37 protein-coding genes are annotated in these 45,540 nt (G+C 72.6%); 19 read left to right on the forward strand and 18 right to left on the reverse strand.

All coding sequences use genetic code 11. The annotated features are described in order from the left end of the window. The first annotated feature begins 205 nt into the window (after positions 1–205). Positions 206–1,903 carry an NAD-dependent malic enzyme gene (locus ABZ234_RS26540; protein WP_355013838.1) on the forward strand — a complete coding sequence of 566 codons (1,698 nt, stop codon included), beginning with the start codon at positions 206–208 and terminating at the stop codon, positions 1,901–1,903. A 35-nt stretch (positions 1,904–1,938) separates the two neighbouring features. On the opposite strand, the gene ABZ234_RS26545 is transcribed toward ABZ234_RS26540, so the two are convergent. Further along, positions 1,939–2,571: a helix-turn-helix domain-containing protein gene (locus ABZ234_RS26545; protein WP_355013839.1), complete on the reverse strand. Its 633-nt coding sequence runs from the start codon at positions 2,569–2,571 to the stop codon at positions 1,939–1,941. 148 nt (positions 2,572–2,719) lie between these two features. On the opposite strand from ABZ234_RS26545, the gene ABZ234_RS26550 reads away from it, so the two are divergent. Together ABZ234_RS26550 and ABZ234_RS26555 are read left to right on the forward strand one after the other, a co-directional pair. Further along, a complete protein-coding gene (locus ABZ234_RS26550) occupies positions 2,720–3,454 on the forward strand; it encodes an SDR family NAD(P)-dependent oxidoreductase (RefSeq protein ID WP_355013840.1) in 735 nt (244 codons plus the stop codon). A 203-nt stretch (positions 3,455–3,657) separates the two neighbouring features. Beyond that, positions 3,658–4,923, forward strand: a complete 1,266-nt coding sequence (locus tag ABZ234_RS26555) for a pyroglutamyl peptidase (protein WP_355013868.1) — start codon at positions 3,658–3,660, stop codon at positions 4,921–4,923. A gap of 45 nt (positions 4,924–4,968) precedes the next feature. Here ABZ234_RS26555 and ABZ234_RS26560 read toward each other — a convergent pair whose 3' ends face one another. From ABZ234_RS26560 to ABZ234_RS26575, 4 genes are all read right to left on the reverse strand, one after another. Next, positions 4,969–5,919: a DUF1177 domain-containing protein gene (locus ABZ234_RS26560; RefSeq protein ID WP_267949501.1), complete on the reverse strand. Its 951-nt coding sequence runs from the start codon at positions 5,917–5,919 to the stop codon at positions 4,969–4,971. A 139-nt stretch (positions 5,920–6,058) separates the two neighbouring features. Next, the gene (locus ABZ234_RS26565; RefSeq protein WP_355013841.1) at positions 6,059–6,700 is read right to left on the reverse strand and encodes an aspartate/glutamate racemase family protein; all 642 of its coding nucleotides are present in this window, start codon (positions 6,698–6,700) and stop codon (positions 6,059–6,061) included. Then, positions 6,697–7,404 carry an AroM family protein gene (locus ABZ234_RS26570; protein ID WP_355013842.1) on the reverse strand — a complete coding sequence of 236 codons (708 nt, stop codon included), beginning with the start codon at positions 7,402–7,404 and terminating at the stop codon, positions 6,697–6,699. Before ABZ234_RS26570 ends, ABZ234_RS26565 begins: the two co-directional genes overlap by 4 nt. Before the next feature lie 14 nt (positions 7,405–7,418). Then, on the reverse strand, positions 7,419–9,068 hold the full coding sequence (locus ABZ234_RS26575) for an OPT/YSL family transporter (protein WP_355013843.1): 1,650 nt from the start codon (positions 9,066–9,068) through the stop codon (positions 7,419–7,421). A gap of 214 nt (positions 9,069–9,282) precedes the next feature. On the opposite strand from ABZ234_RS26575, the gene ABZ234_RS26580 reads away from it, so the two are divergent. Both ABZ234_RS26580 and pepE read left to right on the forward strand, forming a co-directional pair. Then, the gene (locus ABZ234_RS26580) at positions 9,283–10,134 is read left to right on the forward strand and encodes an IclR family transcriptional regulator (protein ID WP_355013844.1); all 852 of its coding nucleotides are present in this window, start codon (positions 9,283–9,285) and stop codon (positions 10,132–10,134) included. A 9-nt stretch (positions 10,135–10,143) separates the two neighbouring features. After that, on the forward strand, positions 10,144–10,902 hold the full coding sequence (gene pepE / locus ABZ234_RS26585; RefSeq protein WP_355013845.1) for a dipeptidase PepE: 759 nt from the start codon (positions 10,144–10,146) through the stop codon (positions 10,900–10,902). A 130-nt stretch (positions 10,903–11,032) separates the two neighbouring features. Here pepE and ABZ234_RS26590 read toward each other — a convergent pair whose 3' ends face one another. Continuing rightward, entirely contained in the window at positions 11,033–11,422 is a 390-nt protein-coding gene (locus ABZ234_RS26590) for a DUF2267 domain-containing protein (RefSeq protein WP_355013846.1), read from the reverse strand. A gap of 410 nt (positions 11,423–11,832) precedes the next feature. On the opposite strand from ABZ234_RS26590, the gene gntD reads away from it, so the two are divergent. Continuing rightward, positions 11,833–12,861 (forward strand): guanitoxin biosynthesis L-enduracididine beta-hydroxylase GntD, encoded by a 1,029-nt coding sequence (gene gntD / locus ABZ234_RS26595; protein WP_355013847.1) that lies wholly within the window; start codon positions 11,833–11,835, stop codon positions 12,859–12,861. A gap of 119 nt (positions 12,862–12,980) precedes the next feature. On the opposite strand, the gene ABZ234_RS26600 is transcribed toward gntD, so the two are convergent. Both ABZ234_RS26600 and ABZ234_RS26605 read right to left on the reverse strand, forming a co-directional pair. Beyond that, positions 12,981–13,241, reverse strand: coding sequence for a hypothetical protein (locus ABZ234_RS26600; RefSeq protein ID WP_355013848.1), 261 nt, complete (start codon positions 13,239–13,241; stop codon positions 12,981–12,983). A 93-nt stretch (positions 13,242–13,334) separates the two neighbouring features. Further along, entirely contained in the window at positions 13,335–13,583 is a 249-nt protein-coding gene (locus ABZ234_RS26605; RefSeq protein WP_355013849.1) for a hypothetical protein, read from the reverse strand. A 35-nt stretch (positions 13,584–13,618) separates the two neighbouring features. On the opposite strand from ABZ234_RS26605, the gene ABZ234_RS26610 reads away from it, so the two are divergent. Continuing rightward, positions 13,619–13,759, forward strand: coding sequence for a hypothetical protein (locus ABZ234_RS26610; RefSeq protein WP_355013850.1), 141 nt, complete (start codon positions 13,619–13,621; stop codon positions 13,757–13,759). 185 nt (positions 13,760–13,944) lie between these two features. Here ABZ234_RS26610 and ABZ234_RS26615 read toward each other — a convergent pair whose 3' ends face one another. Further along, complete coding sequence (locus ABZ234_RS26615; RefSeq protein ID WP_355013851.1) at positions 13,945–15,699, reverse strand: stealth family protein; 1,755 nt, start codon at positions 15,697–15,699, stop codon at positions 13,945–13,947. A gap of 582 nt (positions 15,700–16,281) precedes the next feature. On the opposite strand from ABZ234_RS26615, the gene ABZ234_RS26620 reads away from it, so the two are divergent. The 3 genes from ABZ234_RS26620 to ABZ234_RS26630 all read left to right on the forward strand — a co-directional run bounded on the left by ABZ234_RS26620 (position 16,282) and on the right by ABZ234_RS26630 (position 26,887). Further along, positions 16,282–19,779 carry a LamG-like jellyroll fold domain-containing protein gene (locus tag ABZ234_RS26620; RefSeq protein ID WP_355013852.1) on the forward strand — a complete coding sequence of 1,166 codons (3,498 nt, stop codon included), beginning with the start codon at positions 16,282–16,284 and terminating at the stop codon, positions 19,777–19,779. A 62-nt stretch (positions 19,780–19,841) separates the two neighbouring features. Beyond that, positions 19,842–26,357 carry an RHS repeat-associated core domain-containing protein gene (locus tag ABZ234_RS26625; protein WP_355013853.1) on the forward strand — a complete coding sequence of 2,172 codons (6,516 nt, stop codon included), beginning with the start codon at positions 19,842–19,844 and terminating at the stop codon, positions 26,355–26,357. 146 nt (positions 26,358–26,503) lie between these two features. Next, positions 26,504–26,887, forward strand: coding sequence for a hypothetical protein (locus ABZ234_RS26630; RefSeq protein ID WP_355013854.1), 384 nt, complete (start codon positions 26,504–26,506; stop codon positions 26,885–26,887). 305 nt (positions 26,888–27,192) lie between these two features. Here the strand turns inward: ABZ234_RS26630 and ABZ234_RS26635 are convergent, their stop codons facing one another. Then, on the reverse strand, positions 27,193–27,441 hold the full coding sequence (locus ABZ234_RS26635; RefSeq protein ID WP_267949516.1) for a PLDc N-terminal domain-containing protein: 249 nt from the start codon (positions 27,439–27,441) through the stop codon (positions 27,193–27,195). 318 nt (positions 27,442–27,759) lie between these two features. Between ABZ234_RS26635 and ABZ234_RS26640 the strand changes: the two genes are divergently transcribed. Both ABZ234_RS26640 and ABZ234_RS26645 read left to right on the forward strand, forming a co-directional pair. Next, a complete protein-coding gene (locus ABZ234_RS26640; protein WP_355013855.1) occupies positions 27,760–29,463 on the forward strand; it encodes an HD domain-containing protein in 1,704 nt (567 codons plus the stop codon). A gap of 175 nt (positions 29,464–29,638) precedes the next feature. Then, a complete protein-coding gene (locus ABZ234_RS26645) occupies positions 29,639–29,974 on the forward strand; it encodes a hypothetical protein (RefSeq protein ID WP_267949518.1) in 336 nt (111 codons plus the stop codon). Between the two features lie 107 nt (positions 29,975–30,081). On the opposite strand, the gene ABZ234_RS26650 is transcribed toward ABZ234_RS26645, so the two are convergent. The 5 genes from ABZ234_RS26650 to ABZ234_RS26670 form a co-directional block, all read right to left on the reverse strand. Next, entirely contained in the window at positions 30,082–30,540 is a 459-nt protein-coding gene (locus tag ABZ234_RS26650) for a hypothetical protein (RefSeq protein ID WP_267949519.1), read from the reverse strand. A 195-nt stretch (positions 30,541–30,735) separates the two neighbouring features. After that, the gene (locus ABZ234_RS26655; RefSeq protein ID WP_355013856.1) at positions 30,736–32,010 is read right to left on the reverse strand and encodes an MFS transporter; all 1,275 of its coding nucleotides are present in this window, start codon (positions 32,008–32,010) and stop codon (positions 30,736–30,738) included. 172 nt (positions 32,011–32,182) lie between these two features. After that, on the reverse strand, positions 32,183–32,635 hold the full coding sequence (locus tag ABZ234_RS26660) for a MarR family transcriptional regulator (RefSeq protein ID WP_267949521.1): 453 nt from the start codon (positions 32,633–32,635) through the stop codon (positions 32,183–32,185). Positions 32,636–32,851: 216 nt separating this feature from the next. Then, a complete protein-coding gene (locus ABZ234_RS26665) occupies positions 32,852–33,508 on the reverse strand; it encodes a response regulator transcription factor (protein ID WP_355013857.1) in 657 nt (218 codons plus the stop codon). Further along, positions 33,505–35,289, reverse strand: a complete 1,785-nt coding sequence (locus ABZ234_RS26670) for a histidine kinase (protein WP_355013858.1) — start codon at positions 35,287–35,289, stop codon at positions 33,505–33,507. Before ABZ234_RS26670 ends, ABZ234_RS26665 begins: the two co-directional genes overlap by 4 nt. A 194-nt stretch (positions 35,290–35,483) precedes the next feature. On the opposite strand from ABZ234_RS26670, the gene ABZ234_RS26675 reads away from it, so the two are divergent. The 3 genes from ABZ234_RS26675 to ABZ234_RS26685 all read left to right on the forward strand — a co-directional run bounded on the left by ABZ234_RS26675 (position 35,484) and on the right by ABZ234_RS26685 (position 38,714). Beyond that, positions 35,484–37,328, forward strand: a complete 1,845-nt coding sequence (locus tag ABZ234_RS26675; RefSeq protein ID WP_355013859.1) for a serine hydrolase domain-containing protein — start codon at positions 35,484–35,486, stop codon at positions 37,326–37,328. Between the two features lie 79 nt (positions 37,329–37,407). Further along, positions 37,408–38,175, forward strand: coding sequence for an enoyl-CoA hydratase/isomerase family protein (locus ABZ234_RS26680; protein ID WP_355013860.1), 768 nt, complete (start codon positions 37,408–37,410; stop codon positions 38,173–38,175). Positions 38,176–38,213: 38 nt separating this feature from the next. Beyond that, positions 38,214–38,714: a metallophosphoesterase gene (locus ABZ234_RS26685; protein WP_355013861.1), complete on the forward strand. Its 501-nt coding sequence runs from the start codon at positions 38,214–38,216 to the stop codon at positions 38,712–38,714. Positions 38,715–38,752: 38 nt separating this feature from the next. Here ABZ234_RS26685 and ABZ234_RS26690 read toward each other — a convergent pair whose 3' ends face one another. Next, positions 38,753–39,592, reverse strand: coding sequence for an aminoglycoside phosphotransferase family protein (locus ABZ234_RS26690; protein WP_355013862.1), 840 nt, complete (start codon positions 39,590–39,592; stop codon positions 38,753–38,755). A gap of 254 nt (positions 39,593–39,846) precedes the next feature. Continuing rightward, positions 39,847–40,368, reverse strand: coding sequence for a DinB family protein (locus ABZ234_RS26695; protein WP_355013863.1), 522 nt, complete (start codon positions 40,366–40,368; stop codon positions 39,847–39,849). 619 nt (positions 40,369–40,987) lie between these two features. On the opposite strand from ABZ234_RS26695, the gene ABZ234_RS26700 reads away from it, so the two are divergent. The 3 genes from ABZ234_RS26700 (at position 40,988) to ABZ234_RS26710 (ending at position 42,657) form a co-directional block, all read left to right on the forward strand. Further along, complete coding sequence (locus ABZ234_RS26700) at positions 40,988–41,800, forward strand: MerR family transcriptional regulator (protein ID WP_355013864.1); 813 nt, start codon at positions 40,988–40,990, stop codon at positions 41,798–41,800. Beyond that, on the forward strand, positions 41,797–42,159 hold the full coding sequence (locus tag ABZ234_RS26705; protein WP_344178533.1) for a hypothetical protein: 363 nt from the start codon (positions 41,797–41,799) through the stop codon (positions 42,157–42,159). The genes ABZ234_RS26700 and ABZ234_RS26705 overlap by 4 nt, the downstream gene beginning before the upstream one ends. A gap of 120 nt (positions 42,160–42,279) precedes the next feature. Then, the gene (locus ABZ234_RS26710) at positions 42,280–42,657 is read left to right on the forward strand and encodes a hypothetical protein (RefSeq protein WP_355013865.1); all 378 of its coding nucleotides are present in this window, start codon (positions 42,280–42,282) and stop codon (positions 42,655–42,657) included. Between the two features lie 261 nt (positions 42,658–42,918). Here ABZ234_RS26710 and ABZ234_RS26715 read toward each other — a convergent pair whose 3' ends face one another. Continuing rightward, the gene (locus tag ABZ234_RS26715) at positions 42,919–44,715 is read right to left on the reverse strand and encodes an acyl-CoA dehydrogenase (RefSeq protein ID WP_355013866.1); all 1,797 of its coding nucleotides are present in this window, start codon (positions 44,713–44,715) and stop codon (positions 42,919–42,921) included. Positions 44,716–44,931: 216 nt separating this feature from the next. Here ABZ234_RS26715 and aroQ point away from each other — a divergent pair, with 216 nt between their 5' ends. Then, positions 44,932–45,396 carry a type II 3-dehydroquinate dehydratase gene (gene aroQ, locus ABZ234_RS26720; RefSeq protein ID WP_355013867.1) on the forward strand — a complete coding sequence of 155 codons (465 nt, stop codon included), beginning with the start codon at positions 44,932–44,934 and terminating at the stop codon, positions 45,394–45,396. Positions 45,397–45,540: the final 144 nt, after the last annotated feature.

A 45,540-nucleotide genomic window follows, 5' to 3' on the forward strand; every position in this document is an offset into this window, starting at 1 on the left:
GCGGCGACCTGTTTCCAGCTCAGGCCGGTGTGCAGCGTCCACGTCCCGGCGGCGCCGCCGGCCACCGCCGCGCCGACTGGGCCGGGGCCTTCGCGCGAAGGCCCCGGCCCGCACGCCGTTGGAGGGACTTTCAGCCCGGTTGGGCTTTCCGGGAACCGGGGGCGGGCAGCGACGGGGGAGGGCACACCGACACCGGAGGCGGGCCATGGCGGACACGACGCGCTCCACCGACGGCGGGAACGGGACCCGGGCACGCGGACTGGAGGTGCTGCGCGACCCCGTGCTCAACAAGGGGACCGCGTTCACCGCTGAGGAGCGCCGCGAACTCGGACTGGAGGGCCTGCTGCCCGCCGCGGTGGAGTCCCTGGACCAGAGGGCGCGGCGCGCCTACGGCCAGTACCGGGACCAGCCCTCGGACCTGGCCAGGAACATCTTTCTGGAGGCCGTCCGCGATCGCGACGAGGTCCTCTACCACCGGCTGCTCGGCGACCACCTCCAGGAGATGCTGCCCGTCGTCTACGATCCGACGGTCGCCCGGGCCATCGAGACCTACAGCACCCAGTACCGGCGCCCCCGCGGCGTCTACCTGTCCGTCGACGACCCCGGCGGCGTCGAGCGCGCCCTGTCCAACCTCGGACTCGGCGCCGACGACGTCGACCTTCTGGTCGCCTCCGACGCCGAGCAGGTGCTGGGGATCGGCGACTGGGGCGCGGGAGGCGGTGCGGGGATCGCCGCGGGCAAGCTCGCCGTGTACACCGCGGCCGCCGGGATCGACCCGGCGCGGACGGTCCCCGTCGCCCTCGACGTCGGGACCGACAACGGGGAACTGCTCGACGGCCCCGCCTACGTGGGCAACCGCCACGCACGCGTGCGCGGCGAGCGCTACGACGCCTTCATCGACGCCTACGTCACCGCGGCGACCCGCCTGTTCCCCGGAGCGGTGCTGCACTGGGAGGACTTCGGCCCCGCCAACGCCCGACGCATCCTGGACCGCTACCGGGACTCGGTGCCCACGTTCAACGACGACGTGCAGGGCACCGGGGCGATCGTGCTCGCCGCGATGCTCGGGGCGGCGCGGATCTCCGGCACACCCGTGCGCGACCAGCGGATCGTGGTCTTCGGCGCGGGCACGGCCGGCATGGGCATCGCGGACCAGCTGCGCGACGCGATGGTGCGCGACGGCCTGACCGGGGAGGAGGCGACCGGCCGCGTGTGGCCGGTGGACAGACAGGGCCTGCTGACCGACGACATGGACGGGTTGCGCGACTTCCAGGCCCCCTACGCCAGGCCCGCGTCGGAGGTGGAGGGCTGGGCCCGGGAGGACGGGGCCATCGGCCTGCGCGAGGTGGTCGGGCGGGTGCGGCCGACGCTGCTCCTCGGCACGTCCACCGTGCACGGCGCCTTCACCGAGGAGATCGTCACCACGATGGCCCGGGGCACGGAGCGGCCCGCGGTCCTGCCGATCTCGAACCCGACCGACCGGATGGAGGCCGCGCCGGAGGACCTCTTGCGCTGGACCCGGGGCAGGGCCCTGGTGGCGGTCGGCGTCCCCGCGGACCCGGTGACGGTGGACGGGGTCGAGTACTCGATCGCCCAGGCCAACAACGCGCTCGTCTTCCCCGGTATCGGCCTCGGCGCGATCGTCTGCCGTGCGCGCGCCGTCACCGACCCGCTGATCCGCGCCGCCGCCGAGGCCGTCGCCGCGATGGTCGACACCTCCGCACCGGGCGCCCCGCTCCTGCCGCGAGTGGGGGACCTGAGGGAGGTCTCCGCCCGCGTCGCCGCGGCCGTGGTCGAGAAGGCCAGGGAGGAGGGCCTGGCCCGGGTCCCGGTCACCGACCCCGACCGGCAGGTGCGGGACGCCATGTGGCAGCCGGTGTACCGGCCGCTGCGCGCCCTGTGACCCTCCTGCGCGCTCGTCGGTCCGGGCGCACCCCGCTACCGCGTGCCGGCGAGTCCGCCCATCACCTCGTACGTCTGCCGCGGGTTCAGCGGCGGGTGGGGGAGCGGTCCCCGTGCGGCCTCCGCGCGCAGGCCGTCGAGCAGGAAGGCGACCCCGCGGCGCCAGACGTCGGGCGCGGCGTCGGCTGCCGCCCGGGAGAGCACGGCGTTGGTCCCGAAGACGAGCATGAGGTCCTCGCCGGTGAAGTCCGGGCGGACGGCGCCGGCCAGCCGGGCGCGCTCGACGATCCGCGTGCCGGCCTCCAGCGCCCGGCCGCAGATGGCCATCAGGCGCCCGGAGTCCGGATAGCGCCCGCCGACCACGTCGGCGACCGCGGGGTGGGTGGCCTGCAGTTCGCAGACCCGCTCGACGTAGTACGCGAACCCGTCCCAGGCGTCCTCGAAGGCCAGGGCGTGCTCGCCGGCCTCGTCGAGCCGGTCCGCGGCCAGGTCGGCCACCACCTCGTCGATGAGCGCCTCGCGGGTGCCGAAGAGGTTGTAGAGGGTGCCGTGGCTCACGCCGGCCCGGCGGGCGATCTCCTTCAGGGGCACCTCGAGACCGCGCTCCTGGAAGAGCTCGGCGGCGGCTGCCCGCAGTTTCTCCGCGTTGCGTTGCGCGTCGGCCCGCATCCGGTCGTTCCTCCTGGCCTCGGTGCTGCGGCCTCCATGGTCCCATGTCCGCGCGAGCCCAACTTGACCCTAGGCTCAACTTAGGTGCTAGGGTCGGGCGATAAGTTGACCCTATGGTCAAGTAATTGTCGTCGCAAGGAGCAGCCCCATGTCCAGAGTGATCGCCGTCCTCGGCGCCGGAACCGGCCTGGGCGTGTCCGTGGCCCGCCGCTTCGGGCGCGAGGGCTTCCGGGTCGCCCTGGTGGCCCGCCGCCAGGACCGGTTGGACGCCCTCGTCGCGGAGCTCGCCGCCGAGGGGATCGAGGCGGTCGCCTTCCCCGCCGACCTCTCCGAACCCGCCGGGGTGCCCGCCCTCGTCGGGGCGATCCGCGAGCGCCTCGGGCGGATCGACGTCGTCGAGTACGGGCCGATCAGCGGCGACCAGGGCTTCACCCCGGCCGCGGAGCTGGACGCGGCCACCCTGGAGGGCCTCGTCCCGCTGCTGCTGCTCACCCCCGTCGAGGTGGTCCGGGCCGTGCTGCCGGAGTGGACCGAGCGCGGCGACGGCGCCTTCCTGCTCGCGCAGGGCTACTCGGCGGCCCGGCCGATGCCCGGCCTCAGCGGGCTGGGCCCGGTCATGTCGGCCACCCGCAACTACCTGCACTCCCTCAACGCCGAGCTGGCCGGCACGGGTGTCTACGCCGGCGCCCTGACCATCGCGTCCCTGATCGACCGCAGCGAGGTGGCCGCCGCGGCCAGGGCCGCCTTCGACGCGGCCGACGGCCCCGACTTCCCGGTCGTGGACCCCGACGACCTCGCCGAGCACTACTGGGACATGTACACCGGGCGCGACCGCTTCGAGCGGTTCCACCCCGAGCCGCTCGCCCAGGGAACCGCGGCGTAGCGCACCGCGCGGTGCCGCCCCGGCCTGCGTCGGCCCCGGCCGGAGCGGGGCCGACGTCCGGGTACGGCCGTCCCGGTACCCCCGGCCGATGACCCGCACCGGTCCGTTCCCTAGCGTGGTGTGGCACCAGGAAGTGGAACGACCGGAAGGAACAGGACATCTTGTCGAACAGGTCACAGAGCCGCAGCGGAGCGGGCGCGCGTATCCGGCAGGCGGGCCCCCGCGTCGCCGCCTCGGCGCTCATCCTGGCCCCCGCCCTCGCCCTGGCCGCTCCGGCGCAGGCCGAGCCGACGCCCGCATGCCTCGGGGAGGAGGGCGCCACCGTCGAGGAGGCGCGGATCGCCGGGGAGGTCCCGCAGGAGATCCTGGACAGGTCCGGGTTCGCCGCGGACGTGGACCGCTTCACCGAGGAGCTGTGCGCGGCCTCCGGCACGGACGAGGCGGGCGAGATCGTCGCGCGCCACGCCGACGCGCTCTGGCGCAAGGCGGTGGACCGCGTCCGCGGGACCGGTGTCGTCGAGGGGGACCTCAGTGCCGGTGACGACCGGCCGCTCTACTGGGCGCGGCTGGGCATGACCTCGGCCCTGCACCGCTGGGAACCGGGCTTCGAGCTGGCCGGGGCCGACCGCGAGGCTCTCGTGGCCGACATGGACCGCCGCTCCCGCGGCCAGGACGACGCCGGCTTCGCCGAGGACCCGGGAGGCCCCGGGGTGTCCCGCGTCGTCGTGACCGGGTTCGACCCGTTCCAGCTCGACAACGACATCCGCCAGGCCAACCCCTCCGGAGCGGCCGCCCTCGCCCTGGACGGAGCGGTGATCGAGACCGGCGAGGGCGTCGCGGTCGTCGAGGCCATGCTCTTCCCGGTGCGCTGGCGCGACTTCACCGACGGCATGGTCGAGCACGCCCTCCTGCCGCACTACACCGGCGACCGGCCGGCCGACGCGGTCATCACCGTCAGCCAGGGCCGGGACGGCCGGTTCGACCTGGAGGCGCACAACGGCGCCTGGCGCGGCGGCGCCGCGGACAACGAGTCGGTCGGCACACCGGAGACGGCCCCCATCCCCGAGGGCGTCCCCACCGTCACCCCCCAGCCGCAGTGGTCCGACTCCTCCCTGGACCACCCGTCCATCATCGGGGAGACCGGCGGGGCGCCCTTCCCCGTGGTCGACAACACCCAGGTGACCGAGATCCCCGCGGGCGGGACCACGCCGGTGGTGCGCCCGGACGGGCCCACGCCCGGCTCCGAGGCGCGGGCCGGGGGCGGGGGCGACTACCTCTCCAACGAGATCGCCTACCGCAACACCCTGCTGCGCGACGCCACCGGCCTGGACATCCCGGCCGGGCACGTGCACACGCCGATCCTGCACTTCGGGCCCGGCGGCGGCGTCACCGACCCCGAGTTCGAGGAGAACCGCGCGGCGATCTCCGGCCAGGTCGAGGCCATCGTCGCGGCCGCCGTCCGGCCGTGACCGCCGGGGGCGGGCGTCACCACGGGCGCCCGCCCCCGCGACCCCTCAGGAACCGGCGGGCGCGCCCGCGCCGCGCAGGTGGGACATGCTGCCGTACAGGTCCTGGAGCCGCCGCACCTCCTCGGCGTCGACGAAGTGCGCGATGCCGCGGCCGTAGTCCTTGGCCGTCTCGACGGCGAACCGCACGGCGGTCTCCACGCTGCGCAGGTCGGTGGCCCCGGTGGCCGACCCGGCCACGGCGGTCTCGGTCACGATGGCCACGCCCACGACCGGCGCGGCGGTGGCCGTCGCCGGCTGCAGGATCGAGTTCACGTGGTAGACGCCGTTGCCGTACGGGGTGATGTCCTGCATGGTCAGCGGCATGACGACCGGGGCGCGGCCGGTGGTGCGGGAGACAATGTCCAGCAGGGTCTCCGGGACGCGGACGATCCACCCGTCGACCACGGCCGGGGTGATGGCGATGCCGTGGTGGTTGCACACCCGGTTGCCCTTGGTGGTGTCCACGGACAGGATCGCGTCCATGGCGGGCAGGACCTCGTGCCGGTTGCTGACGTCCTGGTCCACCACCGATCCCATGAACGGGACCGGGTCGTGGGGCTGGGTCGGGGCGTCGGGGTCGATGTGGGTGGCCACGACGACGTCGCCCGGGAGGGTGTCGCCCCGGCGGCGCATGTCCAGGAGCTTGGCGGCCGCGGCGACGGCGGTCAGGGCGCCGTCGCCGTCGCTGACGAAGCCGATCTGCTCCGGGCGCGCGCCCAGGCCGCCCAGGCGGCCGAGGATGCCCAGGGTGGGGGCCGAACCGCCCGACGACGCGCCGTCGGTGCCGGGGATCGTCACCCGGACGAAGTCGGTGGACCCCCCCTCGCCCGCGACGGTCTCGACGGCGACCTCGCCGTCGGCAGCCCCGTGGCGGCGCAGGTACTCCGCGACGGACGCCCCGTCCGCGGTCGGGGTGTCGAGCAGGTCGTGGGTCTCGATGACGTGGCTCCAGGACATGGGTGCCTCTCTCGGTCGGTGGCGGGCCGCCTGGCCCGGGCGGGCGGTACGACCGGTGCGGACACCGGTCGCGGCGGTCCTTCGGGACGGTGCCGACCGCGCGTCCGGAGCGCGGCCGACGGGACTGTGCGGGGCGGGGTCAGCCGCCCGCGGCCCGTACGGCGGCCCGCGCCCCGGAGCGGACGGCGTCCACGACGGGGACGCCGACCTCGTCGGCGAGCCGGGCGTACAGGCCGATGGTGGTCATGCCGGTGCACGCGAACATCAGGGTGTCCGCGCCCATGGCGACCAGGCGTTCGGCGGCCTCGACCGAGGCGGCGAACCCCGCCGCGGTGGCCAGGTCGTGGGTGCGCCGCACGCCCTCGGGCACGAGCGCGGCCACGCGCGCGGACCCGAGCACGGCGGTGACCGACTCCGGGGTGCGGGTGGTCAGGTCCAGGACGCCGACCCGTGAGCCCAGTTCCAGGGCCCTGCGGGCCGCGGACTCCCCGGCGCCGACCACGGGGACGCCGACCGCGGCGCGCGCCCGGGACAGCCCCGGGTCCGCGGCGCAGCTGACGAGCAGCGCGTCCACGCCGTCCTCGCGCTCCATGCGCACGGCCAGGTCGGCGACCTTGGCCGAGGCGAGCGCGAAGGTCGCGTCGTCGTGCACCCCGTCCGGCTGGTCGGGCAGGCACCGCGAGACGGTGTCCACGCCCAGCTCCTCCCGGATGACGCGGCCGTGGCCGTCCAGCCGCTCCCCGTCGTCGGTGGTGACCACCCGGATGACGCCGATCCTCATACCGCCGCCCCCGCCCGCGCGTCGAGGGAGTCCAGGACCTCCGCGGCCAGGCGCACGCAGACCGACCGGGCCAGGACCACCGGCAGGCCCGAGGCGGCGGCCGCGCGGGCGCGCATCTCCTCCGTGTAGCCGATGCAGTCCAGGGCCAGGAGGTCGGCGCCCCCATCGGCGAGGCGCCGCGCGGCGGCGGCGAGCTCCTCCGGGGTGCCGGTGTAGGGGGAGCAGGCGTCGGTGAGGACCCGCGCCCCGGAGGGGAGGCGGCGGCCGAACTTCGCCTCGGTGTCCGTCCGCTGCTCGGGCAGGGGGCACACCACGCCCACGCACCCGGTGTCGCCGAGCAGGGCCGCGGCGCCGAAGGCGATCAGCCGGTCCGGGACGAAGAGCGGCTTGGCGTGCTCCAGCTCGGGGAAGGCGCCGGTACAGGCGAGCAGCACCGCGTCGACCTCGCGCTCCAGGTCCGCGAGGACGCCGGGCAGCCGCTCCATGACCAGGGACTCGCCCAGGACGACGGAGGAGCCGTCGGCCAGGCGGGTGGTGAGGGCGTGGTCGTCCGGCGCGACGGGCCGCGCCTCGATCTCGGCGCGGGTGAGGCCGTCGAGCGCCCCGCGCTCGACGACGACGGCCTCCGGGACCAGGGCGGTCAGCTCCGGCACCAGGTCCGGGCGCGGGGCCTGGCCGATGGTGAGGACTCCGAGGCGTGTCATGGTTCCTCCAGGTTTCAGCGGCTGAAGATGGTGCCGACGGAGTGGACGGAGTCGCCGGCGATGAGGCCGGCGCCGACGAGGGCGATCTCCTGCTCGCCCTTCTCGCCGCGGCGGCGCTCCCACACGAGGCGGATCGCCAGCCCGGCCAGGACGAGCCATCCGGCGTTGGGCGTGGCCACGAGCAGGCCGGTGGCGAGCAGCACGCCCATCTGCCTGCGGGGCCCGCCCAGGAACTGCACCACGGCGCCGGGCACGGCCCACAGCGCGAGCTGGAGCAGGACGGACGGGTCGGTCAGGCCGGCCTCGATGGTGTCGGCGTAGACGATCGAGGTCGGCGGCACGGCGCCGTCCGCGAACAGGCCCTGCCACAGCAGCGCGACCATGCCGATCGCGACGGCGAACCCGATCATGGAGGAGAAGAGCTGCTGGCGGCGCCCGTCCAGCTCGTAGGCGGTGTAGGGGCGGCGGTCGCGGCGCAGGACCCAGCCGGCCTTGAAGTCGTAGCCCATGTCCGCGAAGGCGGGGCCGGTGGCCGCGCAGTAGCCGACGAGCAGGGCCAGCGGGACCCCCGGGATGCCCAGGGCCAGGCCCAGGATGAGGAAGATCAGGGTGACCGCGAAGGCGGGGAACCAGCCCGCGTGCATGGCGGCCAGGCCGACGATGAGCTCGTGGACCAGGGCGGCCACGGCGGCGAACAGGACGAACCCGACGATGCCCAGCCAGCTCATGTCCGACCAGATGCCGCCGGCGACCGCGAGCACGAGGGCGCCCAGGGCGAACAGGACGTAGCCCGAGCCCAGGGCCCGGCCCAGCGTGGCCCGGTCGACCGTGTAGGCCAGGGAGGGGTCGTCCTGGGCCGCCCGCTCGCGGGCCGCCTCGCGCTCGGCCTCCCGGCGGCCCTGCCGTCCGGCGAGGATGACGACGATCTGCACCAGGGCGACCACGCCCGCGCCGATCATGACGCCGTGCGGCACGTAGACCGCGTTGAGGTCGACGCCGATCACCGCGGGGGAGTACTGGGCGACCAGCAGGCCCACGGCGAACATCAGCAGCGCCCAGACGTTGCCGATCATCGCGATGCCCGCCGCCGACATCGGCATGCCCAGGAAGGACGCCCCGAGTCCCACGACGCCGCCGCCCACCAGGACGGCGGCCTGGCGCCCGCCCCTGTCCCCGGCCTTGATGGTCTCGGCGGCGGCGACACCGGGGGGCCAGGCGGCGTCGGCCGGCAGGAACCGGGAGCCGAAGGCCTTGTACAGCACGAACACGTCGATGAGCAGGCCCAGGGACGCCCCCAGCAGCATCGGCCACACCAGGTCCGGCCGGCCGAAGAGGAACGGGATGGCGATCGGGGTGAGCAGCGAGTTCGCCGAGGCGAAGGTCGCGCCCGAGATCGACGACTGGATGAGGTTCTGCCGGTGCGTGTTGCGGAACGACCGCAGACCCAGGAACCCGGCCCGGCCGATGAGCATGGCGACGACGGCGCCGATGACGCTCGTGTTGGGGGAGACGCCGAGCGTCGTGATCATGTGGATGCCGATGACCGCTCCGAGGAGGCTCACCAGGACGGTGACGATCACGACGACGGGCTCGAACGCCCGCGGGTGGCGCGCGCCCTCCGAAGTCTGCGGTTCTGTGGACGAACCGTGTGCCGAGGGTTCCATGTGTGTCCTTCGGGGATGGCTCGCGTCCGGCGGGGACGGAGTGTCGCTGGTCAAAGGCCTGCGGGGCGCGGATGCCGTGCCCCGGCCCGTCATGCACAGGCTGCCCCCCGTTCACCCGCCGGGGCAAAGGTTTCCCACTATGTGGGAGTTAAGATCACATTGCGATCCCTTGGGGCAGGGTTCCCGGACCCGCGGCGCGCATAGGGTGAGCCCCATGTCCACCGGTCCCACGGAACGCACCGGCCCCCTCCAGACGGTCGACCGCGCGCTCGACGTCCTCCTCAGCTTCGACGAGTACCGGACGAGCTGGGGGGTCATGGAACTCGCCGAGGAGTTCGGCCTGGCCAGGTCGACCGCCCAGCGGCTCCTCGCCTCCCTCGCCGGCAAGGGGTTCCTGCGCGCCGACCCCGACACCCGCCGCTACGGCATGGGCCCCGCCATGTGGCGCATGGCCGGGCTGTGGGAGCGGTCCGGCGGCCTCTCCGCCCTGGCCGAGCCCCTGCTCGCCGAACTGGCCCGCACCAGCGGGCGGACCTCCCTGTTCTGCGTCCCCGACGGCGCCCACGTGCGCTGCATCGCCGCCGTCAGCGGCTCAGAGGGGCCGCGCCGGTCGCACCCCTTCGTCGACGAGCTCTACCCCGCCCACGCGGGAGCCACCTCCCGCGCCTACTTCGCCTTCCTCGACCCGGCCGAGCGCAGGGCCCTGCTGGCGGGCCGCCCCTCCGCCCGCTTCTCCGACCTCACGCCGTTCGACGAGCGCGAGGTCGAGGAGCTCTTCGACACGGCCCTCGAGGAGGGGTATGCGCTCTCCCAGGGCGAGTACGACGCCGCCTCCCGCGCGCTCGCCGTCCCCGTGTTCGGCGGCAAGCGCCCGGTCGGCTCCGTGTCCCTGGTCGAGAACAAGCACTCCGACCACGACGACGACCTGCTCGACCACCTGGCGCCGCTGCGCGCCTCCGCCGACGAGCTCACCGGGCTGCTCTCCAACCGGCGCCCGGCACCGCCCACCCGCAGGTGGAGGCGGGGCCACGGCTCCCGCCCCTCCCCGCGCCCGACCACTCCCTGAAGGGGGACCATGCCCGAGCTGCTGCTCCTCTCCAACTCGACCAACCACGGCCGCGACTACCTCGACCACGCGTGGACGGACGTGGAGGCCTTCCTCGACGGCCGCGACGAGGTCGCGTTCGTGCCGTTCGCCGGAGGCGACCACGACGCCTACACCGCTTCGGTAGCCGAGGCCTTCGCCGCCCGCGGGATCCGGGTCACCGGGGTCCCGGCCGACGCCGGGGCCGCGCGCGTCCTCGACGGCGCGCAGGCGGTCTTCGTGGGCGGCGGCAACACGTTCCGCCTGGTGGCCACCCTCCAGCGCACCGGGATCATGGGGGAACTGCGCGACCGCGTCCTGGCGGGCCTGCCCTACATGGGGGCGAGCGCGGGCACCAACATCACCGCCCCCACGCTGCGCACCACCAACGACATGCCCATCGTCGAGCCGGAGTCGTTCGCCGCGCTGGGGTTCGTGCCGTTCCAGATCAACCCGCACTACCTGGACGCCGACCCGCGGTCGACGCACAACGGCGAGACCCGCCTGACCCGGCTGACGGAGTTCCTGGAGGCCAACGACGTCGACGTGCTCGGCCTGCGGGAGGGCGTCCACCTGCGGGTGGAGGGCGCGGGGACGGACGTGGTCCGGGCGACCCTCGGCGGCGCCGCGGTGCAGCCGGACGCCCCGGGCCCGGCGATCGTCTTCCGCCGCGGCACGGAGCCCTTCGAGGTGTCGGGCGAGGTGACCGACCTGTTCGCCCGCACGCCCCGCTTCGACCACCCGGCCTGAGGCGGGCGGCGCGGGGGCTCCCCCGCCACTTCCGTGGCCCCGGTCCCCGTCCGGAGTCCTGCGGGCCGGGCCCGTCCGTGCCCCGCCGAACGCGCGACCTTCCGGACATGGCCCCCGCCGGCCCGTGCCGTCAGGCCAGGCCGGCCCTGCCGAACAGCGGGGCGTAGCCGGACGGCAGGTGGCTCAGGAGCTGGTTCAGCTCCCCGCCGGAGACGTTCTCGGCCACCGCCGTCAGGACCGCCCCCGCGTCATGCCTCGCGGTGTCCTCCCGCGAACCGGTCCGCTCCGCGACGCGGCGGCAGAACTCCTCGGTCCCGAAGGCGTGGGCCCCGGGCTGCCCGGATTCCCGGAGTTCCGTCCCCAACGGGTCCGGCAGCTGCGCGGCCAGCTTGGCGACGGACTCGTCCGGCAGGCGGGTCGCGAGCACGGCGAGCACCTCCTCCGTCACCTGCGCGGCCTCGCGGTTGTCCTGGTACTCCCCGAGCTCGCGTACCTCGGCCACAAACTCGTCGTAGCGCATGGTCCACCTCGCCTCACATCGGAGTCGGAACTGTTCTCCCTGTACGGGCCCCTGCCCGGGCGGGCGGGGGCCGAACCGCCTTCGCTCCGCGCGCTCGCTCCGCACCGGGTGCGGGCCGGCCGGGGTCGGAGCCGGGCCCCGAACCGCGGCGTTGCGCGCACGGTCTTCCGCTGTTCCGGGTGATGCTTGTCCTGCGGCACGCGGACGGGCGGGAGCCGCCGGGCGCGGGGAGTACGAGCCCCTCACCTGGGCGGGGATGTGGACGATCCACCGGCGCCACCGTGTCCGAGGCCCGGGCCCCGACCCGCCCGGAGCCGTGTCCGACGGCGTCGCGGTGCTCGGCCGAGCGGCACGGCCCGGACCCGGAGGGGCGTGCGCGCCCCGGGAGCACCGACCACCTGGAGGAGACGGTGAGCACCACGCCGACGGACGACATCGCCGTCCACTACCGTTTGACGCCCGCCGAGGTCGACGAGATCGGCTCGGCCCTGCGGGAGGCGGAATCCTGCGGGCCCCCGCCCACGGACCCGGCGTTCTACGAGCGCAACTGGGCGCTCCACGACTCACTGCCCCGCGGGCTCCGCCTGTTCCTGGAGCGGTTCCGCCGCACGGAGGAGACCGCGGCCTGCTGCGTCCACGGGTTCCCCGTGGACGACGGGATCGTCGGCCCGACGCCCCGGCACTGGAGGGGCGCGGACGCGGGCCCGACCCGCCCGCAGGAGCTCTTCCTGGCCATGTGCGCCCTCGCCCTGGGGGAGCCCTTCACCTGGTCCACGCTCCAGGAGGGCAGGATGGTCCAGGACATCTTCCCGGTCCGGGGGGACGAGCTGCGCCAGAGCGGCCACGGCAGCGAGGCCCTCCTGGAGTTCCACACCGAGGACGGGTTCCACCCCGGCCGCGCCGACTACCTGATGCTGTTCGGGATCCGCAACTGGGACGACGTTCCGACGGTCCTGTCCTCGGTGCGGGACGTGAAGCTGGACGCCGGGACCGCCCGGGTGCTCTCCGAGCCGCGTTTCCTGATCATGCCCGACGACGAGCACGTGCGGCAGCTGCGCACTCACGACCCCGACCACCCCGCGCTGGAGCGCGTGCTCGCCATGCGGGACCGGCCGCAGCCCGTCCCCGTGCTGTTCGGCGCGGACGCGGCGCCGTACCTGCGCATCGACCGGCCGTTCATGCGCTGCGTCGGCGACGACCCCGTCGCCGAGCGGGCGCTCGACGACCTCATGGAGGAGCTGGAGCGCGTGCAGCACTCCGTCGTGGTCGGCCCCGGGACGCTGATGGTGGTGGACAACTACCTGGCCGTCCACGGCCGCAAGCCGTTCCGCAGCCGCTACGACGGCACCGACCGCTGGCTGAAGCGGATGATCGTGAGCCGCGACATCCGCAGGTCGGCCGCGCACAGGATGCCGCAGAGCCGCAGGGTCCTGGCCTGACCGGCCGGGCCGCCGGGGGTGCGCACCCGGCCTCCGGCCGTGCGCGCACCCCCGGCAGCGGGGTCGAGGGGCCGCCGCGTACGCGGTGAGGCCGTCGGCCATGCCCTGCATGAAACGGGTCAGGTAACCACCGCCAGAAGGGGCCGGAGAACCGCAGTTTCGGTTCGAAGACCGCCGACCACGTGACGGAGCTCCACGGTGCCCCGGTAGGAGCGGAAGGGGCCGTCCAGGGCCTCGTAGACGAAGCGGCGGTCGGCCTCCAGCCCGACGATGCGCTCCCGGACCACGGTGCGCCCGGTGCGGAAGGCCCGGATGTCGCCGACCCGTTGCAGCTCCCCGGAACCTCCCCCCTCGACTCGGCCGCGTCGATCGGCGACCACGACGGCCAAGAGGACGTGCGCAGGAGTGCGGAGAAGACGGCGTCGGGGCCGGCCTGCGAATGCGATGTCACGCTGTAGGTGGAGGTCACGGGTTCACGCCAGGGCGCGGCGCCCGCTCCGGGCCATGTCCGGGATTGCCGTCCACCGGTCCGATCCTGCCGCGCGCCGCCCCGGTCTGGCCACGGCGGCCCGATCGACGACTTCGGCGACCACATCGCTGTCGTGGACGACCCGGTGTTCGAGGGCGCCACCCCCGCGCAGCTGATGGCCCTGGGCGGGAGGACCCGGGGACTCCGGCCAGAGGACCGCGGGGGTCGTGCCGGTCGCTGATGGGGAGACCATGCGCGAATCCCGGGCGCCCCGTCCTGGTGGTGCCCGTGGAGGACCGCGTCGGATGGGCCTTCCGGCTCGACCCCGACCTGGCCGGGACCATGGTGGTCGACCTGGTGATAGCCAACCAGGACATCGAGGACTACAAGGGCCCCGACATCAGGGCGCACTTCCACGGCACGGCGTGACCTGCGGTCCCGGGGAGCGGAGGACCGTACCGGGAGCGTTGTTCGCTGCCTGTGCCTGTGCCTGTGCCTGTGCCTGGGGCGGGGCGCAGGCGGTGGGAAGGACTGGGCGCCCGCACGAACGCTGAGAGCAGGCCGAACCGTGCCCCCAGCGCCGTACGGGTACCCGAGTCCTCGGTCCGGTCAGGTCATGCGGTGGGCTTCTCGAACCGGGAGGGGAGGGGGAAGCGTGACTGCAGGTATCCCTGGACCATGCGTTCGACAGACTTCTCGGCCTCAGGAGGGGTGTCGAAGTCGTTGAGGCAGAAGAAGTCCACCTCCTCCGCGGCGTCCAGGGCGGCGAGTCTGTCCGGGGCCTCGGGCGAGCCGATGTCGATGTAGCGCATCCGGAACTCCCCGGCCACCCCACGCCCGGTGAGCAGCGCGTAGTGGTGGTGCATCGTGGAGGTGAAGCCCACGTCGGACAGCTCCCGGAAGCGTGAGCGCCCGGTGCGCTCCACGTCCTCGCGGTAGCGCTCCTCCAGCTCCAGCATGACCTCGCGGATCTGCGGGTGCGGGACGTGCTTGAGCTTGTGTGTGATGTGGCGGCCGAAGGAGTCCTCGAACAGGGCCCGTACGTTCTTGCCGGCCGAGTTGGGCGCGACCTCCCCGGGAATGGGCCGGCCGGCCCCGAACTGGTGGGTGGAGAAGGGCAGCTGGGCGATGCCGTTGGCGTGGAAGAACTGCTCGGCGCTCACCGGGCGGCCCAGGAACACGTCGTCGTTGAAGTACAGGTACCGCTCCGACAGCCCCGGAATACGGTGCAGGCGTGTTTCGATGGCGTGGGAGTTGAAGGTGGGAAGCGCCTCGCGGTCGGCGAAGATCTCGGTGTGGTCCACCACGGTGATGCCGGGGGCGTCGCGATCCAGCCAGGCGGGGACCTGGTCGTCGGTGACCACGAAGACGTTGCGCACGAACGGCGCGTACATCTCCAGGGAGCGCAGCGAGTACCGCAGTTCCTCGCGGTCGGTGAAGCGGGAGGCATTGTCGGCTGTCCCGGAAGCGGCCGTCGGCCCCTCGCCCCTGTGGAGGGCGCGCTTGGCGGCGTGGGTGGGGTCGGCACCGTCGACCCAGGTGTAGACCACGTCCACGGGGAAGTCGACCTCGTCCACGAGTTTCCAGGTGAAGGGCTCGAAGGTCGGGTGCTCGCGCCCGGAGACGGTGAGGGTGGCGGGCTTGCGCTGGTCGGCCGGGAGCACGTCGGCCACCCGGTTGCGGCGCGGGGCCACCAGGCAGTCCGCCAGGGCGTCGCGGGGGACCACGGTGCGCAGCCGGGACAGGACCTGCTCGGCGTCCTCGCGCTCCAGGACGGCGGAGCCGTCGCGCCAGAACTCCACGTCGCACCCGTACTCGAACCCGCCCAGGACCGTGCCCTGCGGAGAGAGCAGCTGCTCGGCGAAGCGGATGACGAGCCCGGACTTGATCGGCGCCGCGAGCGCACCGTCGACGTAGGCGGAGAAGGCGGCGACGCTGCCCCTGGCCCCCGGCTTGACCGCGTACACCGCGCTGGTCCCGTAGAAGGAGCGCATGGAGTCCAGGAACCGCTTGCGCTCGGAGCGGTGGACGCCGACGACGTGGCGCAGCGCCGACCTGCCGCGGACCAGGAAGTAGTCGACCCCGTCAGCTTCCAGGGCCTCGGTGACCAGGCGCAGGTTGTGCTCCGCGGCCCGGGAAGCGGTGAAGCGGTCCACGACCCGGCCCAGGAGTTCGGCGCCGTCCACGGTCAGGGAGCGCAGGGCGGGGTCGCTCTCGAGGAGTTCGGCGCGGCGTCGGGCGATCTTGGCCAGGCGCTTCTCCTCGGCGGCCTGTTCAGCGGCCTGGCGGCGTTCCTCCTCTCGGCGTGCGCGGGTCGCTGCGGGAAGGAGGCGTTCGCCGGCTCGCTCGATGCGAGAGGCCAGTGGCATGGGGGACCTTCTAGTGGGGGTGGGGGAGTTGTTCTGTACTGGGACAGAGGAGTCTCGAAGGAACAGGAGTCTCATATGTGCACAGAGGTGACGAGTGAGGTGTCTGATTCGTTGACGCGGAGCGGCGAGAAGTTGCCTCAGATGTGAAGACGCACCGGGGTTGCTCGCATAAAGCTCTTTGTTGATTACCGAGGGTTATGGATTTGGGGTCTGGGTGATGGAAGGAGGGGGCGGTCCTCCCTCGTGACGTTGTCCCCGTGAGTCGGGACAGCGAGCTGGCCCTCTCGACTGGGAGGCCGACTTTCCAGCGTTCTCTCGCTCGAAGAGTGGAGTGTGGATCTTGGGGGGCTCCGTCGGTGTTCGGTGTCACTCTGGGTGATGGTGGCCGGATCCGGCCACGAAGGTTTGTGGCCAGCTCAGCCCCGTAGAAGATGCGGCGAGAAGACTCGTGTGGCTCAGTGAGCTCCTGGTGGCCTTGTTCATAAATGAGAACTCCAGTAGCTTCTGTCTCGTTTGAGGTGGCTGTAACTGAGTTCCGCTCGGTTCGGTGTCCCGTTCGACAACAAAAGACAGGCATCCCCCATGCATCCCCCCTTGACCCGGGCGACGGCGGTTTCCGCTGCCGCAGTCCTGGCCCTGTCGCTGCTCACGGCCGTACCCGCCGCAGCGGACGAAGACGATCCCCTGGCGCCTGTCGGTGAGGACTCCCGGAGCGAGGAGTTCAACGCCCTGGCGCTGGCCCAGGAGACCGGGGAACGCGTTGAGATCCCGTCTTTGACGGATGAGAAGACGCAGCACTTCGCCAACCCCGACGGTTCGCTGACCGCCGAGACCCATGCCGTGCCGGTGCGGGTGCGTTCGTCGGACGGCTGGGTGGATGTGGACACCACCCTGGTCGCCACCGGCGACGGTTTCGTCAGTCCCAGGGCTGCGGGGATGGAGATCGCCTTCTCCGGCGGCGGCGACGCTCCGTTGGCCAGGATCGGGATCGGCTCCAACAGCGTCGAACTCGACTGGAACGGTGACCTCCCCGTTCCCACCCTGGACGAGGACCAGGCCACCTACGCCGACGTCCTCCCCGACGTGGACCTGGTGCTGACCGCAGGAGTCGAGGGCTTCACCCAGGTCCTGGTCGTGCACACCCCCGAGGCCGCCACCTCCCCCGACCTGGCCGAACTGGAACTCGCCCTGGCCGCCGACGGCGTCACGATGAGCGCTGACGAGCACGGCAACATCGAGGCCCTCGGCGACGAGGGCGGGCACAGCGTCTTCACCGTCCAGGCGCCGGCCATGTGGGACTCCACCGGCCAGGACGAAGCTCCGGGTGAAGACCCCCTCATGGCACCCACCACCGGAGCCCGCACCGCTCTGGTCGAGACGGCGATCGGGGTGGATTCCATCCGACTGGTCCCCGACCAGGAGATGCTGGTCGACGAGACCACCGAGTTCCCGGTCTACATCGACCCCTCGGTCAGCGCCAGCCGTCCCAACTGGGCCTACGTCGATCAGGCCTACCGGAACCAGACCTACTACAACCGCAACATCGACAGCGTCGGTGTGGGCCGGTTCGTGGACACGGCCACCTACATCCGCCGCGCGTTCTTCCAGTTCACCGTCATGGCCCGCACCAACCAGGCCAACACGACCATCAACTCGGCGACGCTGCGCACCGAGGTGGACTGGGCCTACAACTGCAACAGCAACTCCTACATCCAACTGCACCGTACCGACGCGTTCAACAGCAAGACCACCTGGAACAACCAGCCCACCGCCCGCACCCTTCAGGACACCCAGAACGTCAGGGGCGGCTGGGCTACCTGCCCCTCCAGCAGCGGTGTGGAGTTCGACGCCACCAACGCCTACAAGTGGGGTGTCGACAACGACTCCTCCCACATCTATCTGCGGCTGAAGGAACGCGACGAGTCCGCGGTGACCGCTTGGCGGAGGTTCAACGTCAAGAACAAGCCGCCGGTGCTGGTCGTCAACTACAACAACCCCCCGTCCCAGGTGAGCGCCGCGAGCATGTCGGACTCCCTCGGCGGTATCTGCTCCACCGACAAGGACAAGCCGCGTCTGGTCAACGACACCTCCCTCACGCTCAGGGCCACGATCCGCGACTACGACGCCCGCAAGGACTGGGGCGGACAGAAGCTGAAGGTGCGTTTCGCCTGGTGGGCCGACGGTGAAGGAGATCCGCTGGGGGAGGCGGAGTCGTCGTATGCCGACGTGGGCTACTGGCCCAATGGCTCCGAACGCAGTGTGACGGTGTCCGGCCTGCCGGAGAACCAGTTGCTCGGATACCGGGCCATGGCGCACGACCAGACGGCGTGGAGCCCTTCCTGGTCCTCCTGGTGTTGGATCGAGATCGACACCAACAAACCCGACACCGGCCCGACGGTGACCTCCACCGACTACCCGGCCGACGACGCCATGCACGGCAGTGTCGGTCGAACCGGCGATTTCACGTTCGCCAACAACGGTGTCGAGGAAGCGGCTTCGTACCACTACAGCCTCAACGACCCTTCCTGCGCGACCGAGATCAAGCTCGCCGAGCCCGGTGCGAGCGCGACCGTCTCCCTGACGCCGCGCCGCAACGGCGCGAACATGATCTACGCCAGCACGATCGACGCGTACGGGAACTCGTCCTTGTGCGAACTCGCCTACTACTTCCTCGTCGCTCCGCCGAGCAGACCGGTGGCGCACTTCACCTTGAACGATGGACAGGGGGACACGGCCGCCGACTCGGCCGAGACAGGACGTGAGGCATCCGCCTCCGGCGACATCGGCTGGACCCGGGGCCGTGTGGGCGGCATCATCGACGGCGCCTTCCGCCTGGAGAACACCGGTCTGGACACACTGGGCGGGGGACACGTCCGTACCGACGAACCGGTGATCGACACCAGCGGAGCGTTCTCGGTCTCCGCGTGGGTGCGCCTCGACGCCGAGCAGCCGAGCCGGGCCTACACGGCGGTCGCCCAGGACGGGACCCGGCAGAGCGGCTTCTACCTCGGCTACCAGCACACCCAGGGGGGCCGGTGGGTCTTCAAGCAGGCCCCCTACGACGGGGACGACACCTCGATCTCCGAACGGGTGCTCTCCAGCGAACCCGCTGAACTGGGCGTCTGGACCCACCTGCTCGGCACCCACGACCCCGAGACGGGCGCGCTCACCCTGTACGTCGACGGGGTCGAGCAGGGGACGCACATCCAGTCGTCGGCGTGGAACGCCGAGGGCCCGTTCGTCATCGGCGGAGCCAAGTACCGGGGCACCTACTACGACTTCTGGCCTGGAGCCATCGACGATGTGCGCGTGTGGGACCGCGTGGTCACCGACGAGGTGGTGGTCGAGGACCCGGAGGCCCGATCCGAGGCGTGGACCCTGGCCAACCGCCCCATCGCGCTGGAAGGCCGCTGGAGACTGGACGAAACCGACGGCACCGCTGTCGCGGACTCCTCCGACCACGACCTGGACGGAACCCTGCACGGTGACCCCCTCACCGCATGGAACCACGCCGTCAACGACGTCACCTACGCCCCCGGCGTGAGTCTGAACCCGCAGACCCAGGAACACATCGCGACCCGTGCCGCGGCGATCCGCACCGACCGCAGCTACAGCGTCGCGACCTGGGTCCGGTTGGACGAGATCGGACGCAATGCGGCCGCCGTGGCGCAGAACGGCAACGACCACAGCGGCTTCACGCTCGCTTACCAGTACACCTACGACTGGAACAACTGGGTCATGAAGCTGCCCCCCGAGGACCGGACCGGAGCCACCGGATGGCACCGCGCCCTGTCCACGCACGCGCCCGAGTTCGGGAGATGGACCCATCTGGCCGCGACCTACGACCACACGTCGCGCGAAGTCACCCTCTACGTCGACGGAGCCAGGAACGGCACGGTCGAGGTCCCTGCGGCCTGGCACGCCGACGGCCCCGTGGTCATCGGCGGTGGGCGCTTCGAGCGGCAGTTCGCCGACGCCTGGGCGGGAGACATCAGTGATGTCCACCTCTACCAGGGTGTACTCGACGAAGACGAGATCAGGGCGGTCCTGCACGGGATCTCCCCAGCGCCCACCCTCTGACCGGTAACCCCCAAGAACTCCTCTGCCCTGTGAGCTTCCGGCCGCTGTCAGAAAGGCATGCCGTGCCTGATAATCCCCCGCCCACGTCGAACCCGCCCGAAGAGACCCTCTCCGACCAGGAACCGGTCGCGGTCCCCCGCACACGCACCATGGCCAACAGCCGTTTCGTGCGACTCATCAAGGGACCGGTGACCTATGCCTCTGTGCTGGTCCTGGTAGGCGGCCTGCTACAAGCCGCACCGGCGTCCTCGCTCACCTTCAACACCCGTCCCGACGTGGTCGACGAGGAATCCGTCGCCGGCACTGATGTCGAAGGAGCTCTGGCGGCGGCCGGAGAAGAGGACGCCATCGCCGAGGCGTCCCTCGACGGGCCCTTGGACCATGCCTGGCCCGATGAAGTGGCAGGGGAGACCGCTCTCGCGGCCCCGGGGGAGGACCTCCAGGTCGTCGACGGACTGATCACAGTGGCCCAGGTCTCCGAAGAGGAGCTGGGGGACTGGGAGGAGCAGATCGCGCCGGACTTCCCCGCCGCGGAGGCCGCTCCGGCCGACGACGGCAGGGCGCCCGCCCCGTACGAGCCGGAGACGGGGGAGCAGGACGAGGCGGTCGAGCCCGACCCCGAGGGATCCGATCCCGAGGTGGCGCCGGAGGAAGAGCTGCCCGAGGTTCCCGCGGAAGACGAGGACACGGAAGCCGGCACGGACGACGAAGGCGACGAACCCACTGACGAAGCGCCCCTCGCCTCCCCTGTGACGTCGGTGCGGGTCGAGGTCCTTGATCGCGCCGTGGCCGAGGAAGCAGGAATCGACGGCCTGCTCCTGCGGGTGGTCCGAACCGATGAGACGCACGAGGCAGGGCCGGTCGACCTGACGATCGACTACTCCGGCTTCGCCCACGCCTATGGGGGCGATTACGGCGGACGCCTGGACCTGACCGAGGTCGACCCCTGCCTCATCGACGAGTCCGTCGAGTGTCAGGAACGCGCCCCCCACACGTTCACGACCGACAACGACGCCGAAGCGCAGACCCTCACGGGAACCGTGCCGGCACTGGGAAGTGAGGGCGCGCTCCTGGCCGTGGCCGCCGACGCCAACGGTTCGCGGGGCGACTACAGCGCCACCGACCTGTCGGCCGCGTCCAGCTGGGACGTCGGACTCCAGACCGGCGACTTCTCCTGGAACTACCCCGTCGACACACCGCCGGTCGCGGGCGACCTCACCCCGGGGATCGAACTGGGCTATTCCTCCAGCTCCGTGGACGGACGGGTCTCCTCCTCCAACAACCAGGCCTCCTGGATCGGTGAGGGCTTCAACTACGCGTCCGGGTTCATCGAGCGCAAGTACGTGCCCTGTGCCGACAGCCAACCGGACAACGCGAAGACCGGTGACCTGTGCTGGTCGCGCCACAACGCCACGTTCTCCCTGAACGGCCGCTCGGGAGAGATGTTCCTGGACGAGGACGGAACATGGCGCATGCGCCACGACGACGCCTCGAAGATCGAACGGCTCACCGGCGCCACCAACGGTGACAACGACGGCGAGCACTGGAAGATCACCACGACCGACGGCACCCAGTACTACTTCGGCCTGAACCGGCTCCCCGGATACACCAGCGGCAAGCCGGAGACGAACTCGGCCTGGACCGTCCCCGTGTTCGGGCGCAACTCCGGACAGCCCTGCAACGCGTCTAGCTTCGCGAACTCCTGGTGCCAGCAGGGCTGGCGATGGAACCTCGACTACGTGGTGGACGCGCACGGCAACGCCATGACCTACCACTACACCAAGGAGCGCAACCGCTACGGCCGCAACGCCCAGGCCAACACGCCCACGGTCTACGACCGCGGGGGGTACCTGCGCCGCATCGACTACGGGCTGCGCTCGGACGACGTCTACGCCACCGCCCCGGCCCGCGTGAACTTCGCCGTCGGTGAGAGGTGCATCCCCACCAGCAGCTTCGACTGCGCCGAGGCCAAGTACACCAGCGCCAACGCCGCCCACTGGCCCGACGCGCCCTTCGACCAGCACTGCGCGGAAGGACAGAACTGCACCAACAAGCTGTCCCCCACGTTCTGGACCCGCAAGAAGCTGAACACCATCACCACCCAGGTCCACAACGGAACCGAGTACACCAACGTCGACTCCTGGAAGCTGGAGCACGCCTACCCCCGGACCGGCGACGGCACACCCCCGGACCTGTGGCTGGAGTCGATCACCCACACCGGTCACGTCGGAGGCAGTGAGGCCCTTCCCGCACTGGAGTTCGGAGGGACCCAGTACGAGAACAGGGTCGACACCCAGGACGACGGCTTTGCCCCCATGCTCAAGTGGCGGATCTCCAAGATCCTCACCGAGAGCGGAGGCCAGCTCGACGTCAGCTACGGCGGCGGAGAGTGCGACCCCGAGGCCTTCCCGGACCCGCACGCCAACGGCACCCGCTGCTTCCCCGTCGTGAACACCACCGCGGACGGCAAGAGCGAGTACACCGACTGGTTCCACAAGTACGTGGTCACCCAGGTCAGCGAGTTCGACCTGGTCACCGACCAGCCGGAGAACCGGACCACCTACGAGTACCTGGGCGATGCCGGCTGGCGTTACCAGGACGCGGACGGTTTCGCCCGGGACAAACACCGCACCTGGTCCAACTGGCGCGGATACGAACAGGTCCGTGTCGTGACCGGCACCGACGACGCCACCCGCTCCGCCACCGAGCACCGCTTCTTCCGGGGCATGCACGGAGACCACCTGCCCAACGGGACACGGACCGTCGACGTGAGCGACTCCGAAGGCGGCCGGCACCGCGACCTCAACGAGTACAACGGGTTCACGCTGGAGGAGACCACCCTCGACGGACCCGAAGGCGACGTCGTGGAGAAGACCATCTCCCAGCCCTGGAGCCAGGTCACCGGAGAGCGCACCTACTCCTGGGGGACGCTCCAGGCGCGCATGACCGGCATGGCCACGAGTACCCAGTACACCGCCACCGGCGACGGATGGATGCGCACCCGCGAGAGCGCCGAGTACGACTCGCTGGGCCGTATCAGCCAGGTCGACACCGACGGCGACCTCGACGCCTCCGGTGACGAGGAGTGCACCCGCTACACCTACGCCGACAACCCCGGCCTCAGGATCCTGGACTCCGTGGCCCGCACCGAGAAGGTCGCGGTCGACTGCGGGACGACTCCGTCCTATCCCGACGACGTCGTCAGCGACGAGCGCTCCCTCTTCGACGGGGGCGGTTTCGGCGAGGCGCCGACCGTCGGCCTGACCACCAGCTCCCAGCGCGTCATGGAGTACGAGGGCAACACCCCCACCTACCAGGTCGTCGAGGAGAGGGAGTATGACTCCTACGGACGTACAGTCTCCGAGACCGACCCGCGGGGGAACGTCACCGAGACCAGCTACACATCCACGGTCACGGGGGGAGTGGCAACCACCGTCGCCACGACCAACCCTCTGGGACACACCGAGACCGAACACCTCGAACCTGCTCGCGGCATGCCGGTGGCCGAGGTCGACGCCAACAACCACCGCACGGACATGACCTATGACCCCCTGGGGCGCCTGACCCAGGTGTGGACCCCTGATCACAGGAAGGCCAGCGGGGCAGATCCCGCCATGCGGTTCGAATACCACATGCGCAACGACGCCCCCACGGTCGTGGTGAGCCGAACCCGGCGCGAGAACGGGAGCTACTCCTCCACCTACCAGATCTACGACGGACTGCTGCGCGAGCGCCAGCAGCAGGAACCGGGTGTGGGCGGCGGGCGCCTGATCAGCGACACCTTCTACGACAGTCGGGGTCTGGAGACCAAGAAGCGGCACGCCTACACCAACAACGACGCTCCCGGTGAGGACATCTTCCTTCCCACCGGTGGTGACGAAGTCATACCCCGGTACACCCGGACGTCCTATGACGGTGCCGAGCGCCCGGTCGAGGTCCGTACCATGTCCTTGAATCGCGAGCTCTGGCGCACGTCGTCCCAGGACCTGGGGGACCGCCAGCTGATCACACCAGCTCCTGGGGCGATTCCCACCACCACGATCAAGAACTCCCGCGGCCAGACAATCGAGGTGCGCCAGCACGAAGGCGACACACCCGAGGCCGATTACACCTCGCTCCACTACACCTACACCCCCGCCGGTGAGGTGGAGACGGTGACCGACGAGGCAGGCAACGTCTGGCGCAACCACTACGACCTGCGCGGTCGCAAGACCCGTACCGACGAACCCGACCGCGGCACGACCGAATTCGTCTACGACTCCGCGGACCAGGTGGTCGCGCGAACCGACGCCCGTGATGAGACCGTCGTCTACGTCTACGACGAACTGGGCCGCAAGGTCGCCCAGCACGAAGGAGGTGCTGACGGCCCGCTCCTGGCTTCCTGGACCTTCGACACCGTCGCCAAGGGGCAGCTGAGCAGGGCCACCCGGTACCAGGACGGTCTGGAGTTCACCACCTCGATCGCCGCCTACGACCCTCTGGGGCGGGCGACCTCCACACGTATCCACATCCCCGAGGACCCCGCGTACGGCAACCTGAGCGGCCCCTACCAGTTCCGGAGCATCTACAACTCCGACGGCACGGTCAGGTCGAACTACTACGCCGCCGCCGGTGGACTGCCCGAGGAGACCGTCAGCTACACCTACAACGACCGGGGTCTGGCGACCAGGGTCAGAGGTATGAGCCCCGCGGAGACGGTGGACTACGTCCACGAGACCTCCTACTCCAGGAGCGGCCAGGTCCTACAGCGGGAGCACTACCGCAACGACGGATCACAGGCCAAGTACACGATGTCCACACGCACCTACGACGCGGGAACCCAGCGGCTGGCCACCGCCAGCGTGCACGCTGAGATCGGCCTCGGGACCCTCGTCCAGCAGCACTACTCCTACGACGCGGCCGGCAATGTGCTCAGCGTCAGGGACGAACCCACTGCTGAAGGACTCCTGCCGGACGTTCAGTGCTTCGGCTACGACGAGATGCGGCGGCTCACCGACGAGTGGACGGTCGCTGCCAGCGGCGACCAGGCCTGTGACACCCCGCCGTCCACGGACGCGCTGGGAGGGGCCGCCCCGTACTGGAACAGCTACACCTACGACGACCTCGGCAACCGCCTCACCGACACTCGGCACGGGCTCGTCGAGGGCAGCGATGTCGAGCGCACCTACCAGCGGCCGGAAGCAGGGCAGGACCGTCCGCACGCCGTGACCCAGGTCGACTCCACCGGAGCCGGCGGCACCGCCACCTACGCCTACGACGAAGCCGGGAACATGGTCTCCCGGCAGACCTCCACCCGTTCCCAGACCCTGGAATGGGACGCGGAGGGACAGCTCGCCGCTGTCCAGGAGGGACAGAACACCTCCGAATTCGTCTACGACGCCGAGGGCGAGAGGCTGATCCGGGACGACGGGCAGAAGGTGACCCTCTTCCTCCCGGGTACGGAACTCACCTTCGACAAGGAAGAGCTCGCCTTCCAGTCGACCAGGTTCTACGAACACGCCGACGAGGTCATCGCGAGCCGCTCCAACAACGGAAGCGTCCACTGGATCTTCTCCGACCACCACCAGACCGGGCAGCTCGCGGTGGACTCCCTCACCGGACAGGGGGTGCGGCGCAGGTTCACCGCCTTCGGCGGAGAGCGCGGCAACGCCAACGGCGCCTGGCCCAACTCGCGCGGGTTCGTCGGCGGGGTCGTCGACGACCAGGCGGGACTGACACGTCTGGGCGCCCGCTCCTACGACTCGGGGCTGGGGTCGTTCATCTCACCGGACCCGGTCGTGGACACGGCCGACTCCCAGCAGATGCACGGGTATTCCTACTCCAACAACAACCCGGTATCCTTTACCGACCCGGACGGGTTGTTCCTGCGCAAGAGTTTCACGAAGGCTCGCCAGTGGGCTGCTCAGCGTGCTCGCCAGGCCGCTATCCGTGCCTACCAGGTGCGTATGGCCGCCATCAGGGCCTACCAGATCCGTCAGGCAGCCATCCGTGCTGCGCAGATCAGGGCCGCGAAGATCCGCGCCGCGCAGATCAGGGCCGCGAAGATCCGCGCCGCCAAGGCGGCGGCAGCTGCGCGCAAGGCAGCAGCTATGCGGGCAGCGGCGGCACGTAAGGCCGCTGCGGTGAGGGCCGCACGGGAGAGGGCAGCGCGAGCCGCTGCGGAGAAGAGGAGAGAAGCTGCGCGGCGCCAAGCCGAACAACGCAAAATTGCGGAGGTCAATAGGAGAAAGCAAGAGGAGCGCCACAACTCTGAGAATTTGCCTGAGCCTGCTTTGCGTGGCGAAGGAGATCGAGAGGTCTCGAGACGACCAGAGGAGAGTACATCGACAGGGGGGTTTGACTTTGTCGAATGTGTGGGAGTCACAGGATCATTGGTAGGTATTGGTGGTGGCGTGGGAGGTGCATTAGGCGTAGGGGTCGGTGCTGTGGCGGGTACGGCGGGAATCGCCACTGGGCCGGGCGTCGTGTTGACGGTACCTGCCGGTGTCGGCCTTGGGGCTGCGATCGGTACCGGAGCCGGAGCGCTCGCCGGTTTTACTGTTGGGGCAGGGTATTGCATGACTATGAATTACAGGTAGTCTTGAGCTGGGCGAATGGGGTTGCTGGAGTATTTTTCCCGAAGTTGCCATGAATTGCAGGCCACTGTAGTTATTTGCTAGTGGAATTCCCCTTAAAATTTCTGTTTTGCATTTAACGGTAGAGTAAGGCGCGGCAAGTGTACTTGGTGAGATCGCTGTCTTTGGCCGGATCGGCCCTGCTGTCGGTGCTGTTCGGTGTCGTTCTGGCTTCGGTGTGGATCTCGGATTTCTGGAAAATATCTACACTGGCATTGCTCGGCTTGATTGGTGTTCTTCTTATATTTTTGTCTATATTTCCTCGTGAGGTGGATTTCGGAGTCTCGCCTTTCGCTGTTGTGGTGCGTGTTTCTGTGGCATTGATTTGGTTTGTCTGTCTGCTGTCCGTTTCCTTGTGGGCGATTTTGGTGGCCGCTGGGGTGGGTGTATGGCAAACGTTCCCGCCAATTGTTTTGGCTGGTGTCCTTCTGCCTATTTCTGTTTTTTTGTGGTTTCTTGATGGTCGCGCATTAAAGAATGCCGAAAAAAATTGAACCGACCTCAAGATTTCCTGGGTGATCCGTAGTGGTGGGTGTAACGTTTGCGGTTCCATGGGTTTTCTCGCGAGCTTCATTATCGCGAATGTTTTTGTGGGTGGCATTGAAGCCGGTTGCGGTAGCGGCGTGGATGGTGGTGCAGGACCGCCACTCTGAGCTCCGTCTCCGACCACCGTCTTTGTGTACTGTTCCATCTGCTCGTGACGACCCGGCCGCGCCGTGATGGGGCATGGCCCTGAGAGGAGAGGACATTGGCCGAAGCCGGGAAGCGACGGTCCCGCGGCGCAGACCGGGACGGCGCGCTACCTGTACCTGCGGCCCTGGTTGCGGCCGATGAGGAACCACAGGAGGGCGCCGATGAAGGGGGCGATGCACACGAAGATGAGCCAGACGATCTTCATGGCTCCGTCCACCCGGGAGCCGAGGATGCTGAACACCGCGGCGACGATGAACACGACCACGGCCAGGCCCACCAGCAGGGCCATGATGAGGATGAAGGCCGTGATCCCGGTTTCCATGGTGGTCGCGTCGGCCAGTGCCAGCAGCGTCATGCGGTGCCCTTTCGGGGTCGGGGGTTCGAGTCGGTCGGTCCCTCCGGGGCCGGTCGGCCCCGGGGAACGTTCTCCACGCTAGGTGCGGGGTCGCCTTCCCCACATCCACCTGCGGGCCCTACCGCCGCGGCGACCAAAGCGGTAGAGGCACGACCACAGGGGCCGCTTTGGTCGGTGGGCGCACCGACTTTCGTCGGTGGCCGCGCGCGGGCGTCCCGTCTCCCGGCGTCGGACTCGCCCCTTCCCCTCGTGGAGTCGCCGGCCTGACCTTAGAATCGGGTGATCCCGTCGGATGTCCGAGCGTGAGGGGTCCTGTCCATGGCCGCGTCGACCGATCTGACCGCGTCGTCCGAGTGGTGGCGGGGCCTGAACGAGGCCATGTCCGCCCGGCGCCCGCTGCCCCGGGTGCAGCCGCTGGTCAAGGAGCACCTGCGCTGGTACCCCAAGGCGGACGTCGCGCTGTTGAGCCGCGCCTACGCCGTCGCCGACCACCTGCACCGCGAGCAGAAGCGCAAGAGCGGCGAACCGTTCATCATCCACCCGCTCGCGGTCGCCACGATCCTCGCCGAGATGGGGCTGGACACCGCCACCCTGGTCGCCGCGCTCCTGCACGACACCGTGGAGGACACCCCCTTCAGCCTCGCCCACCTGGCCGCCGAGTTCGGCGCCGAGGTCGGGATCATGGTGGACGGGGTCACCAAGGTCGACCGGTCCATGTACGGCAGCGCGGCGGCGGGGGAGACGTTCCGCAAGATGGTCGTCGCGGCCAAGGACGACCTGCGGGTGCTCCTCATCAAGCTCGCGGACCGGGTCCACAACCTGCGCACCCTCCAGTTCCAGCCGCCCCACAAGCGCGCCAAGATCGCCCGGGGCACCCGTGAGCTGCTGATCCCGCTGGCGGAGCGGCTGGGGGTGTACCAGCTCAAACGGGAGCTGGAGGACCTGTGTTTCGAGTACCTGGAGACGGAGGACTTCGAGCGCGTGCGGGAGCGCACCGAGCAGGTGCGCCGCTCCCACGAGCACGAGATCGACTCCCTGCGGGTGAGCCTGCGCGACGTGCTGCACGCGTTCCGGGTCAAGGCGGAGGTCGTGGTGCGCGAGAGGCACCTGTACTCCGTGTTCACCTCCGGCCTGCGCGCGGGCTCGGAGGTCGGCCCGGTGGCGACGGTCCGGTACGTGGTCGTGGTGCGCGGCGGGGAGCAGAACGCCTACCTGGCCCTGGGGGCGGTCCACGGCAGATGGCGCCCGGTGCCGAGGAGGTTCCGCGACTTCATCGCGACCCCCAAGTACAACCTGTACAAGGCCCTGCACACCACTGTCGTCACCGAGTCGGGCCGCCAGGTCCAGATCATCATCTGCGACCCCCATGCCCGCGAGGTGTCGGAGTTCGGGATCATCGCGCAGATCCGCCAGGAGACCTCGAAGGACGGCCGCCTCCTCCAGGAGGGGCGGACCAGGGCCGACCCCGAGTGGCTGACGCGGCTGCTCGGCTGGCAGGAGCAGGCCAGCGCCGAGGACCTCCTCACGGGGGCGCGCACCGACCTGGCCGACACGATCACGGTGCTGACCGGAGAGGGCAGGGTACTCACCCTCCCGGAGGGGGCGACCCCCGTGGACGTGGCCTATGCCCTGGGGGAGGAGACCGGCAACCACTTCTCCGCGGCCACGATCGACGGCCGCCTGGCCGGGCCTGCCGCGAGGGTCCGCGAGGGCGACACGGTGCGGATCGTCACCACAGACGAACCCGCCCCGGACCGGGGATGGCTGGACTCGGTCAGGACGGGCGAGGCGCGGGTGGGCATCACCGCCTGGCACCGTGTCCGCGCCCGCGAGCGCGCCTCCGAGGACGGGAGGTGGCGGCTCGCCGAACTGCTGGGGCAGGACCGGCTGGTCGAGGCTGAGGCCGCCGGAAAGCTGATCGGGGTGGCCCGGCGCATGGGCCATCCCGACATGGAGGACCTGTACGTGGCCCTGGGGGAGGGGCACCGCGCCCCCGAGGACGTCTCCGACCAGCTGTCCTGAGGGGGATGCGGCCCGGCTCCGCGCACGGCGGACCGCCCGGCGGGGAGGCCGACGTCCGCTCGTCCCCCTGACCGGCGCTGAACCGTCGCAGGGAGCCCGCCCCGGCCCCGCGGACGTGCGACACGCCGGACTCCCGCGTCCCCCGTGACGCGCCCGCGCGTCGGAGGATGTACCCATGGAGAGCAAGCAGGACGAAGGTCAGGGCAGGGGGTACGAGGATGGTGACGATCCCATCCAGGTGTGCCTGGTCGGCGGGCCGCGTGCCTGGTCCGGCCTGGTGATGGAGGACGTCTTCACCCGCGACGAGATTCTCGGCGTGCCGTGGGAGGACCTGGGCGCGGACCTGGTGGTTCCGGGCGACGTGCGCCCCGACCCGCCGGTGGCCCGGTACCGGCCGTTGGACGGGACCGCGCGGTGGGTCTGGCACTTCACGGGGTGGGAGCCCCCCGAGGCGGAACCGGTGGCCGAGGCCCTGCCCGCCCGGCGCGTTCCGGAGAACGCCCCGCAGTGAGGTGTTCCGCCGCCGTTCCGCGCACGCACCGTTGACGCGCCCGCCCGGAGCCTTCCGGGCGGGCGTGCCGCTGTCGCGGGCCGGGTGGCCCCGCCCGGCGCCGCGGTTCAGCTCCCGGCGGCGCGGAGCCGGAGGAGCTTGGCCAGGCCCCAGGCGACCAGCCCCGTGACCGCTCCGACGACCACCCCGGTCACCAGGCTGCCGACCACCGCGAAGCCGCGGATGACGACCGCGTGCGCCAGGGGCGGCAGGTCGGCGAGGTTGCCGCCGAGGGCCGGCGGGTCGCCCTCCCAGGCGACGTTCCACAGCAGCTGGTGTCCGAGCGCGAGGAACACCCCGTAGAACGCGCCCACGACGAGCAGGGTCAGGAACGGGTTCGGCACCCGGGCCAGCACGGCCGCGGCGATCCACACGACCAGCGGGACGAACACGAACAACGCGTTGACGAACGTCCCCTCCTGGATGAGGCCGAGGTCGTGCAGCACCACGCGCGGCGCCGCGAGCAGGGCGAGCCCGATCAGGGCGATGAGGGGCAGGCCGAGGGTGGAGCGCTTCTGTTCGGTCATGCCACCGACGTTAGGGAAGACGCTCCCTCGGGGCATCCGCGCCAGGTCTCGTCCGTGTACGTCGAGAAGCGGCCTCGGGGCCGCCCTCGCGGCCCCGGCGCGACGGCCCGGACCGCCTCTCCCCGCCGCGCCCGGAGCGCGGTGGCTCCCCCTCGGGTGGGGCCGGACGCACGGCGCAGGCGCGGCGCCCGGCCGTCACTGGCCCAGGGCGATGGCCTGTGCCTCGACCTCGGCGGGCTCGGGGCCGTCGTCGACCCTGCGCAGCACCCGGCGTCCGAGGAGGACGATCAGCGCGGCCACAACGACCGAGCCCGCCGCCGCGTACATCGGGGCGCCCGGGGACAGGGCCGCGGCCAGTGCCGAGGCCGCGGGGGGCGCGGCCGCCCCGCCGAGGAAGCGGATCGCCGAGTAGGACGACGACGCCACCGGCCGGGGCAGGTCGCTGGCCTCCATCACCGACTCCGTCAGCACCGTGTTGAGCACGCCCAGCAGCAGCCCGCCGAGTACGACGCAGGTGATCAGGCCCGCCGTGGAGGAGATGAGGGCGCCCGCGGCGACCAGGTCGGCTGCCAGCAGGAGCAGGGTGGCCCACAGGACGCCCGTGCGGCGCCACCGCCGGGTCAGGACGGGGGCGACGAACACCGAGGTGACGGCGACGGCCAGCCCCCAGCCGAAGAAGGTGAACCCGAGCCCCATCTCGTCCAGGCCCAGCGGGAAGGGCGTGTACGCCAGCAGCGCGAAGAAGCCGATGTTGTAGAACAGCGCGGTGAACGCCAGCACCAGGATGGCGGGCTCGCGCAGCGCCGTGAACGGCGCCGACAGCGGGACCGGCGCCGTCCTGGCGATGGTGTCGCTCCGCAGCAGGGTGGCGATCGTGACGAACCCGATCGCCATGAGCACGGCGGTGCCGAAGAACGGCCCGCGCCAGCTGACGCTGCCGAGCAGTCCGCCCATGAGCGGTCCGGTGGCGATGCCCAGGCCCAGGGACGCCTCGTAGAGGACGATCGCGGAGGAGGAGCCGCCGCTGGCCGCGCCGACGATGGTGGCCAGGGCGGTGGAGATGAAGAAGGCGTTCCCGAGCCCCCATCCCGCGCGGAAGCCGATCACGGACCCGACGTCGCCCGCGGCCCCCGCGGCGGCCGCGAAGACCACGATCAGGGCCAGTCCGAGCAGGAGGGTGCGCTTGGCCCCGATCCGGCTCGACACCCAGCTGGTCACGAGCATGGCCAGGCCAGTGACGAGCAGGTAGCTCGTGAACAGCAGCGAGGTCTGGGTCTGGGTGGCCTCCAGGCTGCGGGAGATCGCGGGAAGGATCGGGTCGACCAGCCCGATGCCCATGAACGCGATCACGGAGGCGAACGCCACCGCCCACACCGCGCGCGGCTGCCGGAGGATCGAGCCCTCCGTCCGGGGAGGCGCGTCACCCGCCCCGTGCGGGGTGGTGCGCTCGTTGTCTGTCTCCGCCACCATGCTTCGGAACTCCTGTCGGTCGTCGGTGGGGAGGACGGCGGCCGGTGCGGTCGGGGTCCTCGCGAGGATTCATATAGGTAACCTATGTTAATCCTCGGAGATTCCCGCTCGTACCGGGAGGGTTCGGAGGAGGGCTGGAAGAGGGGCGCGGACCAGGGGAAAAGCGCCCCGCTCAGGCCTCGCCGCGCCGCAGCCGGCCGTCCAGGAGCCGCACCGAGTCCGCCAGCAGGGTCCGCTCGTGCTCGGACAGGTCGGTGAACAGCGGGGTCAGCGCCGAGCCGATCCGGGACCTCCAGTCGTCCAGCGCCGCCTCCCCCTCGGCGGTCAGCTCGTGGAGGTTGGCGCGCCCGTCGTCGGGGTCGGGGCGGCGCTCGACGTACCCGGAGGAGAGCAGGGACTCGACGATCACCGTCATGGTGGGCTGGCGGACCCGGCAGTGGTCTGCCAGCACGCCCAGCCGCAGCGGGCCCTTCTCCCGCAGGACACTCAGCGCACGCCAGGTCGCGGGCGAGGTGCGCTCCCCGGTCGCGTGGGCGGCGTAGCGGGCGAGGCGGTTGCTGATGTTGATCAGGCGGACCAGCAGCTCGGCGACCTCGTCGTCCTCGTGGCCCTCGTTGTTCCTCACGCGGCCAGGCTAGCCGCCGCGGCCCCGGCCCCCGCCACGGCGGGAGGGCGGCGCCGGGCGCGCGTCGGTGCGGCCGGCGGCTCCGTGGCCGCGTTCGCGCACGTGGCGGGACCCGCGGGCCGACCGGGACCGATGTCCGGCCCACGGCGGCCGGGCCCCGCGCTGTCCGGAACCGGCCGCGGTCCCGGCAGCGGCCTCCGGGGAAGGGGCGCGGGGTCAGCCATCGGCGGTGAGCCCCGCGTCGTGGGCGATGAGGGCCGCCTGGACCCGGTTGCGCACCCCGAGCCGGGTGAGGACCGCGCTGACGTGGGTCTTCACGGTGTCCTCCGCCAGGTGCAGGGCGCGGCCCACCTCCGCGTTGGACATCCCCGCCCCCACCAGCGCCAGGACCTGCCGCTCACGCGGGGTGAGGGCGCCCAGTCGCTCCTCGGCCGCCTCCGCGCGGAACCCCCTCCGGCTGCGGAAACCCGCGACGACCCGGCCGGTGACCTTCGGCGACAGGAACGCGCCGCCCTCGGCGACGGTCCGCACCCCCGTGATCAGTTCGCGCGGAGGGGCCGCCTTGAGCAGGAAGCCGTTGGCCCCGCCGTCCAGCGCCCTGGCCACGTAGTCGTCCTGGCCGAATGTCGTCAGCATGGCGATCGCGGTCGAAGGGCAGGCGCGGCGGATCGCCTCCACGGCGGTGAAGCCGTCCGCGCCGGGCATCTGGATGTCCAGCAGCGCCACGTCGGGGCGTTCGCGGCGGGCGAGCGCCACGGCCTCGTTCCCGTCGCGGGCCTGCGCGACGACGGTGATGCCGGGGTCGGAGGAGAGGATGGCGGCGATCCCCGCGCGGATGAGGGGTTCGTCGTCGGCCAGCAGGACGCGGATCACCGGCCACCGCCCCCCTGGTCCTCGGTGCCGCCTCCGGAGCCCGTCGGGACCGCGTCCTTGTCGACGAGGCGTCCCTGCACGAAGCACAGCCGGTAGGCGTCCGCCCCGGAGCCCGGCAGGGCCGTCCGGGACCGGTAGTGCTCGCAGGTCCATCCGCTCGGCACCGGTCCCGCGTCCGGCGGGTCGAGCATGGTGGACGGCGGGAGCACCGGCGCGACCGCGGACCGCGGGTCCCCGACCCGCAGCGACGCGAAGTCGGCCGGGTCCAGGACCGCGCGGGAGGAGGCCAGGGCGTAGTACCCGGCCCACACGACGACCAGGGCCGCCACCAGGGCGGCGGGGACCGCGACGGCCGCCGCCAGCGCCCTCCCGGTGCGGCTCCGGCTCCGCTCCCGCTGCCGCGCGGACTCGGGGGCGGAGGGGAGCGGCACCGGGGCAGAGCCGGGGGCGTGGAGGTCCGGGCCGGAGGATGCGAGCTGGGCCGGGAGGCGCGCGGTGAGCGTGAAACCGGCGCCCGTCGGGGACGCCGGCCCGCCGGTCCGGGTCGGCTCGGAGTCGAGGGTTCCGCCGGCGGCGCGCACCCGTGCGCGCAGCGCGGCGAGGCCGGACCCGCCGGAGGCCAGGACGGGGGCCTCGGTCGCGGGGCCGTTGACCACGGAGACCGTGTAGCCCTCCGAGGGACCCGGGCCCGGGTCCGGTTCGTCGGATAGGGCCGGTGAGCCGGTGGGGGCCGTGGCGCCCGACCCGCCGGTGGAGGAGACTGCGGCCCCCGGGGCGGTGGCGGCGCCGGCGGACCCGTGGGGCGCCTGTGTCGGCCGGCCCCCGACACCGTCACCGGTCGCCGGGCCGGAGGACGTGAGGACGGCGGCCCCGGGGGCGTCGGCGCCGGACGCCCGCGGCCCGAGCCGGTCCACCCGCACGGCCACCGGTGCGCCCGGCGCGTGCTTGGCGCTGTTGGTCAGCCCCTCCCGCACCACGGCGTACACCAGGGCGCGCACCTCGGCGGGCATCCCCTCCCACAGCCGCCCACCGGCCAGGCCGACCTCCAGGGAGGCGTTCCGGGCGTGCCCGACGAGACCGGCCAGGTCGCCGTCGCCGGTCCCGGGCTCGGCAGGCTCCGCGTCCCCGGACTGGAGGAGCCCGATGATCTCCTGCAGGCGCTCGACCGCGCCGATCGCCCCCGCGCCGAGTTCGGCCACCCCGCGCCGGTAGTCCTCCGCGCCCAGCCCGGGCGCGACCTCCAGGGCTCCGGCGCGCACGGCGATCAGGCTGAGTTCGTGGCCCAGGGAGTCGTGCATCCGCGCCGCGATCCGCTCGCGCTCCCGGACGCGTTCGCGCTCGGCCGCCACCGACCGCTCCCGTTCGAGGAGTTCGGCGCGCCGCCAGCCGAGCCCGGCGGAGTCCGAGCGCACCCGCAGGTACCGGCCCACCAGCCACGGCAGTACCACGCACACGACCGCGAGCACGCCCCTGGCCAGGGCGGAGGTCGCGTCCTGCCCCAGGGCGAGGACGGCGGCCGGCTGGACCAGGAACGCGGCCGCCACGCCCCCGGCGGACACCCGCCCCCGCAGGTTCCAGCCCGCCGCCAGCGCCGGCGCGGCCAGGGCGACGCCGCTCCCGGCCAGGGCCGTGGCGGCGGTGAGCGGCACGAGGCAGCTCAGACCCGAGGCCAGGACGACGGCGGACAGGAGGGCTCCCCGGGCCGCGCGACCCTTCGCGCCACCGCCCGCACAGCCCCCGTGACCAGGGTCCTGCGTCCTGGGTCCCGCCGTCTTTCGCACAGCGGTCAGGCTACAGAACGGCCGGCGGGCACGGCCTCACCCGAAAGTGCCGGTTCCGGGGAGGCCGACGCCACGTCGGTGGCGGGGCCGCCCCTGCGTTCGGACACGTTCGGGTGAGGTGCGCGGGGCCGCACGGGGCCTAACGTCCCACTGGTCCGCGACAGGCGGGCGCACCACGGCCTCGGGAGAGCACGATGAAGGACACCGGCGACACCGCGAACCAGGACGCGGGAGGCCGCGACCCGGCCGCACCGGCCGCACCGGCGGGACCGCACGACCGGGGACCCGGCCCAAGGCGGACGTCCCGCGCGGGAGCGGTCCTCGCCCTGGCCACCGCCGCCGCCCTCGCCCTGGGCGGGCCTGCGGCCGCTGCTCCGGTGGACGGCGCCCCCGAGGGGGCGGTCGCGGCGCAGGCCCCGTTCCTGGGAGTCGGGTCCGCTCCGGGCGGGACCGCGGACGGCGGCCCGGAGGACCCGACCGGCGGGCCGGACCCGGCCGCGGAGGCCGACGACCGGGACACCGGCCCCGGCGATGACGAGACCGGCGGCGTGGACGCGGCGGAGCTGGACGCCTTCATCGCCGCCCACCTCGAACGCGTCGGCCTGCCGGGCGCGACCGTCGCGGTCACGCGCGGGGACCGGGTCGTGTACACGGGCGGCTACGGGCACGACGGGAACGGCGAGCCCCTGCGCGCGGACTCGCCCATGCGCATCGCCTCCCTCAGCAAGTCGATGACCGCCCTCGCCGTCATGCAGCTGGTGGAGGACGGCGCCGTCGGACTGGACGACCCGGTCCGCGACCACCTGCCCGAGTTCACCACCGCCGACCCGCGCAGCGACCTGATCACCGTCCGCCAGCTCCTCGACCAGAGCTCGGGCATGTCCGACCGGGGCCACCCCGACGTCGCCGGATCCCCGCAGCCCGCCACCCTCACCGAGGCGGTGGCCCGCCTGCGCGACGCCGAGCTCACGTCGGCGCCGGGGGAGCGGTGGCAGTACCACAACCCCAACTACCAGGTGGCGGCCCGCCTGGTGGAGGTCGTGGCCGGGGAGCCCTTCGCCGAGTACCTGGAACGGCACGTGTTCGCCCCGGCGGGCATGGCCGACACCCGGTCCTCCGGCCCCGACACCCCGGACGCCCCCGGCCCGGGGGCGTCCGGCGGCGCGCGCCCCGAACCCGCGCCGGGGCACATCCGCGCCTTCGGCGTCAACGTCCCCGTCGCCGAACCGCCCTCTTTCGGGACCGGTTCCGGGGACGTCGTCTCGACCGCGGAGGACATGGCGAGGTGGCTGATCCTCCAGGCCGACGGCGGGAGGGCGCCCGGCGGCGAACGGCTGCTCTCCGCCGCAGCGGTGGAGCTGACGCACACCCCGTCCGCGCCCGGAGGCCGGTACGGCCTCGGATGGATGCGGCGCGGACCGGCCGACGGCGCCTCCGGCACACAGGTCTGGCACGGCGGGGTGGTGTCCACGTACAGCTCCTACCAGGTGCTCGTCCCCGGAACCGGATACGGCGTCGTGGCGCTGTTCAACAGCGGGATCACCCTCACCGAGAACGACACGTGGGGCCTGGTCGAGGGGGTCCTCGACCTCACCGAGGGCAGGACGCCTGCGGGGGCGGGCTCGTCCCTGTGGAAGGTCGACGCCGCCTTCGGGGCTGCCACGCTGACCGTGGCGGGGCTGGGCGTGCTCGGGGTGCGGCGATCCGGGGCCTGGGCCGGGAGGCGGGCGGGCCTGCCCCGGTGGCGGACCGCGCTGCGGCTGCTGCCCTACGCCCTGCCTCCCCTCCTGTTCCCCCTGGTCAACCCGCTCCTCACCTGGGTGATGGGCGGGCGGGAGGGCACCTGGCTCCAGCGGTTCTACGGGATCCCGGCCGAACTGGCCTTCGTCGCCGCCACCGCCCTGGTGTGCCTGGCGGTCCTCGCCGCCCGGACCGTGCAGCTCCTCCGCGCCGCCCGGCGGCCCGCGGGAGCGGTCGGCGCCGCCGACGCCCCGGCCCCGTCCGGCCCGGCCGACGGCGCCGCAGGGACCGGGTGGTAGAACTACCGCGTACGCGGGGTGAGCCGGGCGGTCGACGGGGCCGGACGGGCCCCGCACCGACAGACCCGGGAGGGCACCCGTGAGTGACGACCTGTCCGTGAGCGTGGACGGCCACGTCGGCGTCCTGGAGTTCCGGCGCCCGCCCAACAACCACTTCGACCTGGCGCTCCTGCGCGACCTCGCGGACGCCGCCGCCGAACTGGAGGGCGCGCGCGGGTGCCGCGCCATCGTCCTGTGCTCCGAGGGCCGGCACTTCTGCGCCGGGGTGGACTTCGGCGGCGAGGGGGTCGGGCCCGACCCGGCCTCCACCCTGAAGGCCGTCTACGCGGAGGGGCTGCGGCTCTTCTCCCTCGCCGTGCCCGTGGTCGCGGCGGTGCAGGGCGCGGCCGTCGGGGGCGGCCTCGGCGTGGCGTGCGCCGCCGACTTCCGCGTCGCCGCGCCCTCGACCAGGTTCCACGCCAACTTCGGGGCGCTCGGCATCCACCAGGGCTTCGGCCTCAGCGCCTCCCTGCCCCGGATCATCGGCGCGCAGGGCGCCGCCGAGATGCTGTACACCGCCCGGCGGGTCGGCGGCGAGAGGGCCCTCGCCCTCGGCCTCGCCGACCGGCTGGTCGAGGACGGCGCGGTGCGCGGGGCCGCCGTGGCCTTCGCGCACGAGATCGCCGCCGGGGCGCCGCTGGCCGTGCGGTCGATGCGGGAGACCCTGCGCGCGGGGTACACGGACGAGGTCCACGCGGCCATGGAGCGCGAGATCACCGAGCAGACGCGACTGCTCGCGACGGGGGACAGCGAGGCCGGCATCGCGGCCTCGCTGGCGCGGACCGCACCCGTGTTCACGGGGCGTTAGCGCCGCGCCGGACGGCGGGACGGCTACCCTGGCGTGCCATGCGCCTGCTCATCATCTCCGACACCCATCTGCCCAAGCGCGCCCGCGACCTGCCCCGGCAGGTGTGGGCGCAGGTCGAGCGCGCCGACGCGGTCGTCCACGCGGGGGACTGGTGCGTCCCCGACGCGCTCGACGCCCTGGAGGCGCGTGCCGCGCGGGTGGTGGGTGTCCACGGCAACAACGACGGCCCCGAACTGCGCGCACGCCTGCCCGAGGTGGCGAGGGCGACCCTGGGCGGCGTCCGGTTCGCGGTCGTCCACGAGACGGGGCAGGCGGCGGGCCGGGAGAAGCGGTGCGCCGAGCGCTTCCCCGACACCGACGTCCTCGTCTTCGGCCACTCGCACATCCCGTGGGACACGCGCGCGGAGACCGGGCTGCGGCTGCTCAACCCGGGCTCTCCCACGGACCGCCGGCGCCGGCCGCACCACACCTACATGACGGCGGAGGCGGCCGACGGGGTCCTCTCCGAGGTCCGGCTGCACCGGGTCGACCCCGCCTGAGCGGGGCCGGCCCGGCGTGGCCGGCGCCCGGCTCGCGGTCACGGGGTGATCCGCCCGGCGATGGCGGGGCCCTCCCGCGCGATCCAGGCCTCGGCGCGGGGCATGCGGTCCCTGACGCCCTCCTCCCACATGCGGCGGAAGACCGGGTCGCTCGCGGCGGCGGCCCGGGCCCTGCGGTGGAAGCGGTGGATCATCCGTGTCGCCAGGGGCACCAGTTCCGCGCGCCGGCGCCCGGACGCCCCGTAGGCGTCGACGAAGACGGCGACCCTGTGGGCCGCGTCGAGGTCGGCGAAGGCGGGGGCGCGGTCCCGGGGGTCGAGCAGCGGCACCCACCAGTAGAGGGCGTTGGCGATCTCGTAGAGGCGGGTGGTGGGCCGGGCGAGGTCGAAGTCGATGAGGGCGGCGGGCAGGCCCTCGCGGAAGACGACGTTGCCGGGGCAGTAGTCGCGGTGGCCGACCAGTTCGGGTTCCCCCTCCACCGGGGCATCGTCGACGGCGGCGGTTCCGGGGATGCCGCCCCAGACCGCGTCCGCCGGCGGAACCCAGCCGTCGGCGGCCCCGTGCAGCCGCCGGATCAGCTGCGCCAGCGCGACCAGGACGTCCTCGCCCGCGGCAGCGGCGGGCAGCGGTTCCCGTGGGACGTCGCCGGGGACGTAGGTCAGCACCTCGCGGCCCTGCCCGTCGACGCCGAGCGGCACCGGCGCGGCGGTGAAACCGGCCCGGTGCAGGTGGGCGAGGTAGGCCTGGACCGTGGCGGTGAACGGCCGGACCGGGCGCCGGACCGTGTCGCCCACGCGCACGATGCCGGGGGTGACGCCGTCGCCGACCAGGGGCTCGGCGGGTCGGCCGTCGTGCTCGTCGCGGAACCGGTCGGTCATGGGGCGCCTCCGTTGGTCCGGTGGGAACGTGGGACCGCTCGCCCGCCGCCGGGGCGCAGGGAGCGGGGGAACCGCTCCGATGCTCCCCGAGCCCCCGGCCCCTGTCCAGCCGGACACCGGGGAAGGGCCCGGAGGAGGACACGGTGCTCGGCACGGGCCCTCCGCCACGGCGTCGGACGGACTCCGGCCGCCCGACCGGCCCCCGCCGTGCGGGCGGGGACCGGCCGGTCCGCTCGCACGGCGGGGCGCCGGGGTCAGGGCCGGGTAGCCCGCAGCATGCGCAGCTGGCCGATCTCGGCGGCGTTCTTCATCAGCTCGGCGTTGACCCACGCAACCGTGTGGGCGACGGTCAGGCCGGAGCCGGGCGGCCACGGGAAGGGAGCGGGCGCGTCGAGGTCCTCGGTCCCCAGCCCGTTCAGCGCCTCCAGCCACTCCGTGCGCAGGCCGCGCAGCCAGGCGACGGCCTCGTCGGCGCCGGGCCAGACCACGTCCTCCCGGTCCCGCGGGGTGCGCCCCCGCAGGTGGTCGAGGGTCACCGACCACCACCAGCCGATGTGCCAGGTGACCCAGGCGACGGTCGGGACGGGCACGGGGTCGGGCTCGGTGTCCGCCCAGTCCGGGGTCCACACCCCGTCCTCCCCACGGCGGACGGTCCAGCAGAGGGGGCCGGGTTCCCAGAGGAAGTCGCCGGGCTCCAGGCGCTCCAGGTGGTACTCGAACAGCGACCAGGTGAGGTCGAACTGCCAGCGCAGCAGTTCGCGGGGTGTCTCGGGCATGGGGAACACCCTGGCACAGGACGCCCTCCGGACCGAAGCGGTTTTCGGGCGGGCCGCCCCTGGACCGGGAACCCCTCCTCTGCCGGAGCGCGGGCCGGTCGGGGCGGCGCAGCGGACGCACCCGGACCCCTGCCAAGGGTTTTCGGATGTATTGACCGCATTGTCCGCCGACCTGGAATGCCAGACGGCAAGCCGGGAGTCACCGCGCGAATGCTCGGGGTAGTGACCGGGGTAGGAACACCCCACGGGCCCGAGATCCGGAGCCCGGGCCCGCCCGCCCGGGCCACCGGACACCCCGGGGGCGCCCAGGAGGACTCCCCTCCACCCGAGGCGTCTTCGGGGCCTTCCGGCCCCGCCCCCTCCGCACCGTGGCCGCTCCCCCCCCGGGGGCGCAAGGCCGCACGGGCCCCGGCCCCTCGGAGGAGCGATCACGGGAAACCGGGGGCGGAGGATTCCCGCCCCGGTCCTCCCGCCCGGGCCGCGGGGGGACGGCCCGCAGGGCGGCGAGGACGTCCCGTGGGAGGGACCTCCCCGGGACCTGGCGGCTTGCGGTTGACGTAGCGTCAACTCCTAGCGTCGTCTGCGGGTCGGACGGACCGGCCCGACGAGGGGGGACACGATGTCCTGGCCGATCGGGGACCTGTGCCGGATGAGCGGGGTCACCTCGCGCACCCTGCGGCACTACCACCGGATCGGGCTGCTCGAACCGGAGCGGACGGGCCCAGGCGGCATCCGCCACTACGGCCGGGGCGAACTCCTGCGGCTCCAGCGCATCCTCGTGATGCGCGAGCTGGGCATGGGGCTCGCCGACATCGCCCGGGTCCTGGACGAGAGGACGGGCGAGGCGGACGCACTCCGCGCCCACCTGCGCGACCTCCTGGCCGAACGGGACCGCATCGACACCCTCGTCGACACCGTGCGCCGCACCATCGGCGCACTGGAGGAGGACGACGGCATGCACGACGTCGACAGGCCCGAGGAGCTGTTCGCCGGGTTCGACACCACCGCCTACGCCGAGCGGGCCCGCGCCGAGTGGCCCCGCGAGTGGGAGCAGGCCCGGCGGGCGTCCGAGGCGCTGACCGGGGAGGACCGCGACCGGCAGCAGGCGGAGCTCGCCGCGCGGATGAGGCGCATGGCCGACCACCTCGCCGCCGGGACCCCGCCCGCCGGCCAGGCGGTGCAGGCGGAGGTGCACGCCCACTTTCTGGAGGTGAGCCGGATGTGGACGCCCGACGCGGGAGCGTTCGAGAACCTGGGCCGCGTCTACGCCGAGGAGGGCGCCTGGCGCGCGGTGTACGAGCGCGTCGCCCCCGGCCTGGCCGAATACCAGCGCGACGCGATGGCGGTCTACGCACGCGAGCGGCTGGCCGGCCCCGGGGCCCGGCGCGAAACGGGCGGCGGGGGCCCGGGCCGAGGGGAGGCGCGCACGTGATCCCCGCGCACTGGCGCCCCCACCTGCGACAGGAGGACGGGGAGGTGCTCGGCTACCTCGAACCCGTGGACGGGGGCGGGTACCGTCCCGTCACGCCCTTCGGCCATCCGGCGGGCAGGGAGGGGGAGGAGGGCGCGGCCCGCGCCGTCCTGGACTCCCTGGGCCTGGCCTACCTGGCGGAGCCGTGGCTGCTCACCCTCCCGGGCCGGGAGGAGCCGGTCGCCGTGCGGATCGTGGAGGTCGGCCCCGACCGCATGCGGGTGGCCAACGCCGACCACGGCTACGAGGAGGCCGACATCGGGCACGTCTTCGTCCTGGACGTGCCGGAGCCGGGGCGCCTGAGGGCCGCCCGCGGCTGAGCCGCCGCCGGGCGGGAGGACGGCGGACCCCGCCCCGCCGGTACCTTCGGGCCGTGGGCCCGACGGGACCGGACGCGGGGTCCGTCCCGGCGGGGGACCTCGGACGGGGAGCGGGAGCGGATGCGGATCACGGTGACCGGGGTGGACGACGCGGCGACGGTCCGGTTCCGGTGCGCGGCCGGAGCGGCCACGGGCCGGTGGGCGGGCCCTTTGCCGCCCGTGCCCGGGGAACACGATGTGGAGCTGGACGTGGCCGAGGAGGTCGTGTTCGCCCGGGCGGAGCCGGGACGCGATCGCGTCGAGGACGTTCCGGACGGCTCCGGGGCCGTGCTGGTCGCGGGGCGCGTCGAGCAGGCCGGGACGGGGGCGGACGCCGTCGTGGTCCTGCGGGTGGGCGGCGGCCTCCTCCTGCTGGAGGCGTGCGGGGCCGTGCCCTCCGCCGGGGATCGGGTCCGCTTCACCGCGGCGGAGCTCCGCCTGTACCCGACGGGGGTGTAGCGGGCCTCCGGCCGGGGCGCCCGTGCCACCGGACCGACCCGCACCCGGCAACGATCCCCGCCCGTGCGGAGGTCGGGCTCCCCGGCGCCGGTCCTGTTCCTCTCTCCCGAACCCGGCCGCCGTCCGCACCGGGGCCGGCCTGCGGCCCGTCCTGTGGCGGACGCCCGCCCCGGCGGTCCCTGTGCCCGGCGGGAGCGCCCGCCCGCGCCTCGTGCGCGGGGGCGGGCGCTCCCAGGGCCGTCGACGCCCTTCCGACGGGTCCTAGAGCACGTCGGGCGAGACGTCCAGGACGGTGCGGTCGCGGGAGGCCACCAGGTCGAACTGCGGTCCGGTCCGGGGCAGCTCGTGGCGGAAGAAGTACGCCGCGGCCGCGCGCTTGCCCTCGTAGAAGTCCCCCGCCCTGCCGTGCGCGGCCACCAGCTGCTCCAGCCACAGCCACGCCACCACCACGTGGCCCACCGCCTCCAGGTAGGGGGTGGCGTTGGCCAGCGCCACCGCGGGGTCGCCCCCGGCCCAGGCGGAGGCGGCCGTCTCCGTCGTCCGCGCCAGGGCGGCCGACAGCAGGCCGGCGTACACGGCCTCGTCCCCGCCCAGCTCCCGGGCGCGGTCGGCGGTCCGCTGCGCGGTCTCCACCAGCAGCGCCAGCCGCGCGCCGCCGTCCTGGACGGCCTTGCGGCCCAGCAGGTCCAGGGCCTGGATGCCGTGGGTGCCCTCGTGGATCGGGTTGAGCCGGTTGTCCCGGTAGTGCTGCTCCACGTCGTACTCGCGCGTGTACCCGTACCCGCCGTGCACCTGGACGGCCAGGCTGTTGGCCTCCACGCACCACTGGGAGGGCCAGCTCTTGGCGATCGGCGTGAGGACGTCCAGGAGCAGGTTCGCGCGCTCGCGCCCGGCGTCGTCGTCGGTGCTCGCCGCCTCGTCGACCAGCCGCGCGCAGTACAGCACCAGGGCGAGGGCGCCCTCCACGTAGCTCTTCTGGGCGAGCAGCATCCGCCGCACGTCGGTGTGGCCGATGATCGGCACCTGCGGCCGGGCGGGGTCCTTGTCGCCGAGCGGGCGCCCCTGGAGCCGTTCGCGCGCGTAGGCCAGCGACTTCAGGTACCCGGTGTAGCCGACGGCCGCGGCGCCGGCGCCCACGCCGATCCGTGCGCCGTTCATCATGTGGAACATGTACCTCAGGCCCTGGTGGGGTTCACCCACCAGGTAGCCGACCGCGCCGGCCCGGCCGCCCGGCGTGTGCGCCCCCTCGCCGAAGTTGAGCAGGGCGTTGACGGTGCCCCGGTAGCCCATCTTGTGGTTGAGCCCGGCGGGGACGACGTCGTTGCGCTCACCGATCGACCCGTCCGCCTCCACCAGGTACTTGGGGACGACGAACAGGGAGATGCCCTTGACCCCGGGCGGACCGCCGGGGAGCTTGGCGAGCACCAGGTGCACGATGTTCTCGGTCAGCTCGTGGTCGCCGCCCGAGATCCACATCTTGTTGCCGAACACCCGGTAGCCGCCCTCGCCGTCCTCCTCGGCGCGGGTGGTGATGTCGGCCAGGGAGCTGCCCGCCTGCGGCTCGGACAGGCACATGGTGCCGGTGAAGCGCCCCTCCACCATGGGGAGCACCCACGTGTCGACCTGCTCGGGGCTGCCGTGCGCCAGGAGGAGGCGGGCGTTGCCGGAGGTGAGGAAGGGGTAGGCGGAGGTGCCCAGGTTGGCGGCCTGGAAGTAGGCGCCGCACGCGCTGGAGACGACCTGCGGCATCTGGGCCCCGCCCACGGAGGCGGGCATCCCGGCGGCGGCGAGGCCGGTCTCGGCGTAGACCTCCAGGGCCTTGCGCACCTCGGGGATGACGTGGACGCGCTCGCCGTCGAAGTGCGGCTCGTTGGCGTCGCTGGCCTTGTTGTGCGGGGCGAAGTGGTCGGTGGCCACGCGCTCGGCCAGCTCCAGGGCGGCGTCGAAGGTCTCGCGCGAGTGGTCGGAGTAGCGGGAGCGCGCGGTGAGGGCCTCGGTGTCGAGCCACTCGTAGAGCAGGAAGTGCAGGTCACGCGCGGACAGCAGGGTGGACGCCACGGTCGCCTCCTCGGAAAGTTTGACCGACTGGTCGGTATGCTATCCGTTCCCGAGGCTTCCCCGGTGACCGGGGTCACGGGGCCGTCCGGGGCTCCGGGACGTGTTCCGCGGGTCGTTCCGGGCCCGCGGTGATCGGCGCGAGCGCCGAGTCCACCGAGGGCATCCACCGGACACGCCCTAGGCTGGTGGCCACCGAACCAGAAGGAGCACTGGCCCATGTCCGCTGTCGCCGAGCCCTCCCGCACCGTCCTGCTGCTCAACGGTCCCAACCTCAACCTGTTGGGCACCCGCGACCCCGAGCAGTACGGCACCGTCACCCTCGACGAGGTCGAGCGGCAGGTGGTCGCCCTCGGCGTCGAGCTGGGGGTGGAGGTGGTGTGCGCGCAGAGCAACAGCGAGGGCGTCATGGTGGACCGGATCCACTCCGCCCGCCACTGGGCCGGCGTGGTGCTCAACCCCGGCGCCTACGCCCACTACGGCATCGCCCTGCGCGACGCGATCGACGCGGTCGAGGTCCCCGTGGTGGAGGTGCACATCTCCAACATCTACGCGCGCGAGGAGTTCCGGCACACGTCGGTGACCGCGCCCGTCGCGGCCGGGTACGTGGCGGGGTGCGGGGTGTTCGGCTACGAGCTCGCCCTGCGCGCGGTGCTCAGGCGCGACGCCGAGCGCCGCGCCTGAGGCTCCGCCCGGTGTGCCCGTCCCGGCAGGATGCGGGGCCCCGGCAGCGGACCCGGGGCGGGGCGCCCCGCCCCCCCGCCCCGGCCGGGGCCCCCCCGCGGGAGGTGATAAGAAGGGGGCCCCCCAGCGCCAAGGGGGCGGTGG

The sequence above is a fragment of the Nocardiopsis sp. NPDC006198 genome (genome assembly GCF_040613895.1).
Classification (GTDB): Bacteria; Actinomycetota; Actinomycetes; order Streptosporangiales; family Streptosporangiaceae; genus Nocardiopsis; species Nocardiopsis tropica.

What these genes read in the sequence shown, in the direction of transcription:
- ABZ234_RS26695 (WP_355013863.1), bottom strand. Translation starts at nt 40,368, where the DNA reads ATGCCCGAGACACCCCGCGAACTGCTGCGCTGGCAGTTCGACCTCACC.
- ABZ234_RS26540 (WP_355013838.1), top strand. Translation starts at nt 206, where the DNA reads ATGGCGGACACGACGCGCTCCACCGACGGCGGGAACGGGACCCGGGCA.
- ABZ234_RS26650 (WP_267949519.1), bottom strand. Translation starts at nt 30,540, where the DNA reads ATGACCGAACAGAAGCGCTCCACCCTCGGCCTGCCCCTCATCGCCCTG.
- ABZ234_RS26565 (WP_355013841.1), bottom strand. Translation starts at nt 6,700, where the DNA reads ATGAGGATCGGCGTCATCCGGGTGGTCACCACCGACGACGGGGAGCGG.
- ABZ234_RS26690 (WP_355013862.1), bottom strand. Translation starts at nt 39,592, where the DNA reads ATGACCGACCGGTTCCGCGACGAGCACGACGGCCGACCCGCCGAGCCC.
- ABZ234_RS26710 (WP_355013865.1), top strand. Translation starts at nt 42,280, where the DNA reads ATGCGGATCACGGTGACCGGGGTGGACGACGCGGCGACGGTCCGGTTC.
- ABZ234_RS26570 (WP_355013842.1), bottom strand. Translation starts at nt 7,404, where the DNA reads ATGACACGCCTCGGAGTCCTCACCATCGGCCAGGCCCCGCGCCCGGAC.
- ABZ234_RS26685 (WP_355013861.1), top strand. Translation starts at nt 38,214, where the DNA reads ATGCGCCTGCTCATCATCTCCGACACCCATCTGCCCAAGCGCGCCCGC.
- pepE (WP_355013845.1), top strand. Translation starts at nt 10,144, where the DNA reads ATGCCCGAGCTGCTGCTCCTCTCCAACTCGACCAACCACGGCCGCGAC.
- ABZ234_RS26550 (WP_355013840.1), top strand. Translation starts at nt 2,720, where the DNA reads ATGTCCAGAGTGATCGCCGTCCTCGGCGCCGGAACCGGCCTGGGCGTG.
- ABZ234_RS26675 (WP_355013859.1), top strand. Translation starts at nt 35,484, where the DNA reads ATGAAGGACACCGGCGACACCGCGAACCAGGACGCGGGAGGCCGCGAC.
- ABZ234_RS26620 (WP_355013852.1), top strand. Translation starts at nt 16,282, where the DNA reads ATGCATCCCCCCTTGACCCGGGCGACGGCGGTTTCCGCTGCCGCAGTC.
- aroQ (WP_355013867.1), top strand. Translation starts at nt 44,932, where the DNA reads ATGTCCGCTGTCGCCGAGCCCTCCCGCACCGTCCTGCTGCTCAACGGT.
- ABZ234_RS26700 (WP_355013864.1), top strand. Translation starts at nt 40,988, where the DNA reads ATGTCCTGGCCGATCGGGGACCTGTGCCGGATGAGCGGGGTCACCTCG.
- ABZ234_RS26560 (WP_267949501.1), bottom strand. Translation starts at nt 5,919, where the DNA reads ATGTCCTGGAGCCACGTCATCGAGACCCACGACCTGCTCGACACCCCG.
- ABZ234_RS26605 (WP_355013849.1), bottom strand. Translation starts at nt 13,583, where the DNA reads ATGGTCTCCCCATCAGCGACCGGCACGACCCCCGCGGTCCTCTGGCCG.
- ABZ234_RS26645 (WP_267949518.1), top strand. Translation starts at nt 29,639, where the DNA reads ATGGAGAGCAAGCAGGACGAAGGTCAGGGCAGGGGGTACGAGGATGGT.
- ABZ234_RS26640 (WP_355013855.1), top strand. Translation starts at nt 27,760, where the DNA reads ATGGCCGCGTCGACCGATCTGACCGCGTCGTCCGAGTGGTGGCGGGGC.
- ABZ234_RS26635 (WP_267949516.1), bottom strand. Translation starts at nt 27,441, where the DNA reads ATGACGCTGCTGGCACTGGCCGACGCGACCACCATGGAAACCGGGATC.
- ABZ234_RS26575 (WP_355013843.1), bottom strand. Translation starts at nt 9,068, where the DNA reads ATGGAACCCTCGGCACACGGTTCGTCCACAGAACCGCAGACTTCGGAG.
- ABZ234_RS26580 (WP_355013844.1), top strand. Translation starts at nt 9,283, where the DNA reads ATGTCCACCGGTCCCACGGAACGCACCGGCCCCCTCCAGACGGTCGAC.
- ABZ234_RS26545 (WP_355013839.1), bottom strand. Translation starts at nt 2,571, where the DNA reads ATGCGGGCCGACGCGCAACGCAACGCGGAGAAACTGCGGGCAGCCGCC.
- ABZ234_RS26615 (WP_355013851.1), bottom strand. Translation starts at nt 15,699, where the DNA reads ATGCCACTGGCCTCTCGCATCGAGCGAGCCGGCGAACGCCTCCTTCCC.
- ABZ234_RS26590 (WP_355013846.1), bottom strand. Translation starts at nt 11,422, where the DNA reads ATGCGCTACGACGAGTTTGTGGCCGAGGTACGCGAGCTCGGGGAGTAC.
- ABZ234_RS26655 (WP_355013856.1), bottom strand. Translation starts at nt 32,010, where the DNA reads ATGGTGGCGGAGACAGACAACGAGCGCACCACCCCGCACGGGGCGGGT.